Source organism: Mesorhizobium norvegicum, assembly GCF_004919685.1.
In the GTDB taxonomy this organism is placed as follows: domain Bacteria; phylum Pseudomonadota; class Alphaproteobacteria; order Rhizobiales; family Rhizobiaceae; genus Mesorhizobium; species Mesorhizobium norvegicum.
The window spans coordinates 1-47,404 of record NZ_SMYZ01000011.1 but is presented as its reverse complement, the minus strand read 5'-3'; the positions used below and the strand labels follow the sequence as shown (position 1 = coordinate 47,404).

Below are 47,404 nucleotides of genomic sequence, written 5' to 3'. Positions count from 1 at the left end.
CCTCAAATCATCCCGCTCTAGGAAAAGGCGATGGGAATACGCAAATTTTTCGGCGTCCGCGATTGTGATGGCTCGTGACTCGAATATGAGGTCAGGGGCAGACTTCGAAAATCGGACTGGCGCGCCCAGCAGAATTACCCGTCCAACCTTTCCAGCGAGCACATCAAGCGATTTTTGAAGGCCGTCGTTAAAGTCGTGCGGCTGCCACGCCGCCGATAGCACCACTGCCTCCAACCCTCCCTTGGGAACAAGATCGTCGAAAACGAACCGCAATAGGTTAGCGCAATTCGCATCGGTCTTGGGGATGTCGGTTGGGGAGCACGATCCAGACGTTGCTTCCAAAAAATGGACATTTGGATAAGCCTGTTTGAGCACAGAATAATTATCGGCCGCAATGCTATCGCCGACAACCAGGACGTTCTTCGAGCCCGGTTCAAGGCTGGTGCATTCCTTTTTGTCAAAGTCTCCGAACGTTTGGGAGGGGAGGATAAAACATGTGCCTACTCGAGTAGTCGGGCCACGCTCTGTCCACATAGCGACCGCAGATTGGATGTCGCTAAATTCCTCGGGAAGCCTGAACCTCAAGCCGTCGCTGTAAAGAGCATAGCCTGAGGTTAGAAACGTGGCACCTATTATCGAGACTGCGATGCCAGCCGCCACTGGAGCTCTTGTCAGTTCGATCGATCGGCCGCTCCTCCGTAGTGGGCGTTCAACGCAGTAGAATTGTGCAATTGCCGCGGCAAAGCAGACGGCAAGCGCTATCAACTTGTCGAGCCAGGTATCCAGAGGCATGAAAACAGCGATGGGCCAATGAACTAGATAGAGGCTGTAGGATATCTGCCCTATGAAGGACATAACCCTGTTCGACAGTACCGGTGCAACCGATTTGACGTTTCCGACATAGATGACCGCAGCTGCGCCAGCGCAGGCGAAGAGAGACCACACAGACGGCATTGGTGTTGAGTCTCGCAAGATCAGCATCGACCCTATGACAGACACGAAACCGAACCAACCAACCATGTTTGCCAATGGTCCCGACAGCCGCTTGGCGTGCCACGGAATCGCGATCAGAATCCCGAACGCAAACTCGAAAATTCGAAACGGCATCCAGTAGAATGCAGTGCTCGGGCTAATCCCGAGCGCGACCTGCGAGGATATCAGTGCCGTAACCCCGAGAACACAAACGATCCAAGCAGCGCCTTTCACCCCGACAAACCGCAATGCGGTGACCAGCGTTACCGGCCAGACCAGATAGAATTGCTCCTCGACCCCAAGGGACCACGTATGCAGAAGAGGCTTAAGATGGGCAGCTATATCGAAATACCCGACCTTGCTCCAAAAGTAGATGTTGGAGACTGCGAAGACCGCGGCAAATGAGGACTGAGCAAGATCGAGAACTTCGTCCGGAGGCAGGCACAGGAAACTGATCGCAACCGTCAAAAGGATAGTCGTGGCCAAGGCGGGAAACAGCCGAAGAAAACGGCGCTCATAGAATTGGCGGTATGAAAAGCGCCCGCTTTCCTGGTCTCGCAGGATGTTCCTGGTGATCAGAAAACCGGAAATGACGAAGAAGACGTCGACGCCTAGAAATCCGCCTGGCAGCCAGCTGACACCGAAATGAAACAAGATCACCGGTAGGACCGCTACCGCGCGCAGCCCTTCGATTTCGGCCCGAACTATTTGCTTCAATTGTATCTCGCTGGGTTACCCGTTTTTTGCAATACCGGCGTGCTTTGTCTCCTGTCAATAAGTGCCCACACACTTGGCCTATTTTTACTCTGGCCAATAGCCGTCGCTGACAAAATCGGCTGGAATGGGCGGCGTTTCTGAGCGCGCGCTGCGAAGACGTGCCTGCTCACCGCTCGGAACGGGGATGCGAGCAGAAATATAGGGATTGGGATCGTCAGGACTTGAAAACCGTCGCCCTAAATGTACGCTGGCAATGTCAACCGTGGCAAGTTGGCGGCGCAGTGTCGGGTTTTAAAACAGGGTGACAGCCGATTGAGTGGATTAGTCCAGGTTTTGAAACTGTGAACTGTTTGGCCGACGGCCTAATATTCTATCGTGATTCGTTTGGTTATTGATCGATTGACTGCAATCCGACGCGTGCTGCGTGGCAACGCGACCTCAGAGACTGGCAGAAAGAGCAAGAATATTCACATGTTTTCCATAACCCTCCCACACTTGAAAGCTGCGGAACGTGCAGCTGCTGATGGATGCACCACAGAGGAGGCGCTCGTTTTCCTGCGCCAAATGAGCCTGGACGACTTCGGCCTCTTTATGATTTCCTTGCCGAACAAGGACTATCCCGGTTTGTCACGCCTCCTGCCCGCCATGGCCAGCGACGACGTGCAGCAGACCTGGACCGGAGCATCTGGCCTCGACCTGTATCGGCAGACAGTATCGTTTGCCCGCCAACTCGAAAACAACTTTACCCGGCATGCAAAAAAGCCGCTGGCAGGCGCTGATATCCTCGACTTCGGGTGTGGTTACGGGCGTATCTTGCGCATGATGTATTACTACAGCGATCCATCGCGCATATGGGGTGTTGACGCCTGGGACAAGTCTCTCAATCTGTGTCGAGAGGCAAGATTGCCTGGTAAGTTCGCTCTATCGGAGCGGATGCCTTCTGATCTACCAGTCGATGATCAAAAATTCGATTTGATCTTCGCCTTCTCGGTCTTCACACATCTTGCGCCTTCAACCGCGAAGGTCTGCCTCGCTGCAGTTCGTAAACACATTAAGCCTGGCGGTTTGTTCGTGGCCACCATTCGGCCTATCGAATTCTGGCCGTTCATCGATGGAATGCGAAAGACTTCCATCGCCGCGAAAATGCAGTCGAACCACCGCCTTAATGGATTTGCCTATCTTCCTCATGGTGGCGTCGAAGGTGAAACATACGGCGACATCTCTTGCGAGATAGATTTTTTGGGTGGAGACGGTTGGAAAATCGTAGGACATGATCGATCGGTACTCGACCCGTTCCAAGTGTCGGTGCTGATGCAGCCGGATTTTTAGTGAATGGGGTTGCCGCGATGATGGAATCGCGGTTTACCGAGCCATGCGGGTCATTCTCCATATCGGCGTCCACAAGACGGGGACGAGTGCGTTGCAGTGGTTTCTGCACCGGAACGCCGCACTGCTCTCGGACCGTGGTGTCTTTTACAAACCGACCAGCACCGCCTGGCCGAACCACAATCCGTTGGTTGCAGCGTTCCTGCCCGATTCAGAGGACCACGGTCCCGACCGACTTGCAAAGACGCTGGAGGAGGCAGGGGAACGGACGCTACTGATAAGCTCGGAAATGCTGTGTGACCACAACATCGATCTTGATCTGTTTCTGTCGTTGCTCGAGGGCCACGACGTTCGCACAATTGCCTACATCCGCCATCCCAGCGATATCATCATTTCGGCCTTTAACGAGGTGGTCAGACACTACGACAGGCACTGGACGCGGCCCTTAAATGAAAGGCCGTTCGCCTACGACCCATCTCAGATCGATATCCTCCGGCGTTGGCTGAAAGTACCCAATCTCACGCTGGCCCCGTACGATCGCGCCCAGTGGGTAGGCGGTTCAATCTTTTCCGATTTTCTCGCTACGATCGGCGTCTCAGGCGATGGCTTCGACTACAGCCTGGCTGGCGGCAATGAATCACTGCCATATCCACTGGTCGAAGCGCTCCGGCTTTTGAACACTGCCAATCCTTCCGCTGATCAACACCGCGCCATTGTCGAAACTCTGCGGACCATCAAAGGCGAGCCGGGAGAATATCCACTGACGCCAGAAAACGTCGCGATTTGTATAAAGCAGATGCGTCAGACATTGCCCCACTATCGCCCGCATTTTCGCCCCGGCTTCCAAGAGACGTTCCTTCTTGAGCCCCGACCGGCGCGTGGCGCGCCATACACCACAGGCGTAAAGGTCAGCGCCAAGTTCGCAAGAGCGGTCAAATCGTTTGCACAGAGGGCTGCCCGCATGTTCCAGCGCTCGGCAGACAATCCGTAACGCGGCTTCTCTTAGGTGTTCCGGCCAATACAGGAAGCCCCTGGCGTTAGGCCAGCCTTGGCTCGCTGTCGCGAGTTCGCACGGTTGGATTTTGGTTCCGCCGCCAGCGATATATGCGAGCGACACCGGCTCTAACGTCGCGGGCCGGAGAACGAGTCGAAAGGCACCGCAACCCTCAGCCCTATCACCGAGGACTATTCCTCTCGAAGCGTGGCTTGTCGCCCGTCGCGAGGCCGAACTGCTCGTAGAGGCGTTGGGCATATGCGCTTGCCGAAGCTCGGGCCGCCACTCCCAGGTCGAAACGGGCGATCGTTTCGGATTGCACCCGCGCGATCTCCTGCAGATGCCTGGCGTCGAAATTCCCTATCGTGACGCTTGATTGGTGCCGGCGGTGCGAATTGAGCGCGCGAGGATGAAACGCGATGCCACCTTTCTCCAGCAATCGCAGATAGGTGACCCAGTCGCCCGCATTCCGGTAGGATGCGATTTCGTCGAGACTCCGGCTGAGTGTCTCACGCAGCGCCTCCCTTCGAAACAAAACGCCACTGACGTTTGGAATGGTGTTCTTGAGGTAGAGCGCCTCGGCGATTTCCTGGCGGCCGTCCACGATGTAGGGCTTCGTCCAACGGGACCGGTCGATATCGGCCACATAGTCGAGATAGTGCTCGGACAGAACGCGGCCGGTGCCGTCTATCTGGCGCGACTGGCAATAGCTCATCACCACTTCCTTGCTCTCGAAGGCGGGCAAAAGCTCGGCCAGAAATCCGGGATCAGCAAGGTCGTCTGCTTCCGCGATCCATACATAATCGCCGCTCGCCATTTCGACCCCACGCATCCACTGGCGGAATACCGAGCCCGAATTTTCGGCGTTCACGACCAACCTGCACGGGATGTCGCAACCGGCCAGAAACTGCTCAATGACTTCGACACTTTCGTCGGTCGAAGCATCGTCAAGCACGATCAACTCGTAGGGCCTTGTCGTCTGATCGACGATCGAGCTCAGGCGCGCGCCCAGGTATCGGGCGTAGTTGTAGTTCGGCACGATGACCGACACCCGCGGCGACGGCCTTTCGGCGTAAATCAGCAAGTCATGCAGATAATGGTTGAAGCTGAATTCCTGGCGGACAATATCGCGGCCGACGCCGGCGAGACGCCGGGCTTCGCCCGGATTGTCGAGCAAATTGGTGATAGCCTTGGCCATCTCATCGGTGTCGAAGGCTGGCACAAGGATTCCGCAATCACGCTTCAGCAGATCCTGGAAGCCGCCAGCGCCTTCGAAGGCAACGACCGGCACTGTGGCATCCAGCGCCTCAAGCACCACCGAGGGGAACGGATCCTCACGCGAGGTCAAGGCGTAGATATCCGCGGCGAAATAGTATTCCTGCGGATTTTCCACCAATCCGACAAAGACGAAGCAACCCTCCAGTCCCGCTTCCTTCACCCGTCGCATTTGCTTGGCGTGAAAGACAGTATCGACATGGCCGACCCAGACTGCAACCGCATCCGGCCTGGATGCCATAACCTTGAGGCAAGCATCAACGAAAAGATCGAGGCCCTTGCGATGATCGGCATAGCCCGCGCACAGGATGATGCTGGCGTTGGTCGAGAGCTGCAATTTCGCGCGGACCACCTCGCGGACCCGTTGGCGATCATCGGCTTGGTAGGGCGTACGCAGATAGAGTCCTTGCGGCCTGACTACCGACTGGCTGACCGGTTGGCCAACAAACTCTTCGAATCCGGCTTTGACGATCTCGGCTGGGAAAACGACCGTGTCAGCGCTCTCAACAATGGCTGCGGCTGCGTCAGCAAGACCATAGGACGCCAATATTCCGGGCAGTTCGTGGACGAGGCAAACGGTGCGGAACCCCGCCCGCTTCAAAAGCGGGACGAGCTTGCCGGATACGGTGGTGTTCACGACGGCCACTTCGGCGCCGTTGTTTCTGATGGCGGCCAAGCGTTTCAACACGTCGGCATCGCCTTGCTCAGGCAAGTTGATCCTGTGCACGGTCGCGGCGCGGGCGAAACGGCCAAGCAGCGGCCCGTCACCCAGCACAATGAGATCGGGCTCAAAACCAAGCTGCTTGAATCCCTTGGTCAAATTCAGCGCCAGCAGTTGCGCCCCATGCGGATGGGCGTCGTGGGAAACGACTACGATCCGGGATTTGCATTTCCTGTTGGCCGCCTCCAAAGCGTCGCGGGTCGCTTGCAGGTAGGCGTGGCCGTTTGCGCTATCGGGCTCCAGATGGGCGCCTTCCGCCCACTCGTTCCAGGCATTGACGAAAACCAGCCGCTCGGATGGCTCGCTGACATGGGCCAGAGTGTCTTCGATCGCGTTGTCCAGCCATCTGCGGTAGAGCGCAGGGGTATTGTTGATGAAAACGGTGCCGCCGCGCTTGCGGCGTGCCGTATTGTCCCAGCCAGGGCAAACCGAACGGAAGAGCTTGTATTTGCGGGGTGGATAGGTCTCGCTACGTTGCGGAAAAACCGACCAGTCATAGACGGTCGTGACAAAATCCTCGTGCAGCGGCGTCACTGTATGCGTGACATTTGGCGGCGCGGAATTGTTGGGCGGAAATTCCACAGCGGCATCGAACCCGTAGCGGTCGGGCGGCACAGTTTCGAAGGATTGGGTGTAGGCTAGGAAAATCTCGCCAATACCGTTCTCCCGGCACCAGGTCCGCCAGCGCCGCGCTGTCTCGGCTGCCGCCGGCAACAGGCTTGGGCGATAGACGAGCAGCAGCGGCTTGCCGTCGACGCGGATGTAGCGAGGGTCGCGAAGATAAGGCGCGACCTCGGCGATGAAGGCGAGATCGTCCTGGGGGGAATGGCCCTGGGCGATGAGTATCTCCTGGTCCATCCCGTCCCAACGGCGCGACCAGTTCTCGTTGGCCCAGCAGACGCAGAACGGCATGTCGAGGCTCTTGTCCTCGAGCCAGTTCTCGAGCGGCGTTTCCAAGAGCCGCTTGCCCGCGAACCAATAAAAATAGAAGCAGAAGCCTTCCACGCCATAGAGCCTTGCCAGTTCGATCTGGCGGTGCTGCACGGCGGTATCGCGCAAGTCGTAGTAGCCGAGTGCATCCGGCACATGCGGCTGATGGTGACCGACAAATTGCGGCTTGGCGGGCCTTACATTGGTCCATTCGGTGAAGCCCTGCCCCCACCATTCATCATTTTCAGGGATCGTGTGGAATTGCGGCAGGTAGAACGCGATGACGCGCACCGGCTTCTGGAGCAGCGGCGGCGCCTCGAGAAGCGGCACATAGACCGGTTCGGGCGCAAAGATCGGACCGGAACTGATCAGCGCCCCGCGCAAGACCATCTCGTTGTCGCCAACGGGCGCGTCGGGCGCCTCCAAGTTTCTCCAGGCGCGGTAGGCATTCGTAACGCCAAACAGCGAAGGGAAAGTCGAAAACACCGCTCTCTTCATCTTTCGCTTGACGTCGATAGGCAGCGGCAGATTGTGCCAGCAAGCGTAAGCGCCGCGAGCCAACAGGCGGCGAGCGGTCATGGGCGTTTTGCCGATGGCGCGGACGCGGTTCCTGGTGCCGCGCAAAGGTCCGGTCAGTCGCCAGGAAGTGCTGGCGTAAACGTCATCGAGAACACGATGCAGCCGGGTTTCCTCAGAGCGCGCATTCTCGCGGTCCGCAAGCAGCGCGCTCTTCGCCGTGTGTGCTATCGAAAGTTCTTCTTGCAAGGCCTGGATCTCTTGGCCCATCGCGATGGCCTGTGCACGTGTCCGCGCGACCTCTTCGGCTCCAGCGGCAAACTGCGTCCTTATCCGCACAATCTCTTCGTCTTTCGCGATAACCTGTGCCCTTGTCCGGACGATCTCGTCCTCGTTGGCCCGGACTTGCTCGCGTATTTCGATTATCTCGCTGGAGAAGGCCTCGATGCGCATTCCATGGAGTTTTATCAGCTCTCTGTTGGTTGGAATCTCCTCTTCCATCGTCATCGACTTCAACGACCATGGGTTTCCGGTTTGATCGGCCGCTTTGCTCTCGGTGCCGTCGAGGGGAACCACGCTCTCCTCAGCGAGCGCAACCTTGCCGTGCACGCTGCGAGGTCCCAGGACATTTTCCTGGGTCGATCGCTTCGTCACAACGCAGAGCGAATTCAAAAACTCAATGGAATGGACCGACGCGAGAGAAGCTTCCTCGAATGCGATCTCATACTCATTGGCAAAAGTGACCAAAGCATCGGATCGAGGACGGTCCAGTCCCCAATGCTCATGGTTGACCACGTCGAGCAGGCGCTTGAAGAATGACATGGAGGAGAGAGGATCGTAGAGCCCCCCGTCAAATTCCCGCCAGTAGCTGCAATGTAAATCCTCGGCTATGTATACCCCCCCTTCGGAAAGATGAGGGAAATAACGAGCGAATGACCGTATTATATCCGATGAACTATGTGATCCGTCGTCAATTATAATATCGAATTTATCGGATCTTGCAGCAATACTTCGTTCAACCTCATCCGTATTGGCATCACCGACGACAACGGTGATCTTCTCATCGTCGAAAATCAAATTACCGCAGGCTAAATTGATATCACAGCCGAGAACAAGCTCCGCGTTGGCAAAATATCGCCGCCAGATTTCCAGCGAACCGCCGTTCTGTACTCCAATTTCCAGAATTCGAACCGGCTTGTTCCGATATTCTGAAAAAATTCGGTCATATGCGCTGAGATAGATTGACCATTTGTCCGACACCTTGCCGACATTCGCATTGTAAAGATCACGCAGTGAAACGTCGTGTTCTCCAGGCGGTGCGATTTTCGCCCGCGCCCGCTTTTTCGGCGGCGCATCGTCAACAACCTGCGAGCCAGGTTTCGCATCGCGCATGTTTTCGGGTGACGGATGCTTGCTCATGCGGTCAATACCTGTTTCGTCCCACCGATGAGAAGCCGGCGCACCACCGCTTCCGCGGAAAGTCTCCAGTCCGGCGCAGTCCAGCCGAAGACGGAGGCGAATTTCGCGCTCGAAAGCCGCGAATTGGCAGGGCGCCGCGCCTTGGTCGGGTAACCGACGGTAGCAATGCCCCGTACCCGCGCCCAAGGACCACCAAACATGCGGCTTGTGTCCAGGATATGACAGGCAAAGCCGCTCCAGTTGACCTCGCCGGTTCCGGCAAGATGATAAATGCCGGATGCGCCGGAGCCCTTGTTGTCATGCAGCTGTGCGGCCGCATGCAGGATGGCATCGGCGATATCAAGCGCTGAGGTGGGATTTCCCCATTGATCGGCCACCACCGCGATCTCGTCGCGGTCGGCGGCAAGCTTCAGCATGGTCTTGACGAAATTCCGGCCGAACGGACTGTAGACCCATGCCGTGCGCAGGATCAGATGGCGCGGATTGGCTGATGCAACCGCCTGCTCGCCGGCAAGTTTGGAGGCGCCGTAGACGCTGCACGGTGCGGTTGCGTCGGTCTCGACATAGGCGCCGGGAGCGCTGCCGTCGAAGACATAGTCGGTCGACAGATGGATGACGGGAACGCCAAGCCGCCTTGCTGCTTCCGCCACCTTGCCGGCACCGACGGCGTTCACCGCAAATGCTAGATCGGGCTCATCCTCGGCCTGATCCACCGCCGTGTAGGCGGCAGCCGATACGACGATGTCCGGCTTCGCGGCCACGATTGCGTCGATCACTGTGTCGGGTTTTGCCAGGTCAAGTTCCGGACGGCCAATGGCGATGACCTCAACGCCGGCAGGCCCCTGGCCGGCCTCCAGAAGGCTTGCCGCGACCTGGCCCTCGCGTCCGGTGACAACGAGCCTCACGCTACCCCCTTGCGTGCTTCGCCCAACCGTTCACCGGAATAGCGCTGTTCGCGGATTGGCCCCCACCACCATTTGTTGTCGAGAAACCAGTCGACGGTCTTGGCTAGGCCACTGTCGAAATTCTCATTGGGCGCCCATCCCAGGTCCCGGCTGATCTTCGATGCATCGATGGCATAGCGGCGGTCATGGCCAGGCCGGTCGGTGACGAAAGAGATCAGCTCGCGATGGCTCTTGCCGCCTGCCCGCGGCCGCCTGATGTCGAGCAGATCGCAGATCGTCTCGACGACGCCCAGGTTTGTCCGCTCCGAATTGCCGCCGACATTGTAGCTTTCGCCTGGCGTGCCTTTGGTGGCAACCAGTTCCAGCGCGCGTGCGTGATCCTCGACGAACAGCCAGTCGCGCACGTTGGCGCCGGCGCCATAGACCGGCAGCGGCTTTTCATCGAGCGCATTGAGGATAACCAGCGGGATGAGCTTTTCGGGAAAGTGATAGGGTCCGTAATTGTTCGAGCAGTTGGAAAGCACAACCGGCAGGCCATAGGTTTCGTGCCAGGCCCGCACCAGATGGTCCGAGGCCGCTTTCGAGGCGGAATAGGGCGAAGACGGCGCGTAGGGCGTTTCCTCGACGAACATGCCGCCATCGAAGGGAAGATCGCCGAAAACCTCATCGGTCGAGACATGATGGAAGCGGAAGCGGCTCTTCCTGTCCTCGGGCAGGCCGCGCCAATATTCCAGCGCGGAATTGAGGATCTTGTAGGTGCCGACGATGTTGGTCTCGATAAACGTGCCTGGCCCGTCGATCGAGCGGTCGACATGGCTCTCGGCGGCAAGGTTCATGACGATGTCGATATCGTCCCGGTGGAGGATATCGAGTACAGCCCTCTCGTCGCAGATATCGGCATGAGCAAAGCGGTAGTTGTGCGCATTCTCGATCGGCCGCAGCGAGGCCAGATTGCCCGCATAGGTGAGCTTGTCGAGATTGGTCACCCGATAGGCCGGGTTGGCGCACAGATGCCGGCACACCGCCGAGCCGATGAAGCCAGCACCGCCCGTCACCAGAAAATTCATGCCCCTGTCCTCATGCAATCCATCAGGCAAACACCTCGGCGGCGGCCAGCAGCGGCGCCTTCAGGTCCTTGTCAGAAAGCTGGAACCCGCCGGTCAATGACGGCCATTCGATACCGATGGCGGGATCGTCGAAGCGGATCGACCGGTCATGCCCCTGCGAATAGGTGTCGGTGACCTTATACAGGACCTCGGTGTCGGGCACGAGCGTCACGAAGCCGTGTGCAAAGCCTTTCGGCACCAGAATCTGGTTGGCCTTTTCGGCCGACACTTCGAGAGCGACCCATTTTCCGAAGGTCTTCGAACTGCGGCGAATGTCGACCGCAACGTCGAGAATGCTGCCACGAATGACGCGCAACAACTTGTCCTGGGCCCGTGGCGCAAGTTGGTAGTGAAGCCCTCGCAAGACACCTGCCACCGCGGAGTAGGAATGATTGTCCTGCACGAAAAGCAAGTCTATGCCGGCCTGCGCAAAGCGCTCGGCATTGTAGGTTTCCACGAAAAACCCACGCGCGTCGCCATGTCGTTTCGGAACGATTTCCAGCACGCCATCGATGCCAAGGGACCTGACTTCCAGCACCTAGCCCTCCGACAGATCGACGACACGCCGGCGCAGATAGGCGGCATACTCATTCTTGCCCAGGCGGTCGGCGCGACGCAGAACCTGGTCCACCGTCAGCCAACCCTGTTCAAAGGCGATCTCTTCCGGACAGGCGACCTTGATGCCCTGGCGATGCTCGATGGTGCGCACGAATGAGGAGGCCTCATGCAAACTGTCATGCGTGCCGGTGTCGAGCCAGGCATAGCCGCGCCCCAACCGATGCACATGCAGTTGGCCACGTTCGAGGTAGACGTTGTTGACCGCCGTAATCTCGAGCTCGCCGCGCGCCGAGGGCCGGATGGCGGGGGCGATATCGACGACGTCGTTGTCATAAAAATAGAGACCGGTGACAGCCCAGTTGGATTTCGGCTTTTTCGGCTTTTCTTCGATCGTTAGCGCGGTTCCGGTGGCCTTGTCGAAGGATACGACACCATAACGCTCGGGATCCTCGACATGATAGGCGAACACCGAAGCGCCCTTTTCGCGCGAGGCCGCGTCGCGGCAAAGCTGCGACAGCCCATCGCCGAAATAGATGTTGTCGCCGAGGATCATCGACACACTGTCCTTGCCGATGAAATCCCGGCCGATGATAAAGGCCTCCGCAAGCCCGTTGGGTTGCGGTTGCTCGGCATAGGACAGGTCAAGTCCGAACTCCGATCCATCACCAAGCAGATCGCGAAAAACCGGCAGATCACGCGGCGTTGAAATGACCAGAATCTCGCGGATACCCGCGAGCATCAAAACGCTCAGCGGATAATAGATCATCGGCTTGTCGTATATCGGCAGAATCTGCTTAGAGATTGCTAATGTTAGCGGATAAAGACGCGTTCCACTGCCTCCAGCAAGGATAATTCCTTTCAAGAAGCTCTCCTCGACATGCCTAAGCCCCCCGGCCCTTGCTGTCCGTGCTTAGGTTCCATGCAATGGCTTGTCAATCTCGGCGCTCGACAAACGACCGGGCCACGTCCGGCACCAATCCATAGCCAATTCCTGGTGACCCCACTGCTCTCATCTTGCCAAGGCCGACGGCCTGACGGGAATAAGCAGATTGTCATCATAGTGATGGGCCTCGGTCGACCCACCTTTTTGGCTCAACCGTTCAGCAAAGCCTCTGTGAAAGATAATGCCATTCATATACGCAAAGGTCATCGCAAGCGCTGCCGTTCGCAAGGGATAATCAACCAGAGAATGAACGAGAAGAAACGACACTGAGAGAAACGCCGCTTTCTGCAACGGATCCCGCCGCGCCCTAGCAGACAACGCAAAAAGCAATATCAAGTAAACTGCGACCAGAAAAACAGCAGGAACGCCACCCTCAAGTGCCAGTTCCAGATAATCGTTATGAGCGTGATTCACGTAGGGCTTGAAGATCATCTCTCCCTTTTCGTAAATCTGATAGACCTTCTGGAAACTGCCGAAACCCACTCCTGTCGCCCAGTTCTTTTCAATTCCCGCAATCGTCGTGCGGGCGAATTCGGCGCGCCCAAAGGCCGGATCAACCACCTCCGCATCGATCTTTGTCCATGCGCCTATCGTGTAGAGCGAAAGACCGATGAAGACCGCAAGGATGCCATAGCCACCTAGCCTGGAGCGAGCAGACAGAAAGACAACCGATATTATGGTGATCGCCAAGCCTATCAGAATACCGGCGCGCGAACCGGCGGCCAGAAGCAGCAGCAACAGCGATATCAACCCGAGCGATCCGGACAGAAGGTGCCCGCGAAACAGACCGTAGTAGACGACGAAGGGAATGGAGACAAAGAGCAAAGCTGAAAAGTGATTCTGGTTGGCAAACAGTCCCGCATTGATCGTGAACGGCAACAACCCCTCTATGGCAACCGTGTCGGAGAGTGAATACTGGATCGCGGCAGCCAATCCGTTGCAGATGACACCCATGAAAAAGAAGGGCAGAAGGCCGTAGACCTGATCCGGGCGCAAGCGGGTGACGCCCAGGAAAAATGCCGCCGCCGCCGCGAAATACAACAGACACTCGATCGTGCGCCCCACGCCGACACTGACGAAGCGCAGCCGGGTTTCGCCGGCCAGCCACGGGCTCGCGAGCAGAACTTCAGGCCGCAATCCGCTGAACAAGGCTGCAGGCAGCGGCACGATTTGAAAGCAGAACACGGCAAGGGCCAGAGCAAGCAGCCACAGGACCAAACGGGGGATGCTCTGCCCCGACGGCCTTGAAAAGATGGCCGCGGCCGAGACAATCGCCGCAATCTCGATCAGCGTTTCGGTGTATAGGCCACTCGCCGTGCCGCCGCCAATCAGCACCGACAGGAAAAGAACCGACCCAAGCAGATACTTTTCCCACTCCGTGGACGGGGTTGACCGCTCTCTCAAGATGAAACTCTTTCGATGCTCAGTTTGTGCATGACCAACGTGCCAACGTATCGAAATCGCCAGCTCTCAGCGATAGCGGCTGTTTCCAGCCGCAGCAATTGCATCGGACACGCGCTTGGTCCGATCGCGAAATCCAGGCTCAAATCCTGCCGGTTGAATGTGCCTTCCGGAATGTTGAACCGGGCTATTTCGCTTGCCGGATCTGCGCATCTGATGGACCAGAACAGCTGCTTTGGCAGCTTCAGGTTTCTCGCGGAGGCGATCAGGGAAATCCTGTAGGAGCCGGGAGGCAGTTCGACATATTGCTGGAGCGCGGCGTTCTTCACCGGCGTATTCAAAAATCGAACCGTCGCTCCGCTGTCGCTTTCGCCGACCTCGCGCGACCCGGCAAAGGTAATTTCCAGACCGGATCGATCGTGAATCTGCCAGTCGAATGGCTTGCCGCTGCGGACCGGCTCAAAGCCGCCGTTGAAAATGTAACCGCCCAGCGTCCGCTCCTGATCGGACAGGCTGAAAAGGAACAGCCGATAGGCCGCCTCGTATTCCTTTTGCCTGATGTAGCCGTTGATCACGGCAGACAATTCCTTCGGTGTCGGTGGTGAACCCGATCCGGCAAGGTCGAGCAGCAGTTGATTTGCGGCGCGCAGGCCCCGCGGATCCTGGCCAAGGGCAGAGAAAAGACTGGACCTCCACGGTGCCTCGGTCCTTATGGCTGCCAGGACAGCCCGATATCCGTCTGGATTTGAAAGAATGGCCGGCATGCCCGCCGCGATGACTGGAAAACGGTCCGGCCACCGGCGCAGCAAGGTGTCGATCTCGCCGACGGCCTTTGACAGATCACCTACCTCGATCGAACGGTCGATCGACCGCTGAAGCGCATGGATTTCAGTCTTGGACAGCTTTCGAGCCTGATCGAAGAATTCAAAGGCCTCGCCTTTCTCGCCTTGCCGGTACTTGATCTCGCCGATCAGGCTGTAGAGCCGGGCGTCCGCGACATTGAAGTGAAGCGCGCCCCTCGCCTTTTCAGCCAAAACGTCGAGATCAGCACCGCTGCCTGTTTCGTTCAGCTCACCGGTAATTTCACCTATCAAGGCATCTATATTCAACGGGTCGAGCGCAAGGGATACGGTCGGCGTTTCGGTCTCAAGAAGCCGACTTAGCCCGATCGACGAAGCCGCCAACACCAGAACGGAGGCGACGAACCAAACGCCTGAACGCCGGAGATTTCGCGTGAGCGGGCTGGCCTGCTCCGTCATCGACTTTGCCCTCAATTTTCGGGGTACTCGCGCCGTAGTCGTAGTACTGGTAGTTCATGTATTTGTAGGCGTAGTTGTAATCGAACTTGTTGACCGCAAATTTCGACATCGCCGCTCCAATCACATTCGCACCTGCCGCGCGCAGACGCTTTACCGCCGTCTTGGCTGATTTGCGCGTGACCTGGTTGGTGGAAACGACCATCAATGTGCCTTCGGCAAGCCGGCTGAGGATTGGTGCATCGGAAAGACCGACGACCGGTGGGGCGTCGATGATGACCAGATCGAAGCGTTTGCCGAGATTGGTCAAGATCAGCGCCATCTTCGGCGAAGACAGCAGGTCGGCCGGATTCGGCGGAATCGTTCCGGACGTTAGCACGGTCACATTGGGGTATTTCGTCGGCCTGAAAATACCCGCCAGATCGTCCTTGCGAACGGTATTTGTCAGCAGGTTGCTCAACCCGATCGCATTGTCGAGGCCAAACAGCCGATGCAGGTTGGGTTTGCGAAGATCGCCATCGACAAGCAGAACCCTCGCGCCGAGCGCCGCGAAATCCTGGCCGAGCTTGAACGAGGTGGTCGACTTGCCTTCCGACGGCTCCGAGCTGGTCACCAGCAGCGATCGCGGCGCGCCCTCCGCACCGGAGAACTGCAGCGATGTTCGCAGCGAACGATAGGCCTCGGAGAGTCCGGATTTCTGATCGGTGATGCTGCCAATGAGCTCGCGGTCATCGACAAGCGGCAGGATGCCGAGCATCGGCAGCCCCAGCTCTTTCTCGATCTGCTCAGGGTTGGTGAAGGTGTTGTTCAGCAACTCGATGATGTAGATGATCGATGCAGCCAAGGCCATGAAAAGCGCCAGAGCGATTGCAAGATTGATGCTCAGGCGCGGAGAATAGGGGGCTGCGGGCAGCGAAGCGAAATCGACTATCGCGGCGCTTTGGGTCTTGAGTTCCGAGCTGACCCCGACTTCATTCAGCTTGGCGATAAGGCTGTCATACTGTGACCGGTTGGAATCGACTTCGCGCTTCAGGATCGTGTATTTGATATTCTTGTCGTTGAAAACGACCTGCTGCCTCTCCATCTCCGCGAGCTTGGATTTGAGGTCGGCCTCTTTGTTCTGCGCTTCCTGGTATTTCAGCCGCAACGAATCGGTTATCGTCAGCACGCCGTTGTTGTAGAGTCGCTGCAGTTCCTTGATCTGCGATTGCAACTGCTGCATTTCCGGATAACCAGGCTTCAGGATGCCCAGTTTCTGCTGATACTGGCTGGTCAAATCCGCCAGCTTTTCGCTGAGCTTCTGCAGACCTTCGCTTTCCAGAACCGGACCGAGGCTCGACCCGCGGCCCTTTTCTATCTGATCCACCACCCGCCCCGCATCAAGGCGCTCCTGGATTGCCGTGGCCAGTGCGGTGTTCAGGGCTTCGATGTTCGAGCCGATCAGCGATTTGTCGTCGCCGGTAACCGTGATGCCGGCATCTTTTGCATAGGTGACCAATTCCTCCTCGGAGGTCTGCAGCCTTTGCTTCACCTGCAAAACCTGCTCCTGGATGAACTGCCTTGCCAGATCAGAGGTCTCGCTGGTCTGGTCGAGGCGCTGATCGATAAAACTCTGCGCGACCTGATTGGCTACGTCGCTTGCATATTTCGGCTTCTGATCGACAAAGGTGATCGACAGCAGGCTTGTATTGGTGACCAGATTGACCGTCAGGTCTTCCAGGATGCGCTTGATGGCAATTGCCTCACGCTCTTCGGGACTCTTCTCCTCGATGGACGGCGACTTGGACATCCCGAACGCCCGGTAGACAATATTGCTCAGCGAAAAGCTCGGCGTCGGAAACAGGAAGTCCGGCTTTTCGCCAAGCCCCAGCTGGAACACCACGCGCTGAGCCAGCGCCCGGCTCCTCAGCTTCTCACGCGCGGTCAGGAAGGCCCTGACGTCGCTGGTTTCGGAAACGACCTCAATGTCCTGAAAGACTTTCGCCGAAGGCACCAGAACTTCGAGCTGCGTCGTTGCCTGATATTTTGGTGTCTGCATCATCGTCACGATGACGCCGGCAACAAGCCCGGCAGCCGCCATCATGACAATCAGCCAGCGGTATTGGACAATGTAGAAAAGCAGCTTGAGCGGGTTGAACCCCTCATCCTGGCCGGCATAGTCGCGACCATAGGGACCGTAGTTTTGCGGCACGTCGTAATAGAGGTCCGCAGACAGGGCCCGGCCATGTCCGGGTCCGGCAAGTTGAGGCTGCCTGTTACGATCGAGCATGCGCGAGGTGATCCAGGGGTTGTCCGTGTCTACGGAATGACCGCAATGCGGGCAGCGCTAGAGGCGAGGCCCAGGGCATCCTTCAAATTGTTCATCGCGATTTTCGACTTCGAAGCAAAGACGACGACCACGTCGCCGCCAAAGATGCGCGGGTTGCGATTCTTGCCGGCGCGGATTTCCTCGACATTGTAGTTTGCGACCAGCTTGTTTTGGCCGATATTGCGATAGACGAAGACCTTGCCGGCATCACCGACCGCATTGAAGCCTCCAGCAAGAGCGATCGCATCCAATAGGGAAGCGCTGCTGGATACCGGATAAATGCCGGCCTTGTTGACTTCACCGTCGACGGTGATGCGCTGGCCAATCGATTCCTTGACGAAGATCGTCACGTCAGGCGATTGCAGGTACTTTTCACCATAGGCGGTCTCGATTTCCTTCTCGAGCTGGCGAACGGTCTTGCCGGCCGCGGTCATCGTTCCAATCAGCGGGAGCGAAATCTGCCCGCCGGCATCGACCTGAACGGTTCTGTTCAAATTGTCGACCTGGAACACGCTGACCTCGAGCACATCGTTGGCAGAGAGAGGCTGCTCGCTGCCGTTCTGGGTGTTCTGCGGCGCAGGCAGATCCTTCACCACTTGCAGCGTGCCTCCGCCAGAAAGAGCCGTGGAGGCCACCGCCGGTTGAAGCGCACTGACAGAACTCGTGGACGACGTCGATGTCGACGTGGTGCTGGCGCAAGCAGACATCGCAAGCGAAATAAGCAACGCAGGCACGGTGCCTGCATGACGTCTTGCAAGATCGAAAATGCCCATCACAGAGACCCGCTCTTGAACAGCCGGCCAAATCCGCCGAAACGGCTCACGCCGCTGACACCCGACTTTCTCGCACTGTGCTTTCCAACGGGCACGAACGGCTGGTCCCGTAATATCGCGTCCGGGCGTTTCACCGCCATATTGTAAGCCTCATCCTCCCCACACCGGTTCGCGATGGCGACAACCGCCTGCGAAAGCCCGGGGCGGCGCCGGCCGGCGCCATGCGTATCCGAAGCGATAATGTCCACCCTGCCCTCATCGAGCAGCTTTTCCGAGAAGTAGAGCGCCGTACGTCCGAATGCGCCTATCACCGAATCAGCCGTCAACTGGATAAGGCAACCCAGCGCATTTAGCCTCTCGACGACGTCGTAATTTGCCTTGACCCAGGTCAACCGTTCCGGATGGGTGAGGATCGGCACGAAGCCGGCATTGATGAGACGGGTGGCGAGGTCTTCCAGCCGTGGCGGCAGGATGTGATGTGGCGGCTCGAACAGGAAATAGCGGGATCCGTTCAAGGTCGGCACGGTGCCAAGCATAAGTCGATCGGGGAGATCAGGCGCGATATGAATATCGGCGCCGACGTACAGGCTAAGCGGTATGGCAGCGCGCCGAAGCTCCAGTTCCAGCGCCTGAACTGCCTCGGCAATGTTCTGCGTGGCGTTCTTATAGACGCCAGGCATTACATGCGGCGTGCATGCCATATGCGTCGTGCCGTCGGCCACTGCCAGCCGCGCCATCTCGAGCGACTCGGCGAGGCTGGGGGAACCATCGTCGAGGCCGGGCAAGATATGTGAATGCAGGTCGATCATTGGCGTTTCTGACTGTGCGGAGGCAAGGCCTCGCCTCGACAAAACACAGATGCGGCATCCGCATGAAGGCGAATGACGCATTTGACAAATCTACGCAAAACAGCGGGCATCGGCTCTCGACTACCGGCTGACGGCGTCATCGTCATTCTGCAGGCCGATAATAAGAGCCGCGGCGCCACCAACCGCGGCGCCCCCCAAGAGAACCGGAAGCATGCCAGGCTCGGAGTTGGCAGGCGCGACCGTCGCAGCTGGCACATCGAGCGAAACGCACATGCCGCCTTCGACAGGATCGACTTTAACCGTGGCGTTGGCCGGAATATCGAATGCGCAGTTGGTGCCGACAGCCAGCGAAGCAGACGCCTGCGCCCCGGTCATGATGCGCGCGCCGGAATATATCGGCGCCTCGGTACCCACCCCCGCATAGCCGCTGGCCTGGGACATCTGGACATCACCCTGGACCTGCGTAAGACGACCGATCGCACCGGCGGACGCAGGCACGGTCGCGAGACAGGAACAGGTTTGCTGAGCGAAAGCCTGGGGCGGGGCAAACAGGACGCCCCCTGCAACAAAAGCGAAAACAGCCCCGAACCGATGACGACTCGCCATTTTTACCCCACCAAAACTGCAACTCACCCTCTTGGGACGAATCACACCCGCTCCACCCCAAGAAATAGAGCGATATGGTTAACGAACTCATCAAACCCGACCCGGTGCCGGTCAGTCCAGCCCAGGCAAGCCCACCGTCATAGCGTCAACCGCCGCTGCCCTCTCCGTCAGCGGCTGACGCCGTTGTCGTCATCCTGCGTCGCCGCGAGCACGCCAGACGTCAGTAGCGCCCCGGCGAAAATCGCTTCCGGCGCACCAAACCCACCGCCACCACCGGATGGCTGAATGGCGGCCGTATGCTCGGAACCAACAAGCTTGAGGCAAATGTTGTTGCCGAGGCGGGAAATATTGAGGCTCGAATTGGCCGGCACATCCAGGTTACAGCCGCCGACCAGGATGGAAGCCGTCCCCTCGGCGCCAACCACCACACGGCTGCCGAAATCGAGCGCGTTTCCAGCCTTGGCCGGGCCATAGCCGGCCGTCTGCGACACCATCACGTCGCCGTCGGCGGAGTGGATGGATCCGATCGGGGCTGCCGGGCCTTGATAGGCGGTCACGCAACTGCACGAGGCGTCCTGGGCGAACGATGAAACTGAACCTAACCCGAGTGACGCAACAAATACGGCAAGCACAGTTTTAAGCACAAGCTTCATCTGTCTTTGATCCCCTCTTGCTGCGCCACCTTCAGACGCACCGATTCAAAGATAGTAAACCAGCGCGTACCAGTTTTTGGCCACAATTCCAACCTGTTTCGCGCGCGCGAGGCAATTTAAGCCGATGCGTGCCCGTCCGAGCACAGTACTTTAGCCAAATCTCATTAATAGTTTTCGACTACCTGTCACAGGTTTCTTATTGTCGGGCAAAAAATCGAGATCTCCTTTCCGCGGTGACTGGCTCGATAAGATTTGACCAAGCCGAGCGCGCCAAACCCTTTTCGCCAAACCCACCTAATATATTGAATTATCGATACATTTTTCAGCGTAGATCTTCCTCGATATACCCAAAATACCCGACCTCAAGAACCGACGATACCCAATAAAGGACCCATAAATACCCAAATGTGGGCAGCCGGCCAGCTTGAGGACAAGACCCACTCACTTCGCCGCAAGAGCCTCCGGGCCGTCTGGCGACCTGTTCAGCAAGGCTTGTACGTTGCCCCGGCCTGAACCGGCTGGCCGCAGAGGATTCCACCCTGCGTAAGCATGGTGGCCAGGTCTTCCCCCTCGGCCGTCAAGCACTGCACAACGAGGGTATCGCCAACCCTCGAAGCGATCTTGCCGTCGCAAGGCGTACCGGCGCCGACGGGTTTGCAGGTCAGGATAAGCCCCTGGTAGTCCCGGCGCGCGGCTTCCGTCACCAGGGCGCGCATCGCCTGAGGCCTGGAAAACGCCGCGCCGCACAGCAGCACCTTGCGACCGCCGACGCGGAGATCGTCGATCGAGGGAATGGCGAGCTTGCCGTCAAACGGTTTGAGCGCTGCCGCTGGCCTCGCGGGTGGCGGGCTGCCGCTCTGCATCACGATGATGCCCAGAAAGCCGGCACCGAACAGAACAGCTGATATTGCAAGGAACGCTATACTCCTGATTGACAAGACCGTCCTCCGTCCGCCCCCGTGAGGCCCGTTCACTCATTTCGCCGCGAGGCCACCCAGCTTCTCTATCTGCTGCATGTACTTCTCGATGACGATCGTTTCGGAAAATTGCCGCTCGACCTTGTTTCTGCTCTGCGCTCCCATCCTGGCCCTGGATGCATCATCCATCATCGCAAACTCGATCATCATGCTTGCCAGATCATCAGGGTCTCTCACCTTGCACAGGAAGCCGTTGACGGCGTGGTCCACCACCTCCCTGCATCCGGGCACGTCGGTCGCGATCAGCGGCTTGCTCATGGCAGCCGCCTCGAGCAGCGAGCGCGGCGTTCCCTCCCTGTAGGAAGGCAAGACGACACAATCGGCAGCACTCAGGAAAGGCCGCACATCGTCGGTGGCGCCGAGATATTCGACCAATCCCTCGCCGACCCATTTTTCCACCTGCTCACGGCTGACCGCGGTCCGGTTTTCGACATCAAGAAAGCCGAGCAGTTGGAAACGCACCCCGGGCACCCCTTGGCGGACCAGACGGGCCGCCTCGATGAACTCGCCGACGCCCTTGTCCCAGAGAAGCCGGGCCACGAGAAGAAACACAATCGCATCGGACCGGGTGCACGTTTCGGACGGCGGGGCAAAACGCACGAGGTCGATGCCGGAGCCAGGCAAAAGCCCGGTCTGCTCCTCGCGAACCAGATGCGCATCGACGAACAGCATCCGGTCATCGTCATTCTGAAAGAAAACCATTTTGGAACGGGCCAGCGCCACCCGATACAAGGCCTTGGCAATTCTGAGCAGCAGACCACCGCGGACGAATGCCGTCCCCAGCCCGGAAATGTTGTTGATGACCGCAATGCCATTCAGATTGGCCGCGATGGAGCCGAACACATTGGGCTTGATCGTGAAGCCGACAAACGCCAACGGTCTCTCACGCCGCAAGAGACGCCAGTAGCGCCACAGAAGCACCATGTCCCGCAACGGCGATGTGCCGGAATTGTCCATTTCGAGTTCGACATAGCGGCAGCCCATGGCCGCTATCAGCGAAGAATACTCGTCTCTCGGCGCCATGATGACGACGTCATGGCCATGGCTCCGTAACGCCTCGATCAGACCCTTGCGGAAATTGAAGACGTTCCAGGACGTGTTTATCGAAATGACAATGGTGTTGCGAACCGCGGGCATCATCTCTGCCCGCCCGGATATGGCGAAGGCGCTCCCAACAGCATATCCGCAAATCGCCCGGGCGATCTTTCCGACAAGGTCTTTGCATACAAGGTCGACCGATCGCCGCCGTGAACGACCTTCAACAATGCATCCGCAATTTCGAACGCGCCAAAGCCGGCTGAAATCTCCAGGCCGGACAGCGTGTCCAGATCTCCCGCACAGGGCGTGGTGACGATGCCGGGAACCCGGCAAGCCATCATTTCCAGAAGGACGTTTGGAAATCCCTCCGTCGCCGACGTGAGCATGCCGGCGCGCGATGCGCGAAACAGCGGAAATGGATTGTCTCTCTGGCCGAGCAGATTTACACGAGGGGCCAGGTCAAGCTTGCCGGCGTAGGCTCTCAATTCCGATTCCATGGGCCCGGAGCCAACCATGGTAAGCTCATAATCTTCGCCGGTCCTTCGTCTGACTTCGGCGAGCACATCAACCGCTATAATCGGGCGTTTCACCTCAATCAGCCGGCCGCACCAGACGATCTGCGGACGGCGGGAAAATACCTGCGCGTCGCTCTCCGACAATGTCTCGGCGGACATTTTGATGATGAGATCTTCATCGACCGGATTGGGCAAAGTACGCAATTTAGCAATGGCACGCCGGGGCAACACGTCACGCAGGCGTTCATTCATGTAGCCCGTTTGCGCGACAACCATGTCCTGGCCGCCATAGGCGGCGTAGAGTGCCCTGTAAGCCAGTGCGCGAGGGCCTTTGAAGCGATCCAGAAGTACCGTGGACTCGCGAGCGACCAGCCTGCGGCTTCGAAGAACTCCAACACTTCGGGCGGCAGCCAGGAACGAATTCACCCGCGTGTGGCTTGAGAAAACCAAATCGTACCGATGCCGGATCAGCCGTGGGGCGAGCAAGAACTCGCTCATGGCCTTGCCGCCGCCAAAGCCGTAACTGCGCCGAATTCCATCCTGGTATGATCCACCGGCTTCCCCCGCCGCCTGGCCACCCAGGATACCGATTTCGACGTCCCAGTCGGGCCGGCTCGCAAGCGCACGCGCAACCAGTTTCAGGATGGTTTCAGCCCCACCTCTGACGTCGAGCGGAATGGCGATCAGCGCGAGCTTCCTTTTCATGAGCCGCAGCGATTCACTGTTTTCGCCGAAAGACATAGGCGTAGGTCTCGGCAGCATCCTTGCCGAGAACCAGGGCCGAAACGCCTAGCCAGATGCGCCAGGTGAGAAAGGTCGGCACGAAAAAATAGAAATAGGAACTCTTCCAGAACAGGCGGCGCTCGATGAGCTCCAGGCCGTTCCGTTTTGCGATTGTTTCGACGTCACTGGGCAAGCACTTGTCGTAGAAAGCCGGAAACCCGTCATGACCCATGCCCTTTTCGGGATAGATCGCAAAAAGCAGCCGTCGCTTAAGCCCCTCCGGCAGGGCCCGATTTAACCTGGCGAAGGCAGCGTTGCGCGAGGGCGAGAAAATGGCAACCACGCCTCCCGGCTTCACGCAACTGGCAATGCCACGCAAGGCACCCTCACCGTCACGGACGTGTTCGAGCGTCGCCTGACAAATGACGAGGTCAGCATCGCCCCTCCCCTCAAACGAGGTAAGGTCCGCTTCAATCTCTTCGTCGTATATTCCGCGCGGCGCTTTCGACAACTCTTCCGCGTCCAGGTCGAGCCCGACGACAAAAAGCCTCAGGCGCCGCTTCTCCGAGAGGCTGACGAATGGCCTGGCACCCCCGCCAAGATCGTAAACCCGCGCGTTTGGGGTAAGTAAGGGAGGTGCTATCTCCGTCGCAAAGGTCAGGTTGCCGTCGATGCGAAGGCGCAACGGCAGAGCCTTGTCGAGGAACTCGGACATGGCCACATTCGCGCGAACAAACTTTCGCAATATCGACACTGCTTCACCGTTAATTTCGTTCGCCGATCTGTGCCCATTCGCGCTCAACATTCGCGCTATACCCTATGGAACACATAGAGCCGCGTATGATGCGAAAATGGACCGAGCAATCGATCGGCGGCAGCCCGCAAACCCCTCAGGACGCCGTTGCTGCTGTCGTACCAGGCCTGCATCGGCCTGGCGAAAAATGTCTCGTCCTTCAACCCCTTGAAGCCGCCCCTTGGCCGCGACTCCAGAAGCTTGAAGCCGTGCTGTTCGAACCTGGACACAATCGAAGAGGGCTCAAGGACGAACTGGTAAAATCCGGCCTGTTCGCCTGAAAACCTGGGATAAAGACCCATTCTGGCCTTCAATCTTCTGAGCGGAGAAATGCTCGGCACCGTCACGAAGGCAATCCCTCCCGATCGGATGATGCGCCGCATCTCCAATACGATCTCGTCATACCCGTCGAAGAAGTGCTCGATCACTCCGAGAGACCACACTCCATCGAAGAATTCGTCCGCGAAGCCTGTTGCCCGAACATCTCCAACCGTCACCTGCAAATGCGGCGCGGCGCGATTCACCATCCCCACGGTCTTCTGCGCAAAGTCGATTCCATGGGCGGAAAAGCCTGCCTGATGCAGGCCATAGACCGTATTGGCCAGGCCACATCCGGCGTCCAGGACCTTCGCCGGCCCTGTCAGATATTGTTTGGTCGTTTCGACGACAAAGCGATCCGGCCTCAAGACGATCCCTTCGGCCCAGTGGGAATCCCAATAGTCGTCGTCGGCTATCGTGCCGACATGGACGATGCGGCTGTTCTTCTCGTCATAGAATGCTTTTTTCTCATTCATTCCCGGCATCCGACCCGGCCATCGAAAAGGCTCGCTGTGTTGCATCCGGCCCGTTGTCCGCAATCACGCTCCTCAACGCGAAAAACGAACAAGCCGCGGCTATGACATATGCGGACAGAAATGCCATTTCGCTGCCAAACGGCAGCCGCCACCAAAGGCTCAATGCCGCCAAACAGCAGCAAGCCAATGCTCCTATCGCGTAAGAATAGGTCAGCGTCATTGCGTTATTCGAGCGGAGCGCGAACGGATCGATGACCACCTTCTTCGTCCTGTTTATCAGGACGGCGCAAGAAACGACCGCAAAGACCGCTGGATCAAATGACCTCCCCAGCCATCCGGACGCATAGCCGGACAAAAACAGACCAATTATCCCCGCGGCAGACGCGACCGCAAAAATCAGCGCGATGGCCGCCCCTTCGAACAATCCGCGCCGAAACTCCCTGATGTTTCCATTTGCGGCACTGAGAAATGCCCGCGGCACGAAGACGAAGCTGGCCGCATTCATGAAGAAGCCGACCGAGCGTTGCGAAAGATCGACACAAAACGAGAAGACGCCGAGATGGGTCTGAGAGCCAAACATCAAAATGATGTATCGAATGCCGACAAACACGCCGCTCTCGGCCAGATTGCTCAACACAAATCCCCAGCCCGTGGCCAGCGACCCGCCAAGATAGGAAAGGCGAGGCCGCCTCAGATTCATCGGCCCCAGGAAAGCAAATGAAATCAGCGCTCCGGCGAAGTAGCTGAGCGAAAAGGCTGTAAGGGCGGAGCCTACTTTCGCATCTCCGACAAGCAGGACTATGGCTCCCGCTAGGTATGCAACAGCCTGGCCAATCGCCGACCAACCGTATGCCCACAAACGCAGCTGAGACCTCAGGATCTCTTGAAGTGCGGTGTGCAAGCCGAATGAAACGATGATGGTTGCGGCAACGACATTGCCAAATCCGAACCACGCCAGCATCAATCCGGCCAGAACAACAAACAAGGTCAAAACAGACAGGGCGGCCAGAATAGACGATACGTACTCTCTACCCAATCCTTCCGCATGCATTTTTGCAGAAACCGGCATTATGGAATAGGTTGCAACTCCAAAAACAAGCGTCGAAACAAATGAAACTGTCGCAATCGTCGTGCTGAAAATACCATATTGGCCGACTTCCAGCTGCCTGCCAATGTATAGCAGAGTCACTATATTGAGCAGACCAGGGACAATTCGTATTGCGATGGACTCCACAAATTTGCACAGGCTGGCTCTTTTCATGAGGTCACCCGTGCGAATGACCTCTTGAGCAGGAATGGAAAACTCAAGGCACCAAAGCTCAAGCAGGCAAGAACCGCCTTGCCCAGGAACCGAACCGACCGATATCGTCCAAGCCAGAATGCCCTGATGTAATTCAAGTTCAGCAACAGCATCGGGTACGCATTTTGCCGCTGAAGAAGCCGGATTCTTGCCGTCATCCCCTCAGGCAAATACCTCTTTCGCCCGATATCGACGTTGACACAAACAACGTCATATTCGATCGCCAATCTGGACCAGAGAAGAGATGTTGGAACACGGCGGAACCGCCCGGCGGGTGGCACGGCAACCCGTTTCAACAAGGGAGTTCTGATGACCTCCTTCTTGTCGCCGACCACACGTTCGTCAGCTCGCATCTTGATCAGATTTGTGCGCTCTGACGGAAACTGGTTTGCTCTCACATCCGATTCATTCAGAACCATCGAGAACACAAAACCGGCAATGCTCTCGTCGATACTTTGCTCGGAGAGACGCTCACAAATCTCGGGCAAGCGATCGGTGAAGAGATCGTCATCATCATCGAAAATCATGCAATAGTCGCCAGTGGCCGAAGCGATCGCCGAAAACATTGCGACCCCTCTGCCGCCATTCGCGCCAGAGGTGACCACCAATCTGGTATCGCGAGACGCGATTTCTGCAAGCGCTTCATCTGTCCCGTCGGTCGAGCCGTCGACATGGACACATATCTGCAATGGGCATTTCGCGCGCAACAGCGCCTGAACCAACGCGGCAACGCGATCCCGCCGATTGAACGTGGGGATGCAAATGCTCAACAGCGCCTGGGACTGCAATGGATTGCGGATTGCCTGTTTGCGAGCCGTGTCGATTCCATCTCCTCCTGGTTGCGTGGTCATGGAACAGGGCTATGCGCGGATCCGCCGGGAGACAGGCTATCCCCGCCCAAAATACGACTGGTACCACTCGACAAACCGCCCGACCCCCTCGGTCACCGTCGTCGTCGGGCGATAGCCGACCGCCCGCTCCAGTGCCGATGTGTCGGCAAAGGTATCGGGCACGTCGCCAGCCTGCAGCGGTAGCAGTTCGACGATCGCTTTCCGGCCCAGCGCTTTTTCCAGCGCCTCGACATAGGCGGTCAGCTTCACGGGGTTGTTGTTGCCGATGTTGAAGATGCGCCAGGGAGCGCTGCTCGTGCCCGAATCCGGGCGGCTGGAGTCCCAGGCAGCATTACTGGTGGCCGGGCTGTCGCTGGCCCGCACGACACCTTCGGCGATGTCCTCGACATAGGTGAAGTCGCGCGTGTGGTTGCCGTTGTTGAACAGCTTGATCGGCTCGCCGGCAAGGATGTTCTTGGTGAACAGGAACAGCGCCATGTCCGGGCGCCCCCAAGGGCCATACACGGTGAAGAAGCGAAGCCCGGTCGTCGGCAACCCGAACAAATGGCTGTAGCTGTGCGCCATCAACTCGTTGGCTCGCTTGGTCGCGGCGTAGAACTGCAGCGGATGGTCGGCCGGCCGGTGCTCGGAAAACGGCATGTCGGTGTTGGCGCCGTAGACGCTCGAGGTGCTGGCATAGGTCAGGTGCGCAACGGCGCTATTGCGGCAGGCCTCCAACATGTTGGCGAAGGCGATGATGTTGCTTTCGACATAGGCGTGCGGGTTCTCCAGGCTGTAGCGAACCCCGGCCTGGGCGGCGAGATGGATAACCCGGTCGAATGCGTGGTCGGCAAAGCAGCCGTCGACCACGCTTTTGTCGGCGAGATTGCCGCGGATGAAGTGATAGCCGGCATTGGTCTTGCGGCTCGCCTCCTCAAGCAGCCGCAGCCTCGCCTCCTTGATCTGCGGATCGTAGTAGCTGTTGACGTTGTCGATGCCGACAACCTCGTCGCCGCGCTCCAGCAGTCGCTTCGATACGTGATAACCTATGAAGCCGGCAGCGCCGGTGACCAGAACCTTCATCAGAAGCGCCCATCCGTAACATGCCTGGGGAACAGACCCTTGATGTCGTAGATGACGCCCGGGGTCTTGCAAAGCGCCTGCAGGCCGTCGACGCCCAGCGCGCGGAACTGCCTGTGGCCGACGGCCACGATAACGCCGTCATAGCGCTCGTCGGGAATGTCCTTCATGCTCGCTATGCCGAAGGCGCGCGCGCATTCCTGCGCGTCGACCCAAGGGTCCCAAATGTCGATGCCGGCATTGTATTCCTTCAGCTGGGCGACGATATCGGCGACCTTGGAATTTCTCAGGTCCGGACAGTTTTCCTTGAAAGCCGCGCCCATCACCAAAATCCGGCTACCGACGACAGGTATCCCCTTGCGCATCATCAGGCGGGCCGTCTGATCCGCCGCATGCTGACCCATGCCGTCATTGATACGGCGGCCGGCAAGAATCACCTCCGGATGATAGCCGAGTTCCTGGGCCTTGTGGGTGAGATAGTAGGGATCGACGCCGATACAGTGACCACCGACGAGACCCGGCGTGAAGCGCAGGAAATTCCATTTGGTGCCGGCGGCTTCCAGCACCTCGGACGTGTCGATGCCCAGCTTACCGAAGATGAGTGACAACTCGTTCATCAGCGCGATGTTGAGGTCCCGCTGGGTGTTCTCGATGACCTTGGCCGCTTCGGCGACCGCAATGCTCGAAGTACGGTGCGTACCCGCCGGCACGATCGAGGCATAGAGCGCATCGATGCCTTCGGCCGCTTCCGGCGTGGAGCCGCTGGTGACCTTGACGATCGTCTGCAGCCGATGCTCGCGGTCACCCGGATTGATGCGCTCGGGACTGTAGCCGAGGAAGAACCCCTCATTGTAACGCAGGCCCGAATGTTTCTCGATCAGCGGCGCGCACACCTCTTCCGTGCAGCCGGGATAGACAGTCGATTCGAAGATCACCACCGCGCCCGGCGAGATGACCTCACCGACCAATGTCGATGCCATGATCAGGGGTTTCAGATCCGGCCGGTTGGCCCTGTCGATCGGCGTCGGCACCGTGACGATGAAAATCCCGCAATCGCGCAGATCGGCCTTGTCGGTGGTGAAGCTCAGCCGCGTAGCAGCATTGATCTCATCGCTGCTGGCTTCCAGCGTATGGTCCTCGCCACGCCTCAGCGCGTCCACCCTCGACTGGTTGATGTCGAACCCGACGACATCCCTGGTGGCGCCGAAGGCGACCGCCAGCGGCAGGCCGACATAGCCAAGCCCGATGATTGCTATTTTCCTGGAGGCGAGATCCATCTGATTCCTGCGCTTGCTATTCCAGAGTCATGCTTCGCTTTGGCTATCGGGCGCCAAAGCCGGTAAGCATCGTTTTCATTGTCTTGAGAGTTATCAAAACATCCAGCCAAGGCGAAAAGTTCTTTATGTAATAGAAATCGTAGTGCAATTTCTCCATAACATCATCGACGGCAGCCACATGCCCTTGATTTACTTGCGCCCACCCACTTATACCTGGCCTGACGATATGCCTGTAGCGGTAGAATGGCAGCTCAGCCTCGTACCACTGCGACAGCACGACAGCTTCCGGCCGCGGTCCGATCCAACTCATTTCGCCACGCAGGATGTTGATGACCTGCGGCAGTTCGTCGATCCTGAACTTTCGCAGGAAACGCCCAACGCCAGTGATGCGATCATCGTCGCGCTTGGTTATCGCCCTCTCCTTGTCGTTGCCGGCGCCAACGTGCTGCCGCATCGAGCGAAACTTGTAGACTGTGCAGATCTTGCCCCGGTAGCCCATGCGTTGCTGCCGAAACAGCACGGGACCCTCGGAGTCCAACCGGATCAGCAGCGCTATCAGCGCTAGAACAGGGGAAAGAACGACAATCAAGACAAGCGCGGAGACCCAGTCGGCTGCCTGCTTGATCTTGAGATAGGCCTGGTTCGGATTGAGCGAACCAAGCGTGTTTTCCGACAGATGCTCGATCTCGACCCGACCAGTCAGAGACTCTCTGACCTGCTTGACGTGGTAAACGGGTGTTCCCGAAAGAGCCCGATCCGCAATATATCGTTCCCACTCCGCGCCAAGATCGGCACGCAGATCAACGACCACGCCGCTGGCTCTTTCAATGACGGTGTTGGTCGACTTGATCCAGAACCAGTGCACCCCCGGCAGCGTCTTGAGGCGCTCGACATCTCCGCCGGGAACCACGACGAGCCGGTACGGATCGAGACGCCGCGTCAACAGGCTCAGGCCGAAATACCAGAGGGTGGACTGCGTGAAGCTGGCGGCGGCCTGAAACCGGCTGTACTCGAAACGGAAAAAGAAAATGGTCAGGAAAACGGCCCCGTAGGACAGGGCAAAGGTCGGCAAGATGTAACTGGCCGCGGCCACGCCCGGGAAATTTCCGATGCGGCGATAGGAGAGGAAGCCCGCAAGATGCGCAATCGCCGCAGCGGTTACCGTCACCTGAAGGTTGGCCGAATAGATAAACTCAGGATTGAAGACAATCCGGATAATCGCCGGCGCAAAAATCGCGAATGTCAGTCCGCCAAGCAGCTGAAATCGTATCCTGAACAGGAAATGCCGGCTTCCGACAATAGTTGACGCTGCGACATTCAACGCCTTGCCCTTCCCCCGAAGTTGCCGTGCAGGCGATGGGCCATTTGCGATGATGCGCTTGGCTTGCCCGTTCGTTTGCAAACGAATCAGGCGTCTCGCCTTCGGCGATTCGACACCGTCGAAGATCAAGGGCTACGACAGTGCGGCTGCACCAGCAAGCATGTATTTCACGTCAACGGTTGGTGGAAGTTTTGATCAACAGCATTGTTTGATTCTATAGAAAAGCCGGCCCTAACAGGCCGGCTTACTGAACATCATCATTGAAAATATCGGCACGCCTTCGGCAGTATCGACGCCGAGCCGTTGGCCCTGCTCGCGTTTCAGCCGCGCTTCAGCAGCGTCCACACAGCCGGCACCAGGCTTGCCGCCAAGGCAACCTTGATCAAGTCACCGACGATGAACGGCACGACGCCGAACTGCCACGACTTTTCCGGGCCGATCAGCAGCGCCAACCAGGCAAAGCCCATCGCCATCATGACGACCTCGGCAACCAGCATGGCGTTGAAAAGCTTGATCGGATGGCGATCCCAGCCGCGATCGGCGGCCCAGCCGACGATTGCCGCCATGACCACGAAGCCGGCGAGATAACCGCCGGTCGAGCCGAGCATGTAGGCAATGCCGAGACCCTTTTCCGGGGTGCTCTGGAAGACGGGGAAGCCCATGGCGCCCTCCGCCATGTAAAGCAGCAGGGTGGCGACGCCGAGACGCATGCCGAAGGCGGCGGCGATCAGCAGCACGGCCAGCGTCTGCATCGAAATGTCGACCGGCCCGAGCATCACCTTGGTCTTGGCCGACAGGGTCAGCACCAGTGTTCCGGCGATCGCCAGGAAAAGCTGCGTTGCCAGCCGCGCCACGGCATTTTGCGGCAAAGCCAGAGAAACAAGCGGACGCATCGTGGTTGCAATTGCCATGGTATTTCCCCAATCCGATTGCCGCTATCCGATGTTCGCGGCCTCACGTTCTCCTATATTGGCTTGCGTGTTATGCGGCAATCGGTTTTGCCGTTTCCTGAAACAAGGCACCGATGCATCCGCCATGGCACTCAAATTCGATACCGGCTTCGACCCCTTTTATGGCCAGGGGGTAAGCGTCGCGCCCGATATCCAGCGCATCACGGCCCGCAATCCGAGCCCCTTCACCTTTCACGGCACCAACAGCTACATCGTTGGCCGCGATACGCTGGCGGTGATCGATCCGGGACCGGATGACGAGGCGCATCTGCAGACCCTGCTCGACGTGATCGCGGGCCGGCCGGTCAGCCATATCTTCGTCAGCCACACGCATCGTGACCACTCCCCGCTGGCGGCCCGGCTGAAGGAGCGCACCGGCGCCATCGTGCTGGCAGAGGGGCCGCACCGGCCGGCAAGACCTTTGCACATCGGCGAGACCAACGCGCTCGACGCCAGTGCCGACACGGCTTTCGTCCCCGATATCGCATTGCCCGACGACAAGGTGATCGACGGCGACGGCTGGTCGATCAGGACGGTTCTGACCCCGGGCCACACCGCCAATCACGCGACATTCGCGCTGGAAGGAACCGGCATCCTGTTTTCGGCCGACCATGTCATGGCCTGGGCAACCTCCATCGTCGCCCCGCCGGATGGGGCGATGGCCGATTACATGGCCTCGCTGGACCGGCTGATCGAACGCGGGGATCGCTTGCTGCTGCCCGGGCATGGCGGGCCGGTGACGGCACCGCGCGCTTTCATGCGCGGGCTGAAGACGCACCGCAAGATGCGCGAGCGCGCCATACTGCAGCGGGTCAGAGAGGGCGACCGGACGATCGCGGACATGGTCAAGGCGATCTACAGGGATACCGATCCGCGGCTGCATGGCGCCGCCGGGCTATCGGTGCTTGCCCATCTCGAGGATCTGGTGGCGCGCAATCTGGTCGCGACAGACGCCGCACCGGCCATTGACGGCATCTTCACGCCGGCCAGATAGGCTGCCCAGATCGACCGCCAAGACGGGCTGCCAGGTTCCAATGCCCTATTCGGCCGGCGCCGCGCCAACCTGACCGGCGACTTCCTGGTCGAGTTCCGCCAGGAAGTCGGTGATGCGCGCGGCATTGTCGCCGAGGTCGTAGCGGCCGTATCGCGAAGCTGAGCGCATATCGACGATGACCGTATCGCCATCGTCCGTCACGCGGATCGCCACATCGGCGGGAAGACCGAGCACGAAGCCCTTGGCGACGGCGGTAATGGTCACGTCGCTTTGCCCGGCGAGGTCGGGATAGGGTTCCGAGAGATCCCAGTTGCGCCGGTCGAGTACGGTTTCGACGGCATTGACGACAGTCTCGAACGGCAGGTCGTAGCTGCGTGCGCTGACCAGCGGATAGCTGTCGGTCTGCAGCCTCTGTTCGCCAGGCGTCGACGGGGAGAGCACGTTCATATCCTTCGTCCGGTCGCTCACGTCGAGTGCCGGCGGCTCGTCGAAATCCGTCGAGATATCCCTGAGCGGCGGATAGATCGTCGCCCAGTAGGCGGCAACGCCATAGGGCGCGAGCACCAGCAGCGCCAGCAGCGCGCCGACCGTCAGGTCGCGACCGCCGCGATCGCCGAAGTTCCACAGCCGCGAAAAGGCAAACCCGGCAAACAACAGCGCCAGGGCGGCCAGCAGCGCGACGATGCCCAGCACCCACAGGAAGACAGGTGTTTCGACGAGATCGAAGCGATGGCCGACGAAGACCGTCAGCAGCAGCACCAACGAAAAAGCGGCCGTGCGCCGCGACCATCCGGCCGCCTTCGACGTTTGCCGTTCGGGAATACTAACCATCGTTTTCTGCGCTGCCCCAACCCGAACGGACACTTAGTGCCTTTTTGCGATGGCATGAAGCCGAAACATGCACCATCGCGTCAATCCGTCGGCAAGCGATAGTCCTTGAACTGCTGGCGCAAGGTGATCTTCTGGATCTTGCCGGTGGCGGTGTGCGGAATTTCGCCGACGAAGGCGACATCGTCCGGCATCCACCATTTGGCCACCTTGCCGTCCATGAAGTCGAGAATATCGGCCTTGCTAGGGTCCTTGCCCGGTTTGCGGACGACGACCAGCAACGGCCGTTCGCCCCATTTCGAATGATGGACGCCGATGGCTGCGGCCTCCGCGACATCGGGGTGGCCGACGGCCAGATTCTCGAGGTCGATGGTCGAAATCCATTCGCCGCCGGACTTGATGACGTCCTTGGCGCGATCGGTGATCTGCATATAGCCGCCGGCGTCGATGTGAGCGACGTCGCCGGTGTCGAACCAGCCGTCCTCGTCGAACTGCTCCAGGCCGGCGCCGCCAAAGTAGGCGCGGGCAACGGCCGGTCCGCGCACTTTCAGGCGGCCAAATGTCTTGCCATCCCAGGGCTGCGGATTGTTGTCGTCGTCGGTCACCTTCATTTCGACGCCGAAGGGCGGGTAGCCCTGTTTCTGCTGGACATCGAGCCGGGCTTCCCCCTCAAGACCGGCGTAGTCCGGCTTCAAGGTGCACAGGGTACCGAGCGGCGACATTTCGGTCATGCCCCAGGCATGGATGACCTGGACATCGTAGTTCTGCTGAAACTTCGTCATGATCGCGCGCGGGCAGGACGAGCCGCCGATGACGACCTTGTTGAGATAGGGAAGCTTCTTGCCGGTCTCCTCCAGATGCTGCAGCAGCATCATCCAGACGGTCGGCACGGCGGCGCTGAATGTCACCTTCTCGGTGTCGAGCAGTTCGTAGATGGAGGCTCCGTCCATCTTGCAGCCAGGCATGACCAGCTTGGCGCCGATCATCGGCCCGCTCTGGGCAAGGCCCCAGGCATTGGCGTGGAACATCGGCACGACCGGCAAGATCGTATCGCGCGACGACAGGCCCATGGCATCGGGCATGGCGGCGATCATGGCGTGCAGCACGTTCGAACGGTGACTGTAGACGACGCCCTTTGGATCGCCCGTGGTCCCGGACGTGTAACACATGCCGGCGGCGGTGCCTTCGTCGAAGGTCTTCCAGGCGAAGTCGCCATCCACCTCATCAAGCCAGTCTTCATAGGCGACCACATTGGGCAATGTCGTCTCCGGCATGTGTGCCTTGTCGGTCAGCACGATCACCTGTTTCAGCGACTTGACGGCACCGGCAATCTTCTCGAGCAGCGGCAGGAAGGTCAGGTCGACGAACACAGCCTTGTCCTCGGCATGGTTCATGATCCAGACGATCTGCTCGGGAAACAGCCGCGGATTGAGCGTATGGTAGATGGCGCCGATGCCCATGATGCCGTACCAGGCCTCGATGTGGCGCGCGGTGTTCCAGGCCAGCGTCGCGATGCGGTCGCCCAAGCGATAGCCGTCACGCTCCAGCCGCTGGGCGACTTTCAGGGCGCGACGATGGATGTCGGCATAGGTGGTGCGCACGATTGGCCCCTCGATCGAGCGCGACACGATCTCGCGCACACCATGCTGCCGCTCGGCATTGTCGATGAGCTTGTGGCAAAGCAGCGGCCATTCCTGCATCAGTCCCAGCATTCGGTCCTCCCTCACGCTTTTGCGTCTTGCTTTTCGGACCATTGTGGAGCGAACCGGCGGATTGTCCAGTCACCAGCACGGCCGAGCGCTACATTGATCGACATGACAGGGACAACCGCCACAATCCGGCCATCCGTCGGCGTTAAGTTTCGTTAACGGGCAAAGGGGTGAGATTGGCGACTGAAAGAGGTTCGCATGGACGCGCAACTCGACGACAAGGCCCTCGAGAGTACGCTTGCCGAAAGTCTGGCCGATCTGGTGCCGGATACGAAGACTGTTTCCGAAGATGAATTTGTTGAAGTTGTCGGCGGCGCGCTCGAAGCGGTCGGCGGCACGCTGCTGTTCAAGATGTGCGTCCAGAACCAGGGCGAAGGCCAGCATGTCGCGGCCGCGTCCGTCGGCAATGGCGGCAATCGCCAGTTCCTGCTGCTCACCTTGCCGACCGGTGGCGGTCACTTGAAGGTCGAGACCGCGTCGCGAAGCAGCAACCCGGTGGCCGGCATCGCGGCCGCCTATGCCGGTCTCATGGATGCGTTCAAGACCGCCGCCTGACGGTCGGCAGACAAGTTCTTTCAGGGGCGCTGTCCGCCCGAGTGAGCTCTGGGCAATTGGCTTGCGTGTGGGCCTTGCGCAATGCGCTTGCACGACACACCTTAAAGTCGAGGCAAGGAGACCCCCGCATGGATCAGATCGCCAACCCGGCACCCGGCTTTCAACGCAATCCCGACAAGGTCATCACCATCGAGCCCTATGCCGGCACCATCACGGTGCGTGCCGGGGACGTGGTCATCGCTTCATCAGCGAACGCCAAAGTGCTGACCGAGACCCCCTATCCTGCGGCCTTCTACATTCCGTTCGCCGACATCGATTTCGACAAGCTCAGCAGCACAGAACACTCGACCCATTGCCCCTACAAGGGCGATGCAAGCTATTGGAGCGTGCTGCCTGCCGGCGAAACCGGCCAGAACGCCATGTGGGCCTATGAACGGCCTTTCGACGAAATGACTGAAATCCGCAACCACGGCGCATTCTACGCCAGCAAGGTCACGATCGAAGCCAAACCGGGCTGAGCGATTTTCGAACCCAAGCGAACTCGGCGTGAGGTGCGTTGAGATTCACGTCAGGCCGAGTCGAGAATGGTGGGTTCCGAGAACCGGAACGGAGCGGACTTTTGGGTCCGTGAGCTCAGTTCTACCGCGACGCGGTAGAACGGGGAAGCACAGGAAACCAACATTCGCAGGCCGGCATCACCTGAATATCGATGCACCGGTCAGTCGGTGGTGCCGTGATTGCCGACACCGTCGGCATCGTCGAGCCGCACAAAGGTCAAGCCCCTGGCCTTCAGCGCCAGCAGCCCCTGCACCACCCCTTCGCCGGCCGCATGGGTCGGCTGGTTGATGTGCGAGATAATCACGTCACCGTCCTTGGCCGCTGCAATGCGCCGCGCGGTTTCCTTGGCGCCAAGCAATGAGCCACCGTCGCCGTTTATCGAGAATCCCGCGATCTTGAAGCCAAGCTTGCGGATCATGGCGATTGCCGACGGGCTGTATTCGGCGGTCGCGCCACGAAACCATTTCGGCGCCGGCTCGCCGGTCCTGGCAAGAGCGGCGGCACCCGACTCGACCTCGGCCAGCACCGCGTCCGGGCTGCCGGCGCTGCGGATGCCGTAGATCTTCTGCGGTGTATCGACCGCCGGGATATGATGACCGCCGTGATTTTCCAGTTCGAACAGATCAGGATGCGCCCGCATGATCTCGACGGCGGCAGCGTTCCGCTTCAGCCAGATGCCGGTCACGAAAATGGTGGCCGGGATCTTGTTGTCCACCAGCGCCGAAAGGATCCGGTTGTCGGTCTGTCCGCCGCAGGCATCGAGCGTAAGCGCGACACGACCAGCTCCGCTCGCCTCCGGCCTGATGTGCAGCGTCGGCTCGACGAGCGGCGCGGCATGGCCGGCGGATACCATCGCCAGCGACATGGCGATCATGCAGAGATTTTTTTGCAGCAGGCGCATCAAACCGAATTCCTGACCGGTCATTTCGAGCAGTCATCCCAAGATCCGCATGAAGGCGGAAATCGGGATGGTGCATAGCAGAAAAGCGCCCGGCGCGACAATTTGACCGTTCATGTGGTGAACAGGCCATTCCACGATTGCGATCGCGGTTTTGCGCGCGGCGCATGATCTCAGATGGCGCGCTCGAGCTTCATTTCGGTGCGCAACAGAACCTCGCGCACCGCGTCGACAACAGGCCTGATCTCCAGGCCCCAGACGCAGCAGGCCTTGCTGGGATCCGGCGCGCGGCAGAGATCCTTGGCCACGCAGGCGCAAGGCAGCGGCGGCTGGAGCGAGATGCTGGGCACGCCGACGGGACCCCAGCGCGACGGATGCGTCAGACCAAACAGCCCGACAACCGGGGTTCCGGCGGCAGCGGCCATGTGCATCGGGCCGCTCTCATTGCCAAGAAACAGCCGGGCCTGTTTCAGCACCGCCAGCAGACTTTCGAGCGAAAGCGTTCCAACGAGATTGACGATCGGCGCGACTGTGCTGGCGATTATATGTTCGGCAATCTTGTGTTCGTCCGGGCCGCCCACAAGGACGATGTCCAATCCGGTTTCGCCTGCAATTTCGTCGATCGTCGCGGCAAACCGCTCCGGCTGCCAACGTCGCCCCTCGAAGCTCGCGCCCGCATGCACGGCGATGAAAGCGTTTGGCCGCAGATGGTGCTTGCCCAGCAGCGCCAATGCTTTCGTCGTCTCCAACGGCAAGGGCTGAAGGCTCGGAATCACCGTGCGAAGTTCGATGCCGAGCGCTTCGAGCGGCGAGAGGTAGCGGTACAGAAAATGCTGGCCATCAAAGCCGTAGGGCCTGGCAAAGACATTGGCGGGCTGCCGCTCCAGCAGACGCAAGGGTCTTTCGGAGGGATTGTAGCCGACGCGGGTCTTTGCGTTGACGAGCCCGCTGACGATGCGCGACGTCTTCGAATCGGTCAGGTCGATCGTCAGGTCGAAGCGGAAGCGGCGCAACGCCCGCACCATGGCGTAAAGCTCTTTCCCACGCTCCAGGGGGGTGCCGCGCATGCGGGCACGCCGGAACGTGACCACCTCGGAAGCGATTCCATGGGAGATCACGAAGCTCTCGAAGCGAGCCTCGCACAGAAACACCAGCCTGGCGCCGGGGAATTCGAGCCGCAAATTTTGTGCAAGTGCCGAGGCGAGGACGAGATCTCCTATGAACTTCGTTTGAATGACCAGGATCGAGCGGAACGGCGCGGGTGAACTCTGCAACATCTGTTTCCGGGAGCAATTGGCGGGACGTCCGCAAATTGGGCGGCAACAATGTCGAGATTACGCAATGCCGTCAGCACGTTCGCGTGAATTGCCTTACAAAACGGTAAGCTGGATGGACCCTATCCGCGGCCTGCTTTCGCGACCAGCACCGCTGCCTGCGCGGCCGCCAGCCTGGCGATCGGCACGCGATAGGGCGAGCAGGACACGTAGTCGAGGCCAACCTCTTCGCAAAAGCGGATCGAAGCCGGGTCGCCGCCATGTTCGCCGCAAATGCCGAGCTTGATGTCGGGTCGCGTCGCCCTGCCCTTTTCGGCAGCCATGCGCACCAGTTCGCCGACGCCGTCGATATCGAGCGAGACGAACGGATCCTGATCGATAATGCCTTTCTGGCGATAGGTCTCCAGGAACGAGGCCGCATCGTCGCGCGAAATGCCGAAGGTTGTCTGCGTCAGGTCGTTGGTGCCGAAGGAGAAGAACTCGGCTGACTCTGCAATGACATGGGCGCGGATGGCCGCGCGGGGGAGCTCGATCATCGTGCCAGTTAAATACTCGATCTTGACGCCGGTTTCCTCCATGACGCTCTTGGCAACGGCATCGATGCGCGCCTTGACGTAGTCGAGCTCCTTCACCAGGCCGACCAGCGGCACCATGATCTCGGGAACCACAAGCGCACCGGCCTTCTTGCCGGCCTCGACAGCCGCCTCGAAAATGGCGCGCGCCTGCATCTCGGCGATTTCGGGATAGGAGACGGCCAGCCGGCAGCCGCGGTGGCCCAGCATCGGGTTGAACTCGTGCAGGGCCTCGGTGCGCTGCCTGAGCTTGTCCGGCGACACCTTCATGGCGGCGGCGACCTCGGCCACCTCACCTTCAGTCTTGGGCAGGAATTCGTGCAGCGGCGGATCGAGCAGGCGGATCGTCACCGGCAGGCCGGCCATGATCTCGAACAGTTCGAGGAAGTCCGAACGCTGCATCGGCAAAAGCTTGGCGAGTGCGGTGCGCCGGTCCTTTTCAGTGTCGGCCAGGATCATCTCGCGCATGGCGACGATGCGGTCGCCGTCGAAGAACATGTGCTCGGTGCGGCACAGCCCGATGCCTTCGGCGCCGAAGGAGCGCGCCATGCGCGCGTCGAGCGGCGTTTCGGCATTGGTGCGCACCTTCATGCGGCGCACGGCGTCGGCCCATTCCATGATGGCGGCGAAATCGCCGGAAAGCTCCGGCTGCAGCATCGATACCGCGCCCTTCAATATCTGGCCGTTGCTGCCATCGATGGTGATGATGTCGCCCTTGCGGAAGGTCGAGCCCATGGCCATCAGCGTGCCGGCCTTGTAGTCGACGCGGAGCGAACCTGCCCCCGACACGCACGGCTTGCCCATGCCACGCGCCACCACCGCGGCGTGGCTAGTCATGCCGCCACGCGTGGTCAGGATGCCTTCCGCCGCGTGCATGCCGTGAATGTCCTCGGGGCTGGTTTCGATGCGCACCAGGATCGCTTTGCGGCCTTGCGTCTTCAGTTCCTCGGCATCGCCGGAAGAGAAGACGATCTCGCCAGTGGCAGCACCGGGCGACGCCGGCAGGCCGATGCCGATGACGTCGCGCGTGGCCTTGGGATCGATGGTCGGATGCAGCAGCTGGTCGAGCGAGGCCGGATCGATGCGGGCGACGGCTTCCTCTTTCGTGATCAGTCTGTCCCGCGCCATCTCGACGGCAATTTTCAGCGCCGCCTTGGCGGTGCGCTTGCCGGAGCGGGTCTGCAGCATCCACAATTTGCCGCGCTCGATGGTGAATTCGAGATCCTGCATGTCGCGGTAGTGCTTTTCCAAGCTGTCGGAGATGGTGACGAAGGACTGGAACGCGTCCGGCATCAGCTTCTGCAGCGATGGCTTGTCCGAGCCCGCTGCAATGCGCGCCGCCTCGGTGATGTTCTGCGGCGTGCGAATTCCGGCGACGACGTCTTCGCCCTGCGCGTTCACCAGGAACTCGCCATAGAGCATCTTCTCGCCGGTCGACGGGTTGCGGGTGAAGGCAACGCCGGTGGCCGAGGTTTCGCCCATATTGCCGAACACCATGGCCTGGACATTGACCGCCGTGCCCCAGCTTTCGGGAATGTCGTGCAGGCGCCGGTAGGTGATGGCGCGGTTGTTCATCCAGCTCGAGAACACGGCACCGATCGCGCCCCATAGCTGTTCATGCGGATCCTGCGGGAACGGCCTGCCGAGTTCGTCCTCGACCTTGGCCTTGTAGAGCGCGATGACGCCCTGCCATTCGGGCGCCGTCAGCTCGGTGTCGAGCTCATGCCCCAGCCCGCCCTTCTGGTCCTCCAGGATTTCCTCGAACACCTCATGGTCGAGGCCCATGACGACATCGGAATACATCTGGATGAAGCGGCGGTAGCTGTCATAGGCAAAGCGCGCATCGCCGGAATCGGCGGCGAGCGCCTCGACCGTCTCGTCGTTCAGCCCGAGATTGAGCACGGTATCCATCATGCCGGGCATCGAGGCGCGGGCCCCCGAACGCACCGACACCAGCAGCAGTTTCGACGGATCGCCGAACCGACGGCCGGTCAGGTGTCCGATATGATCGAGCGCAACCGCGACATCGGCTTCCAACCCCGCCGGATAGGCACGGCCATCGGCATAGTAGGCGTTGCAGACCTCGGTGGTGATGGTGAAGCCCGGCGGCACCGGCAGGCCCAGGCTGCACATCTCGGCCAGGTTAGCGCCCTTGCCGCCCAGCAGATTCTTGTCGCCGGCACGGCCTTCTGCCGTGCCATCGCCAAAGGTGAAAACCCATTTGGTCATGCTTTGCTCTCCGGTTGCAGGAGATTGGAAAGATTGGCGAAACGGAAAGTTCCACCGTGTCCCGACTTTGGAGCGATATGATGCTGCAGTGCGAAAGGCAAGGCGTCGGCAAAGCCGTGCGGCCCCTACAATCGATTAAGCAAAAGCTACGTCCAAAGATGCGTCAAAAAGACTTGCCTTTCCGGGGCTTTTGGAATAGAACATAACAGGAACAAATAGGTGTCGCATGAAACTGTCCGGAAAACTCGACTATCTGGAAATGCCGGCGACCGGCGGAACGCTGGACCGGCTGAAGGCTTTCTACAGCGCCGCCTTTGCCTGGTCGTTCACCGATTATGGGCCGACCTATTCGGCCTTTGCCGAGGGGCTGGACGGCGGCTTCCAGGCCGATGCCGAGGAAGCACCGGCCAAGCCGCTGCCTGTGCTCTACAGCAGGGATCTGGAAGCAACCCTCAGCGCTGTCGAAAGCGCCGGCGGCACGATCGTCAAGCCGATCTTCGCGTTCCCCGGCGGCCGCCGCTTCCACTTCGTCGATCCAGCCGGCAACGAGATGGCGGTGTGGTCCGAATAGCCCGCACGCATGCCCTCTGGCGGCAGCTGCGTTAGTTGCCCGATTGGACGTTCTGACCATCATTCATAAGGATTGTGCTTTTCGGCTGCTCTGCTAATAACGCGCCGCACAAGCGACTCTGACGGCAATTGGGGCGTCGCCAAGCGGTAAGGCATCGGTTTTTGGTACCGACATTCCCAGGTTCGAATCCTGGCGCCCCAGCCAGATTTTTTTCCAAATAAAATCAACTATTTAAGACAGTGCGACTGCCGGTTTATAGCGGAGAACTGCAAGGGCGCCTACAACGAGGAAGATCAAGAGGGTGACACCCTGTGTCACGACGAAAGGAATTTCAGTTCCGGTAGGTGCAAAGACATTCAGAATTGGAATCTTCTGGAAAGCTTGCACTATTCCGACGAATACCAAGAGATAGACACTCGCAGTCATTCCTGCGGCGTAAATGCCGCGCCACGCACCGGCGAAATGAAATCGCGAACGTGCAACAAGCACTCCTGCTAATATGACGAGCGCCACGATCCCTACTATCACTGCAGGTGTCACGCCGTGAAATGGGAAAAGAAATCCAGTGATACTCGTGAACCCGGCCGTTTGCAGGAAAAAATCAGTGGCAAAACTAGATCTTTTGCCTCCGAACATTTCTATTATCGCGATGATCCCGGCAACGATTGCAACCAAGCTGACTAGGGTATGCAGGAACACGAGCACGCCGACGTAAGTCATCTTATCCCCCTGGGGTTGCCTTGCATTCGCTCATAGGCGGCTGCGATCGCTAGTTCGCCCTGAAATCAAACGGTGTAAGTGTCCCGATACAATCGTGCGGCTGGTCCCGATTTTCTTGAACTTAATCGGCGACATTGGACAAAAGTGACTTTCTTTTGCCATCTCATATGAAGGCAATCGCCCCGAGCTACCTTAGCCAACAAGAAAGCACGATTAGGCAAATGTCGAACTGGTCGACAATCGTAACACGGGGAAATCTTCGAACAATGGGGCATCGTGACGTTGCCCCCAAGTTTATGGGCGGTTGGATTGATGTCCTGGCGCCCCAGCCAAGCGATCATGGGTCCGTCCGGACACACGGGACCCCGAGAGTCCCTTTGCGATCTTCCCTTGAGTCCGATTGGCTAATAATTCCACTGCGTCATAGTTCAGCAAAACCAACGCAATCGCGGCAAAATCGGGGTCGCCATTTTGCACATGATCTGAACAGTGTCGCCTTGAACATCTCCCTCTTTTCCATACAAGGTCATCGAAGATTCGACCAAGATGGGTGGCGGCTCAACATGGAACTTCAATGAACCTTCCTATCTTCGCCATCAACCTCGATCGCGAGACCGGTCGCTGGAGCGAATTGTGCGCCAGTGCCGAGGCGGCCGGCCTGACCTTGCAGCGCATTTCAGCCATCGACGGCCGTGCGCTTGCCAAAGAGGACTGGACGGAGATCGATCTTCCAGCCGCGCGTAAGCTCAGCGGGCGCGACATCCTGCCGGGCGAATATGCCTGTTACCGCAGCCATATCCAGGCGCTGGAGGCGTTCCTGGCCGGTGGCAGCGCCCATGGCCTGATCGTCGAGGACGACGTCCTCTTCAGCGAAAACACCATGCGGCGCATCGAGGCCATCGTCGCGGCGGTGCCGGATTTCGACGTCATTAAGCTGACCAACCATCGCATGAGCTTCTTCATGCGCGCCGTAGAGACGACGGAAGGCGACGAGATCGGTCGCGCGCTGCATGGCCCGCAAGGCTCGGCCGCCGCCTATCTGGTGACGCGGGAGGGGGCGCAGGGGCTGTTGTCGGCGCTCGCCGTCATGAAAATGCCATGGGACGTCGCACTCGAACGCTTTTGGGATACCGGCCTGAAAGTCTATTCGGTTCGCCAAAACGTGCTTGGCTTCGCTGCCAGCAGCAAGATTTCCGGCATAGCCGGTCCCTCGGGAAGCTATAAATTCGCAAGGCTTGGCTGGCCGAGCCGGCTAAGTGCCGGCGCGTTGCGGGCCAGCGACGAGCTGCGCCGCCTGCATCACGTCCTGCTGCGGCCCCCTTTGCCGCGGGAAACCCCGGACTACGCCGGGGACCACGCGCCGCGCAACACCCTGTTTCTGTTGCTTGCGGCACTCGCCATTCTCGCTTTGGTCTCCGCGGTCTGGCGCGAGGCCGACACCTACCGCTATGCGGGCCTGGCGCTGGCCTTGGTCGCAGTCATCCGCTGGTCCAGGGTGGATTTGTGGACCTACAGCAAACCGCTGATCGGTTGGGTAGGCTTTCTGTGCCTGGGTTGGTCGCTCTACGTCTTCATCCGACTGGCGATCGTCTATTTCGGCACCCACCAGTTGGGTGGCGCCGAAGGCATTTACATGTTTCCGCTGTTCTATGCGACGACCGGCTTCGCGTTTCTGCTGTTTGTCAGGCAGCCCGCGCGGCTCGTCCTCTGGTTCATGATCCTCAGTCTCGTCTTCCTGGCCGCGGACACCTTCTATTCGGACATGTTTCAAGGCATCCAACCGACCCCGCGGCTTTTCAACAATCCCATCCACGCGTCGGTGGCGGCCGGTTTCATCTTCCTTTGCGCGCTGCAATTCATGGCGTACACGGCCCAAAGAACGGACCTGAGGAAAGCAACCAAGAACCTGCATTGGGCGCTGTCGACAGCCGTCCTGCTGTTTGCCCTCGTCAACATCATCGAGATGCGGTCAAAGGGTGTCTGGCTTGCGCTTGCGCTCGCCCTGCTCTTGTTGGCGGTCATGACCCTGGCGAGAGGCCATCGCCGCGAACTGCTGGTTTCGTGTGGCGTGCTGGCGATCGTGGCGGCCGGCATTGTCGCAACACACAACGTCTTCTCGTCCACCGCCGGCGACACCATGATCTTCGTCAAGGCCTTGGTTCCGGATGTCTTGAGGCATGGCGTCCTGCCGGCCTTCGACCGCGCCATCGCGAGCGATACGGTTCCGCTTGCAGCCAAGGAACGGCTGATGCTGTGGGCGGATGCGATCGAGATCTGGAAACGCCACCCGATCTTCGGAGCCAGTTCCAGCTGGCTGACCGAATGGGAGCACAGAACCTATCATCCCATGATCTTCAACGTCTTCCACAACGGTTATCTGGAGATTGCCGTGCGCTATGGTGTGGTCGGACTGGCGTTCTTTGCCTTTCTCTACACCTGGTCGGCCAGGCAGGTTCTGCTGGCCATGCGGGCCAAGCTTATCGCTCCGGCCGCATGGTCCTGCTACATCTCAACACTGGTCTTCTTCGCCATAACCATCCTTACCAATTCAAACAACCGGCTGGCTATGGGTGAGGCCTTCATGTGGTTCGCTGCAGCGTTCGGCTTCTATTGTTTTTATGTTCGCCAGCAGCAGAATCTTGTCGCGCCGCGAACCTATTTTTAGGGCCGGCATGTCGCGCAACCGCGCAGCACTGACCAACCTCGGTGCAATTCGAGATTAGGGCTCGCGGCAGTTGAGCCGAGGTAAGAGATTTCTCCGCTGGTCGCCCATATCGGCACGACAGAAGGACGGGTTCGAGGAGAACCGTCAAAATTCCTTATCAATGATAGTAATCGGCGAGACACCTTCTGAGGTTATGCAAACCTTGAACTGGGTTGAGTCCTTCGATCTTGCGTAAAGGGCGCCGAAGCCAATCGCAGTAATTTTTGTGACGTCGTGGCCAGACTTGCGTTCGCCACGTGGACGCCCAAACAGGTATACGCCGGTGCCAAGCTCGTAGGCCTTTCCCCGCTGGCCGACGGCGACGTAGTCGATAGATCCCACGACGTGGAAGCTGAATTCCTGCCACTCGTTATTCACGATCTTGCAGATGTACGACGCGGAGTAGGCTGCATCGGCCCAGAAGCAGGCAGAGACCGCGACGAGAAATCGGAAGCGAGGCGCGAGAGAATCTCTTGGCGATCTGGCCACCCGCATGATTGACGCTGCCAATGACCAAACCTCTCAGTGAAGCTCCGGTGGCGGAGCTGATTTGATAATGACAGAGCTATTTTGTGTACCAATGGTGAAGTAGGGGGGTACCGACGTCCCTGGCCCCGCGAACTGCTGCATCTCACCGTCAAACGGCTTCACGTTAACCAGCCAATTACCGGTATTGGGGATCTCCCCCGCAACAGAGCCGTTCCATTTCAGATCGAGCTGCGATTTCACTTCCTCGAGCTCCTTCACGGTCCTATGCTCACGAAAGGGTATAGCAAAATCGATTTGGACGTCGCCGTCATCAAGCCAAAAGTCCCAGCACACCGCATCCGGGCTCGCCGAGCTGAAAGCGTTTGTCCAGTCGTTATCCGAACCCTTCCTATTACCGTGTTCGTTGAAGATGGGCGGCTGGGGATAGTTGCCGTCTGTAACGACATGCCAACCTGATTGCGTGTCCGCGTGCGCGCAGAATCCCCGTATTCCCTCATAGGAAACAGCAGTGAATGCTTGAGACGATTCTCGAGTTTCTTCATGCTCGTGGGCGATGCTTGCCACATATTCAGCTGTACCCGGCTTTGTCGGCAGCAGTCCCATCGGCAGCACAAACGTCGCCACCTCTCGCTGATAGAAAAGGAACCAGTACCAGTCGCGATAGGGTACGTCCAAGTTGAAAGAGATAGCTTTGACCGAATTCTCGTCAGCCGCTCCCAGCGCCGCGTTTTTGACCTCAAAGATCAATTGCTGCGTGGTCACACCAATTGGTTCTAAAATGTCGCTTCCTACATGTAGCCGAGGCCGATAATCGCTCCTCGCGGCATCCACAAAATTTCCCGATAAAATGACCCTCGTGGTCGCGCTCGTAGCAGGCGCGACCAGCTTCGGTGACTGCTCTGTAAGTTGAGGAAACGTCTTACTCAAAGGCAGCGAATTTACTATCTCCTGCGATTTCTCCAATGCATTTTCGATGTCACTAGCTGTGCCACCTTCTATGTCCTTTAGCATCGTCTCGATGTTAGAAACCGTAGTTTGAATTTTCGGATTCAAGGTGCTTACTGTTTGATCCAAGGAATCTTTATAGGCGGTCTGGGCATCGGATATTGTCCACGCCGCCTGCTGCCCCGCGTCGATTATTGTCGATCGGGCGGCCTGCTTAGCTTCCGAAATTATCTTGTCTATTTTACCCAGTGCGCCGCTCAAGAAGAAGCCCAGCGTAACGCCCAGTGCCGCTCCAGTTTGCGCGTGGCCCTCATTAGGAATTCCGGATAATGCGCTAATTGAAGTGAATATTGCCGCTGACATGGCAGCGCGAAACTTACACATCTGTTAGTCCCCCCAGTCCCCACAGCAGACTACGGCTGTTGTCGGTAGCAAATCAACAACTTTATCGCCTGGATTTTCAGAACTTTTAAACCCGCATGGCGACACTGGAAGCAGCGATTGCCAAAAGAAGGCCGCGTTGTCGCCACGGAAAGATAGCGAGGTGATCCTGGCCTAAGGCTTGTTGAGAT

39 protein-coding genes and 1 tRNA gene are annotated in these 47,404 nt (G+C 59.0%); 8 read left to right on the top strand and 32 right to left on the bottom strand.

From position 1 onward, the window contains the following. A partial coding sequence (locus FCU66_RS04620) for an acyltransferase family protein (protein WP_136621034.1) occupies nt 1-1,689 on the bottom strand: 1,689 nt, incomplete at its 3' end. A gap of 471 nt (nt 1,690-2,160) precedes the next feature. On the opposite strand from FCU66_RS04620, the gene FCU66_RS04615 reads away from it, so the two are divergent. Together FCU66_RS04615 and FCU66_RS04610 are read left to right on the top strand one after the other, a co-directional pair. After that, entirely contained in the window at nt 2,161-3,018 is an 858-nt protein-coding gene (locus FCU66_RS04615; protein ID WP_136621035.1) for a class I SAM-dependent methyltransferase, read from the top strand. 43 nt (nt 3,019-3,061) lie between these two features. Then, nucleotides 3,062-4,006, top strand: coding sequence for a hypothetical protein (locus FCU66_RS04610; RefSeq protein ID WP_136621036.1), 945 nt, complete (start codon nt 3,062-3,064; stop codon nt 4,004-4,006). Between the two features lie 184 nt (nt 4,007-4,190). On the opposite strand, the gene FCU66_RS04605 is transcribed toward FCU66_RS04610, so the two are convergent. The 23 genes from FCU66_RS04605 to FCU66_RS04495 all read right to left on the bottom strand — a co-directional run bounded on the left by FCU66_RS04605 (nt 4,191) and on the right by FCU66_RS04495 (nt 31,747). Continuing rightward, nucleotides 4,191-8,870, bottom strand: coding sequence for a glycoside hydrolase family 99-like domain-containing protein (locus FCU66_RS04605; RefSeq protein ID WP_136621037.1), 4,680 nt, complete (start codon nt 8,868-8,870; stop codon nt 4,191-4,193). Further along, nucleotides 8,867-9,775, bottom strand: a complete 909-nt coding sequence (rfbD, locus tag FCU66_RS04600) for a dTDP-4-dehydrorhamnose reductase (protein ID WP_136621038.1) — start codon at nt 9,773-9,775, stop codon at nt 8,867-8,869. The genes FCU66_RS04605 and rfbD overlap by 4 nt, the downstream gene beginning before the upstream one ends. Continuing rightward, complete coding sequence (rfbB, locus tag FCU66_RS04595; protein WP_136621039.1) at nt 9,772-10,842, bottom strand: dTDP-glucose 4,6-dehydratase; 1,071 nt, start codon at nt 10,840-10,842, stop codon at nt 9,772-9,774. Before rfbB ends, rfbD begins: the two co-directional genes overlap by 4 nt. 22 nt (nt 10,843-10,864) lie before the next feature. Then, nucleotides 10,865-11,419, bottom strand: a complete 555-nt coding sequence (gene rfbC, locus FCU66_RS04590; RefSeq protein ID WP_136621040.1) for a dTDP-4-dehydrorhamnose 3,5-epimerase — start codon at nt 11,417-11,419, stop codon at nt 10,865-10,867. Then, complete coding sequence (rfbA, locus tag FCU66_RS04585) at nt 11,420-12,301, bottom strand: glucose-1-phosphate thymidylyltransferase RfbA (protein WP_136621041.1); 882 nt, start codon at nt 12,299-12,301, stop codon at nt 11,420-11,422. A 147-nt stretch (nt 12,302-12,448) separates the two neighbouring features. After that, nucleotides 12,449-13,786 (bottom strand): O-antigen ligase family protein, encoded by a 1,338-nt coding sequence (locus FCU66_RS04580; protein ID WP_136621042.1) that lies wholly within the window; start codon nt 13,784-13,786, stop codon nt 12,449-12,451. After that, on the bottom strand, nt 13,783-15,042 hold the full coding sequence (locus FCU66_RS04575) for a tetratricopeptide repeat protein (protein ID WP_136621043.1): 1,260 nt from the start codon (nt 15,040-15,042) through the stop codon (nt 13,783-13,785). Before FCU66_RS04575 ends, FCU66_RS04580 begins: the two co-directional genes overlap by 4 nt. After that, complete coding sequence (locus FCU66_RS04570) at nt 14,930-17,308, bottom strand: GumC family protein (protein WP_136621044.1); 2,379 nt, start codon at nt 17,306-17,308, stop codon at nt 14,930-14,932. Before FCU66_RS04570 ends, FCU66_RS04575 begins: the two co-directional genes overlap by 113 nt. Before the next feature lie 29 nt (nt 17,309-17,337). Further along, on the bottom strand, nt 17,338-17,943 hold the full coding sequence (locus tag FCU66_RS04565) for a polysaccharide biosynthesis/export family protein (protein WP_246093783.1): 606 nt from the start codon (nt 17,941-17,943) through the stop codon (nt 17,338-17,340). Nucleotides 17,944-18,119: 176 nt separating this feature from the next. Continuing rightward, complete coding sequence (locus tag FCU66_RS04560) at nt 18,120-18,929, bottom strand: tyrosine-protein phosphatase (RefSeq protein ID WP_136621046.1); 810 nt, start codon at nt 18,927-18,929, stop codon at nt 18,120-18,122. A gap of 120 nt (nt 18,930-19,049) precedes the next feature. Next, nucleotides 19,050-19,370, bottom strand: a complete 321-nt coding sequence (locus tag FCU66_RS04555; RefSeq protein ID WP_136621047.1) for a hypothetical protein — start codon at nt 19,368-19,370, stop codon at nt 19,050-19,052. A gap of 332 nt (nt 19,371-19,702) precedes the next feature. After that, nucleotides 19,703-20,188 (bottom strand): hypothetical protein, encoded by a 486-nt coding sequence (locus FCU66_RS04550; RefSeq protein ID WP_136621048.1) that lies wholly within the window; start codon nt 20,186-20,188, stop codon nt 19,703-19,705. A 482-nt stretch (nt 20,189-20,670) separates the two neighbouring features. Beyond that, nucleotides 20,671-21,126: a hypothetical protein gene (locus tag FCU66_RS04545; protein ID WP_136621049.1), complete on the bottom strand. Its 456-nt coding sequence runs from the start codon at nt 21,124-21,126 to the stop codon at nt 20,671-20,673. A 36-nt stretch (nt 21,127-21,162) separates the two neighbouring features. Beyond that, a complete protein-coding gene (locus FCU66_RS04540) occupies nt 21,163-22,302 on the bottom strand; it encodes a glycosyltransferase family 4 protein (protein ID WP_246093784.1) in 1,140 nt (379 codons plus the stop codon). Beyond that, entirely contained in the window at nt 22,302-23,459 is a 1,158-nt protein-coding gene (locus FCU66_RS04535) for a glycosyltransferase (protein ID WP_168992098.1), read from the bottom strand. The genes FCU66_RS04540 and FCU66_RS04535 overlap by 1 nt, the downstream gene beginning before the upstream one ends. Then, nucleotides 23,437-24,156: a class I SAM-dependent methyltransferase gene (locus FCU66_RS04530; RefSeq protein ID WP_168992099.1), complete on the bottom strand. Its 720-nt coding sequence runs from the start codon at nt 24,154-24,156 to the stop codon at nt 23,437-23,439. The genes FCU66_RS04535 and FCU66_RS04530 overlap by 23 nt, the downstream gene beginning before the upstream one ends. Before the next feature lie 95 nt (nt 24,157-24,251). Then, complete coding sequence (locus tag FCU66_RS04525; RefSeq protein ID WP_136621053.1) at nt 24,252-25,073, bottom strand: class I SAM-dependent methyltransferase; 822 nt, start codon at nt 25,071-25,073, stop codon at nt 24,252-24,254. Then, on the bottom strand, nt 25,021-26,289 hold the full coding sequence (locus FCU66_RS04520) for an MATE family efflux transporter (RefSeq protein ID WP_136621054.1): 1,269 nt from the start codon (nt 26,287-26,289) through the stop codon (nt 25,021-25,023). The genes FCU66_RS04525 and FCU66_RS04520 overlap by 53 nt, the downstream gene beginning before the upstream one ends. Beyond that, complete coding sequence (locus FCU66_RS04515) at nt 26,286-27,179, bottom strand: glycosyltransferase family 2 protein (RefSeq protein ID WP_136621055.1); 894 nt, start codon at nt 27,177-27,179, stop codon at nt 26,286-26,288. Before FCU66_RS04515 ends, FCU66_RS04520 begins: the two co-directional genes overlap by 4 nt. A 36-nt stretch (nt 27,180-27,215) precedes the next feature. Continuing rightward, complete coding sequence (locus FCU66_RS04510) at nt 27,216-28,241, bottom strand: NAD-dependent epimerase (RefSeq protein ID WP_136621056.1); 1,026 nt, start codon at nt 28,239-28,241, stop codon at nt 27,216-27,218. After that, nucleotides 28,241-29,515, bottom strand: a complete 1,275-nt coding sequence (locus FCU66_RS04505) for a nucleotide sugar dehydrogenase (protein WP_136621057.1) — start codon at nt 29,513-29,515, stop codon at nt 28,241-28,243. The genes FCU66_RS04510 and FCU66_RS04505 overlap by 1 nt, the downstream gene beginning before the upstream one ends. Before the next feature lie 43 nt (nt 29,516-29,558). Beyond that, on the bottom strand, nt 29,559-30,965 hold the full coding sequence (locus FCU66_RS04500) for a sugar transferase (RefSeq protein WP_246093781.1): 1,407 nt from the start codon (nt 30,963-30,965) through the stop codon (nt 29,559-29,561). Nucleotides 30,966-31,156: 191 nt separating this feature from the next. Beyond that, nucleotides 31,157-31,747: a biotin transporter BioY gene (locus FCU66_RS04495; protein WP_136621058.1), complete on the bottom strand. Its 591-nt coding sequence runs from the start codon at nt 31,745-31,747 to the stop codon at nt 31,157-31,159. Between the two features lie 124 nt (nt 31,748-31,871). On the opposite strand from FCU66_RS04495, the gene FCU66_RS04490 reads away from it, so the two are divergent. After that, nucleotides 31,872-32,780: an MBL fold metallo-hydrolase gene (locus FCU66_RS04490; protein WP_136621059.1), complete on the top strand. Its 909-nt coding sequence runs from the start codon at nt 31,872-31,874 to the stop codon at nt 32,778-32,780. A gap of 45 nt (nt 32,781-32,825) precedes the next feature. Here the strand turns inward: FCU66_RS04490 and FCU66_RS04485 are convergent, their stop codons facing one another. After that, complete coding sequence (locus tag FCU66_RS04485; RefSeq protein WP_136621060.1) at nt 32,826-33,611, bottom strand: DUF1499 domain-containing protein; 786 nt, start codon at nt 33,609-33,611, stop codon at nt 32,826-32,828. 80 nt (nt 33,612-33,691) lie between these two features. Continuing rightward, entirely contained in the window at nt 33,692-35,320 is a 1,629-nt protein-coding gene (locus FCU66_RS04480; RefSeq protein WP_136621061.1) for a fatty-acid--CoA ligase, read from the bottom strand. A gap of 195 nt (nt 35,321-35,515) precedes the next feature. On the opposite strand from FCU66_RS04480, the gene FCU66_RS04475 reads away from it, so the two are divergent. Both FCU66_RS04475 and FCU66_RS04470 read left to right on the top strand, forming a co-directional pair. Then, nucleotides 35,516-35,872, top strand: a complete 357-nt coding sequence (locus FCU66_RS04475; RefSeq protein ID WP_136621062.1) for a hypothetical protein — start codon at nt 35,516-35,518, stop codon at nt 35,870-35,872. A gap of 128 nt (nt 35,873-36,000) precedes the next feature. After that, complete coding sequence (locus FCU66_RS04470; RefSeq protein WP_136621063.1) at nt 36,001-36,390, top strand: DUF427 domain-containing protein; 390 nt, start codon at nt 36,001-36,003, stop codon at nt 36,388-36,390. A 200-nt stretch (nt 36,391-36,590) separates the two neighbouring features. Here FCU66_RS04470 and FCU66_RS04465 read toward each other — a convergent pair whose 3' ends face one another. The 3 genes from FCU66_RS04465 to ppdK form a co-directional block, all read right to left on the bottom strand. Further along, a complete protein-coding gene (locus FCU66_RS04465; protein WP_136621064.1) occupies nt 36,591-37,331 on the bottom strand; it encodes a polysaccharide deacetylase family protein in 741 nt (246 codons plus the stop codon). 170 nt (nt 37,332-37,501) lie between these two features. Next, the gene (locus FCU66_RS04460) at nt 37,502-38,605 is read right to left on the bottom strand and encodes a glycosyltransferase family 9 protein (protein ID WP_136621065.1); all 1,104 of its coding nucleotides are present in this window, start codon (nt 38,603-38,605) and stop codon (nt 37,502-37,504) included. Between the two features lie 119 nt (nt 38,606-38,724). Continuing rightward, nucleotides 38,725-41,403: a pyruvate, phosphate dikinase gene (ppdK, locus tag FCU66_RS04455; RefSeq protein ID WP_136621066.1), complete on the bottom strand. Its 2,679-nt coding sequence runs from the start codon at nt 41,401-41,403 to the stop codon at nt 38,725-38,727. A gap of 226 nt (nt 41,404-41,629) precedes the next feature. Between ppdK and FCU66_RS04450 the strand changes: the two genes are divergently transcribed. Continuing rightward, nucleotides 41,630-41,974 carry a VOC family protein gene (locus FCU66_RS04450; RefSeq protein ID WP_136621067.1) on the top strand — a complete coding sequence of 115 codons (345 nt, stop codon included), beginning with the start codon at nt 41,630-41,632 and terminating at the stop codon, nt 41,972-41,974. 129 nt (nt 41,975-42,103) lie between these two features. Further along, nucleotides 42,104-42,178 (top strand) — tRNA-Gln (locus tag FCU66_RS04445). A 27-nt stretch (nt 42,179-42,205) separates the two neighbouring features. Here the strand turns inward: FCU66_RS04445 and FCU66_RS04440 are convergent. Then, nucleotides 42,206-42,694, bottom strand: coding sequence for a hypothetical protein (locus tag FCU66_RS04440; protein WP_136621068.1), 489 nt, complete (start codon nt 42,692-42,694; stop codon nt 42,206-42,208). A 574-nt stretch (nt 42,695-43,268) separates the two neighbouring features. Here FCU66_RS04440 and FCU66_RS04435 point away from each other — a divergent pair. After that, a complete protein-coding gene (locus tag FCU66_RS04435; protein WP_136621069.1) occupies nt 43,269-45,359 on the top strand; it encodes an O-antigen ligase family protein in 2,091 nt (696 codons plus the stop codon). Nucleotides 45,360-45,503: 144 nt separating this feature from the next. Here the strand turns inward: FCU66_RS04435 and FCU66_RS04430 are convergent, their stop codons facing one another. Both FCU66_RS04430 and FCU66_RS04425 read right to left on the bottom strand, forming a co-directional pair. After that, a complete protein-coding gene (locus FCU66_RS04430) occupies nt 45,504-45,908 on the bottom strand; it encodes a hypothetical protein (RefSeq protein WP_136625395.1) in 405 nt (134 codons plus the stop codon). 12 nt (nt 45,909-45,920) lie between these two features. After that, a complete protein-coding gene (locus FCU66_RS04425; protein WP_136621071.1) occupies nt 45,921-47,216 on the bottom strand; it encodes a hypothetical protein in 1,296 nt (431 codons plus the stop codon). Nucleotides 47,217-47,404: the final 188 nt, after the last annotated feature.

What these genes read in the sequence shown, in the direction of transcription:
- FCU66_RS04615 (WP_136621035.1), top strand. Translation starts at nt 2,161, where the DNA reads ATGTTTTCCATAACCCTCCCACACTTGAAAGCTGCGGAACGTGCAGCT.
- FCU66_RS04610 (WP_136621036.1), top strand. Translation starts at nt 3,062, where the DNA reads ATGCGGGTCATTCTCCATATCGGCGTCCACAAGACGGGGACGAGTGCG.
- FCU66_RS04605 (WP_136621037.1), bottom strand. Translation starts at nt 8,870, where the DNA reads ATGAGCAAGCATCCGTCACCCGAAAACATGCGCGATGCGAAACCTGGC.
- rfbB (WP_136621039.1), bottom strand. Translation starts at nt 10,842, where the DNA reads ATGAATTTTCTGGTGACGGGCGGTGCTGGCTTCATCGGCTCGGCGGTG.
- FCU66_RS04575 (WP_136621043.1), bottom strand. Translation starts at nt 15,042, where the DNA reads ATGACGGAGCAGGCCAGCCCGCTCACGCGAAATCTCCGGCGTTCAGGC.
- FCU66_RS04570 (WP_136621044.1), bottom strand. Translation starts at nt 17,308, where the DNA reads ATGCTCGATCGTAACAGGCAGCCTCAACTTGCCGGACCCGGACATGGC.
- FCU66_RS04560 (WP_136621046.1), bottom strand. Translation starts at nt 18,929, where the DNA reads ATGATCGACCTGCATTCACATATCTTGCCCGGCCTCGACGATGGTTCC.
- FCU66_RS04555 (WP_136621047.1), bottom strand. Translation starts at nt 19,370, where the DNA reads ATGTCCCAGGCCAGCGGCTATGCGGGGGTGGGTACCGAGGCGCCGATA.
- FCU66_RS04550 (WP_136621048.1), bottom strand. Translation starts at nt 20,188, where the DNA reads ATGAAGCTTGTGCTTAAAACTGTGCTTGCCGTATTTGTTGCGTCACTC.
- FCU66_RS04540 (WP_246093784.1), bottom strand. Translation starts at nt 22,302, where the DNA reads ATGCCCGCGGTTCGCAACACCATTGTCATTTCGATAAACACGTCCTGG.
- FCU66_RS04535 (WP_168992098.1), bottom strand. Translation starts at nt 23,459, where the DNA reads ATGTCTTTCGGCGAAAACAGTGAATCGCTGCGGCTCATGAAAAGGAAG.
- FCU66_RS04530 (WP_168992099.1), bottom strand. Translation starts at nt 24,156, where the DNA reads ATGTCCGAGTTCCTCGACAAGGCTCTGCCGTTGCGCCTTCGCATCGAC.
- FCU66_RS04525 (WP_136621053.1), bottom strand. Translation starts at nt 25,073, where the DNA reads ATGCAACACAGCGAGCCTTTTCGATGGCCGGGTCGGATGCCGGGAATG.
- FCU66_RS04520 (WP_136621054.1), bottom strand. Translation starts at nt 26,289, where the DNA reads ATGAAAAGAGCCAGCCTGTGCAAATTTGTGGAGTCCATCGCAATACGA.
- FCU66_RS04515 (WP_136621055.1), bottom strand. Translation starts at nt 27,179, where the DNA reads ATGACCACGCAACCAGGAGGAGATGGAATCGACACGGCTCGCAAACAG.
- FCU66_RS04510 (WP_136621056.1), bottom strand. Translation starts at nt 28,241, where the DNA reads ATGAAGGTTCTGGTCACCGGCGCTGCCGGCTTCATAGGTTATCACGTA.
- FCU66_RS04505 (WP_136621057.1), bottom strand. Translation starts at nt 29,515, where the DNA reads ATGGATCTCGCCTCCAGGAAAATAGCAATCATCGGGCTTGGCTATGTC.
- FCU66_RS04495 (WP_136621058.1), bottom strand. Translation starts at nt 31,747, where the DNA reads ATGGCAATTGCAACCACGATGCGTCCGCTTGTTTCTCTGGCTTTGCCG.
- FCU66_RS04490 (WP_136621059.1), top strand. Translation starts at nt 31,872, where the DNA reads ATGGCACTCAAATTCGATACCGGCTTCGACCCCTTTTATGGCCAGGGG.
- FCU66_RS04485 (WP_136621060.1), bottom strand. Translation starts at nt 33,611, where the DNA reads ATGGTTAGTATTCCCGAACGGCAAACGTCGAAGGCGGCCGGATGGTCG.
- FCU66_RS04480 (WP_136621061.1), bottom strand. Translation starts at nt 35,320, where the DNA reads ATGCTGGGACTGATGCAGGAATGGCCGCTGCTTTGCCACAAGCTCATC.
- FCU66_RS04475 (WP_136621062.1), top strand. Translation starts at nt 35,516, where the DNA reads ATGGACGCGCAACTCGACGACAAGGCCCTCGAGAGTACGCTTGCCGAA.
- FCU66_RS04470 (WP_136621063.1), top strand. Translation starts at nt 36,001, where the DNA reads ATGGATCAGATCGCCAACCCGGCACCCGGCTTTCAACGCAATCCCGAC.
- FCU66_RS04465 (WP_136621064.1), bottom strand. Translation starts at nt 37,331, where the DNA reads ATGCGCCTGCTGCAAAAAAATCTCTGCATGATCGCCATGTCGCTGGCG.
- FCU66_RS04460 (WP_136621065.1), bottom strand. Translation starts at nt 38,605, where the DNA reads ATGTTGCAGAGTTCACCCGCGCCGTTCCGCTCGATCCTGGTCATTCAA.
- ppdK (WP_136621066.1), bottom strand. Translation starts at nt 41,403, where the DNA reads ATGACCAAATGGGTTTTCACCTTTGGCGATGGCACGGCAGAAGGCCGT.
- FCU66_RS04450 (WP_136621067.1), top strand. Translation starts at nt 41,630, where the DNA reads ATGAAACTGTCCGGAAAACTCGACTATCTGGAAATGCCGGCGACCGGC.
- FCU66_RS04440 (WP_136621068.1), bottom strand. Translation starts at nt 42,694, where the DNA reads ATGACTTACGTCGGCGTGCTCGTGTTCCTGCATACCCTAGTCAGCTTG.
- FCU66_RS04435 (WP_136621069.1), top strand. Translation starts at nt 43,269, where the DNA reads ATGAACCTTCCTATCTTCGCCATCAACCTCGATCGCGAGACCGGTCGC.
- FCU66_RS04425 (WP_136621071.1), bottom strand. Translation starts at nt 47,216, where the DNA reads ATGTGTAAGTTTCGCGCTGCCATGTCAGCGGCAATATTCACTTCAATT.